At 72.6% G+C, this 44564-nt stretch carries 37 protein-coding genes; 24 read left to right on the top strand and 13 right to left on the bottom strand.

All coding sequences use genetic code 11. From position 1 onward, the window contains the following. The 9 genes from ACFOX0_RS26355 to ACFOX0_RS26395 form a co-directional block, all read left to right on the top strand. Positions 1 to 695: hypothetical protein (locus tag ACFOX0_RS26355; protein ID WP_377550788.1), on the top strand; the 695-nt coding region annotated here is incomplete at its 5' end. Between the two features lie 119 nt (positions 696 to 814). Next, positions 815 to 2461, top strand: coding sequence for a beta-1,3-glucanase family protein (locus ACFOX0_RS26360; protein WP_377550790.1), 1647 nt, complete (start codon positions 815 to 817; stop codon positions 2459 to 2461). A 269-nt stretch (positions 2462 to 2730) separates the two neighbouring features. Continuing rightward, the gene (locus tag ACFOX0_RS26365; protein ID WP_377550792.1) at positions 2731 to 3396 is read left to right on the top strand and encodes a hypothetical protein; all 666 of its coding nucleotides are present in this window, start codon (positions 2731 to 2733) and stop codon (positions 3394 to 3396) included. A 78-nt stretch (positions 3397 to 3474) separates the two neighbouring features. Further along, entirely contained in the window at positions 3475 to 3810 is a 336-nt protein-coding gene (locus ACFOX0_RS26370; RefSeq protein ID WP_377550794.1) for a hypothetical protein, read from the top strand. Positions 3811 to 3832: 22 nt separating this feature from the next. Further along, positions 3833 to 4573 carry a hypothetical protein gene (locus ACFOX0_RS26375; RefSeq protein ID WP_377550796.1) on the top strand — a complete coding sequence of 247 codons (741 nt, stop codon included), beginning with the start codon at positions 3833 to 3835 and terminating at the stop codon, positions 4571 to 4573. Between the two features lies 1 nt (position 4574). Further along, complete coding sequence (locus tag ACFOX0_RS26380) at positions 4575 to 5723, top strand: hypothetical protein (RefSeq protein ID WP_377550798.1); 1149 nt, start codon at positions 4575 to 4577, stop codon at positions 5721 to 5723. A 99-nt stretch (positions 5724 to 5822) separates the two neighbouring features. Beyond that, positions 5823 to 7316: an SCO6880 family protein gene (locus ACFOX0_RS26385; protein WP_377550800.1), complete on the top strand. Its 1494-nt coding sequence runs from the start codon at positions 5823 to 5825 to the stop codon at positions 7314 to 7316. After that, positions 7313 to 9151: an ATP/GTP-binding protein gene (locus ACFOX0_RS26390; RefSeq protein ID WP_377550802.1), complete on the top strand. Its 1839-nt coding sequence runs from the start codon at positions 7313 to 7315 to the stop codon at positions 9149 to 9151. Before ACFOX0_RS26385 ends, ACFOX0_RS26390 begins: the two co-directional genes overlap by 4 nt. Further along, complete coding sequence (locus ACFOX0_RS26395) at positions 9148 to 10977, top strand: type IV secretory system conjugative DNA transfer family protein (RefSeq protein ID WP_377550804.1); 1830 nt, start codon at positions 9148 to 9150, stop codon at positions 10975 to 10977. The genes ACFOX0_RS26390 and ACFOX0_RS26395 overlap by 4 nt, the downstream gene beginning before the upstream one ends. An 88-nt stretch (positions 10978 to 11065) precedes the next feature. Here the strand turns inward: ACFOX0_RS26395 and ACFOX0_RS26400 are convergent, their stop codons facing one another. Further along, the gene (locus ACFOX0_RS26400) at positions 11066 to 12481 is read right to left on the bottom strand and encodes a glycoside hydrolase family 19 protein (protein ID WP_377550806.1); all 1416 of its coding nucleotides are present in this window, start codon (positions 12479 to 12481) and stop codon (positions 11066 to 11068) included. A gap of 205 nt (positions 12482 to 12686) precedes the next feature. On the opposite strand from ACFOX0_RS26400, the gene ACFOX0_RS26405 reads away from it, so the two are divergent. Further along, positions 12687 to 13358 carry a DUF6668 family protein gene (locus tag ACFOX0_RS26405; RefSeq protein WP_377550808.1) on the top strand — a complete coding sequence of 224 codons (672 nt, stop codon included), beginning with the start codon at positions 12687 to 12689 and terminating at the stop codon, positions 13356 to 13358. A gap of 84 nt (positions 13359 to 13442) precedes the next feature. After that, positions 13443 to 14444 carry a hypothetical protein gene (locus tag ACFOX0_RS26410; RefSeq protein ID WP_377550810.1) on the top strand — a complete coding sequence of 334 codons (1002 nt, stop codon included), beginning with the start codon at positions 13443 to 13445 and terminating at the stop codon, positions 14442 to 14444. A gap of 94 nt (positions 14445 to 14538) precedes the next feature. Here ACFOX0_RS26410 and ACFOX0_RS26415 read toward each other — a convergent pair whose 3' ends face one another. Further along, entirely contained in the window at positions 14539 to 15036 is a 498-nt protein-coding gene (locus ACFOX0_RS26415) for a DUF4913 domain-containing protein (protein WP_377550812.1), read from the bottom strand. 127 nt (positions 15037 to 15163) lie between these two features. On the opposite strand from ACFOX0_RS26415, the gene ACFOX0_RS26420 reads away from it, so the two are divergent. The 3 genes from ACFOX0_RS26420 to ACFOX0_RS26430 all read left to right on the top strand — a co-directional run bounded on the left by ACFOX0_RS26420 (position 15164) and on the right by ACFOX0_RS26430 (position 18660). After that, the gene (locus ACFOX0_RS26420; RefSeq protein WP_377550814.1) at positions 15164 to 15742 is read left to right on the top strand and encodes a sigma-70 family RNA polymerase sigma factor; all 579 of its coding nucleotides are present in this window, start codon (positions 15164 to 15166) and stop codon (positions 15740 to 15742) included. 204 nt (positions 15743 to 15946) lie between these two features. Then, complete coding sequence (locus ACFOX0_RS26425) at positions 15947 to 16762, top strand: zf-HC2 domain-containing protein (RefSeq protein WP_377550816.1); 816 nt, start codon at positions 15947 to 15949, stop codon at positions 16760 to 16762. A 17-nt stretch (positions 16763 to 16779) separates the two neighbouring features. Further along, positions 16780 to 18660, top strand: a complete 1881-nt coding sequence (locus ACFOX0_RS26430; RefSeq protein WP_377550818.1) for a S8 family serine peptidase — start codon at positions 16780 to 16782, stop codon at positions 18658 to 18660. A gap of 23 nt (positions 18661 to 18683) precedes the next feature. On the opposite strand, the gene ACFOX0_RS26435 is transcribed toward ACFOX0_RS26430, so the two are convergent. After that, on the bottom strand, positions 18684 to 20093 hold the full coding sequence (locus ACFOX0_RS26435; protein ID WP_377550820.1) for a S8 family serine peptidase: 1410 nt from the start codon (positions 20091 to 20093) through the stop codon (positions 18684 to 18686). Positions 20094 to 20256: 163 nt separating this feature from the next. Here ACFOX0_RS26435 and ACFOX0_RS26440 point away from each other — a divergent pair, with 163 nt between their 5' ends. The 3 genes from ACFOX0_RS26440 to ACFOX0_RS26450 all read left to right on the top strand — a co-directional run bounded on the left by ACFOX0_RS26440 (position 20257) and on the right by ACFOX0_RS26450 (position 24184). Next, positions 20257 to 21825, top strand: a complete 1569-nt coding sequence (locus tag ACFOX0_RS26440) for a hypothetical protein (RefSeq protein ID WP_377550822.1) — start codon at positions 20257 to 20259, stop codon at positions 21823 to 21825. Between the two features lie 125 nt (positions 21826 to 21950). Further along, positions 21951 to 23438 carry a S8 family serine peptidase gene (locus ACFOX0_RS26445; RefSeq protein WP_377550824.1) on the top strand — a complete coding sequence of 496 codons (1488 nt, stop codon included), beginning with the start codon at positions 21951 to 21953 and terminating at the stop codon, positions 23436 to 23438. A gap of 104 nt (positions 23439 to 23542) precedes the next feature. Next, the gene (locus ACFOX0_RS26450; protein ID WP_377550826.1) at positions 23543 to 24184 is read left to right on the top strand and encodes a response regulator transcription factor; all 642 of its coding nucleotides are present in this window, start codon (positions 23543 to 23545) and stop codon (positions 24182 to 24184) included. Positions 24185 to 24209: 25 nt separating this feature from the next. On the opposite strand, the gene ACFOX0_RS26455 is transcribed toward ACFOX0_RS26450, so the two are convergent. Next, on the bottom strand, positions 24210 to 24557 hold the full coding sequence (locus ACFOX0_RS26455) for a DUF952 domain-containing protein (RefSeq protein WP_377550828.1): 348 nt from the start codon (positions 24555 to 24557) through the stop codon (positions 24210 to 24212). A gap of 112 nt (positions 24558 to 24669) precedes the next feature. Between ACFOX0_RS26455 and ACFOX0_RS26460 the strand changes: the two genes are divergently transcribed. From ACFOX0_RS26460 to ACFOX0_RS26470, 3 genes are all read left to right on the top strand, one after another. Further along, positions 24670 to 24819, top strand: a complete 150-nt coding sequence (locus tag ACFOX0_RS26460; RefSeq protein ID WP_377550830.1) for a hypothetical protein — start codon at positions 24670 to 24672, stop codon at positions 24817 to 24819. Between the two features lie 116 nt (positions 24820 to 24935). Continuing rightward, the gene (locus tag ACFOX0_RS26465; protein ID WP_377550832.1) at positions 24936 to 26285 is read left to right on the top strand and encodes a glycoside hydrolase family 6 protein; all 1350 of its coding nucleotides are present in this window, start codon (positions 24936 to 24938) and stop codon (positions 26283 to 26285) included. A gap of 182 nt (positions 26286 to 26467) precedes the next feature. Continuing rightward, complete coding sequence (locus ACFOX0_RS26470) at positions 26468 to 28762, top strand: hypothetical protein (protein ID WP_377550834.1); 2295 nt, start codon at positions 26468 to 26470, stop codon at positions 28760 to 28762. A 39-nt stretch (positions 28763 to 28801) separates the two neighbouring features. Here ACFOX0_RS26470 and ACFOX0_RS26475 read toward each other — a convergent pair whose 3' ends face one another. Next, on the bottom strand, positions 28802 to 29506 hold the full coding sequence (locus ACFOX0_RS26475) for a GNAT family N-acetyltransferase (protein WP_377550870.1): 705 nt from the start codon (positions 29504 to 29506) through the stop codon (positions 28802 to 28804). A 143-nt stretch (positions 29507 to 29649) separates the two neighbouring features. Here ACFOX0_RS26475 and ACFOX0_RS26480 point away from each other — a divergent pair, with 143 nt between their 5' ends. Further along, positions 29650 to 30555 carry a cyclase family protein gene (locus ACFOX0_RS26480; protein WP_377550836.1) on the top strand — a complete coding sequence of 302 codons (906 nt, stop codon included), beginning with the start codon at positions 29650 to 29652 and terminating at the stop codon, positions 30553 to 30555. A gap of 92 nt (positions 30556 to 30647) precedes the next feature. Here ACFOX0_RS26480 and ACFOX0_RS26485 read toward each other — a convergent pair whose 3' ends face one another. Further along, positions 30648 to 32768, bottom strand: coding sequence for a cellulose binding domain-containing protein (locus ACFOX0_RS26485; RefSeq protein WP_377550838.1), 2121 nt, complete (start codon positions 32766 to 32768; stop codon positions 30648 to 30650). 308 nt (positions 32769 to 33076) lie between these two features. Between ACFOX0_RS26485 and ACFOX0_RS26490 the strand changes: the two genes are divergently transcribed. Further along, entirely contained in the window at positions 33077 to 34096 is a 1020-nt protein-coding gene (locus ACFOX0_RS26490; RefSeq protein ID WP_377550840.1) for a pectinesterase family protein, read from the top strand. A gap of 79 nt (positions 34097 to 34175) precedes the next feature. Here the strand turns inward: ACFOX0_RS26490 and ACFOX0_RS26495 are convergent, their stop codons facing one another. The 7 genes from ACFOX0_RS26495 to ACFOX0_RS26525 all read right to left on the bottom strand — a co-directional run bounded on the left by ACFOX0_RS26495 (position 34176) and on the right by ACFOX0_RS26525 (position 42497). After that, on the bottom strand, positions 34176 to 36416 hold the full coding sequence (locus ACFOX0_RS26495; RefSeq protein WP_377550872.1) for an alpha-glucuronidase: 2241 nt from the start codon (positions 36414 to 36416) through the stop codon (positions 34176 to 34178). Positions 36417 to 36520: 104 nt separating this feature from the next. Further along, entirely contained in the window at positions 36521 to 36652 is a 132-nt protein-coding gene (locus ACFOX0_RS26500; protein ID WP_377550842.1) for a hypothetical protein, read from the bottom strand. Beyond that, positions 36649 to 37338: a hypothetical protein gene (locus ACFOX0_RS26505; RefSeq protein WP_377550844.1), complete on the bottom strand. Its 690-nt coding sequence runs from the start codon at positions 37336 to 37338 to the stop codon at positions 36649 to 36651. Before ACFOX0_RS26505 ends, ACFOX0_RS26500 begins: the two co-directional genes overlap by 4 nt. Then, the gene (locus tag ACFOX0_RS26510; RefSeq protein WP_377550846.1) at positions 37335 to 38885 is read right to left on the bottom strand and encodes a GH39 family glycosyl hydrolase; all 1551 of its coding nucleotides are present in this window, start codon (positions 38883 to 38885) and stop codon (positions 37335 to 37337) included. The genes ACFOX0_RS26505 and ACFOX0_RS26510 overlap by 4 nt, the downstream gene beginning before the upstream one ends. 2 nt (positions 38886 to 38887) lie before the next feature. Next, entirely contained in the window at positions 38888 to 40528 is a 1641-nt protein-coding gene (locus ACFOX0_RS26515) for an ABC transporter substrate-binding protein (protein ID WP_377550848.1), read from the bottom strand. A 53-nt stretch (positions 40529 to 40581) separates the two neighbouring features. Beyond that, complete coding sequence (locus ACFOX0_RS26520; protein WP_377550850.1) at positions 40582 to 41535, bottom strand: carbohydrate ABC transporter permease; 954 nt, start codon at positions 41533 to 41535, stop codon at positions 40582 to 40584. Continuing rightward, positions 41532 to 42497, bottom strand: a complete 966-nt coding sequence (locus ACFOX0_RS26525; protein WP_377550852.1) for an ABC transporter permease — start codon at positions 42495 to 42497, stop codon at positions 41532 to 41534. Before ACFOX0_RS26525 ends, ACFOX0_RS26520 begins: the two co-directional genes overlap by 4 nt. A 292-nt stretch (positions 42498 to 42789) precedes the next feature. Between ACFOX0_RS26525 and ACFOX0_RS26530 the strand changes: the two genes are divergently transcribed. Together ACFOX0_RS26530 and ACFOX0_RS26535 are read left to right on the top strand one after the other, a co-directional pair. Further along, positions 42790 to 43779: an acetylxylan esterase gene (locus ACFOX0_RS26530; protein WP_377550854.1), complete on the top strand. Its 990-nt coding sequence runs from the start codon at positions 42790 to 42792 to the stop codon at positions 43777 to 43779. A gap of 421 nt (positions 43780 to 44200) precedes the next feature. Beyond that, the coding region (locus ACFOX0_RS26535) for an alpha-L-fucosidase (RefSeq protein ID WP_377550856.1) at positions 44201 to 44564 on the top strand (364 nt) is incomplete at its 3' end.

Raw genomic sequence — 44564 nt, forward strand, 5'->3', positions numbered from 1 at the left:
CCGCCGAGTCGGCTCACGCCGAGTCGGCTCACGCCGAGTCGGCTCACGCCGAGTCGGCTCACGCCGAGTCGGCTCACGCCGAGTCGGCTCACGCCGAGTCGGCTCACGCCGAGTCGGCTCACGCCGAGCCGGCTCACGCCGAGCCGGCCCACGCCGTGCCGGCGGCCGTGCCCGGCCCCGGCCGGGGACCGGACCGACCGGCCCGGCGGGTGTCGCGGCCGGGTCCGCCGGGCCGACGTGACCCGCGTGGCGCCCGGCGGCGCAACCGGCTCAAGCTCACCGCCTGGGCGTTGACGGTCGCCGCCGCCGTGTTGGCCCTGACCACCGCCGTCCTGGTCGTCCGGGGCGGCGACGGCGAACCGGGCGGCCAGCCCGGCCTGGCGCTCGTCGCCACCGGAGCGGCTCCCGGCGGCGTCAGCCTCGCCGTCTCGGTGACCGGCAACGCGCGCGGCTCGACGGCGCAGGTCACGGTGACCGGTCTGCAGGCCGGCACCCGGTACCGGTTGTACGCGGTGACCCACGACGGCGTCACCCACGAGGTACGCGACTGGACCGGCGCGGCCGGCACCCAACAGGTGACCGGCGAGCTGACCCAGTCGGTGGATTCGCTGGCGTTCTTCTCGGTGGGTCCGGTCGACGGCCCGCCGATCGTCACCGCCGCGGTGGGTTCCCCGGCAGCCGCACCGCCCCGCTGACCACCTCCGCTCCGGACCCCGGTGCGCGGGGACGTCGGAACGGGGATACTGCGCCGTCACCCGTTTGTCTGCTTGACTGCGGTTCGACCCGATCCCCCCCCGAACCGCCAGGAGACGCCGTGCTGCGCAGACGAACCCTACTGGGGCTGGCGGGAGCCGGCGCCGCCGCGATCGGCGTACCCGTGGTCGCCTCCGCCCTGTTCTCCCGGGCGGACGCCGAGGACGGGCTTCCGCTGACGGTCGTCAACAGCACCGGGACCTTCCCGAACTCGGCGATCCGGATGTACATCGTGGGCACCGACCCGGCCGGCAACCAGGGGTACGTCACCCGCAGCGGCGTGTTCACCCCGGTCACGGTGGACGGTGCGGCCGGCGGCGCGCTCGACATCGACGTGCCGTTCGCGCAGTCCGGCACGACGTCCTTCGCGCTGCCCAAGATGTCCGGCCGGATCTACTTCGCGATCAACGGCGAGTTGCAGTTCAAGGCGGTCGTCGACGGGAACGGCCGGCCCGCCCTGCAGCACCCCGCCGGCTGGGTGGAGAGCGACCCGAACTTCGGGATCCTGTACGACTTCTTCGAGTTCACCTACAGCGACGCGGGCATGTTCTGCAACACGACGATGGTCGACATGTTCAGCATCCCGATGTCGGCGCGACTCAAGGGCGAGGCCGAGAACGCCACCGGCAAGCTGGTCGACGGCGGCCGGGACGCGATCTTCGCCGCGATGGCCACCCAGCCCGGGTTCGAGAAACTGATCATCGGGGACAAGCTGCGCGTCATCGCGCCCGGCCACGGGATCGAGGCGGGTCGGTTCTCCCCGACGTACTACGACGACTACGTCAACGACATCTGGAACCGCTACGCCGGCACCCCGGTGCGGGTGAAGACGACCAAGGGCACCTACAACGGCCAGGTCGACCAGGGTGGAGGGTTGGTGTTCGACCAGGGCGCAGGTTCCTTCGCCAAGCCCAGCACGCTGGACGTCTTCTACTGCGCCGGCGCGCTGCTCGCCCCCAACGACGGGGTGAGCGGCGCGATCGCGGCGGTGCTCGGCGCCGGGTTCAACCGGTCCGTGCTCGACCGGCCCGACCAGCCGGTCACCGATCCGGCGGCCTTCTACCAGGCCCCGGTCACCAACCACTACTCGCGGATCCTGCACGGGTCGACGGCCGACCACCGGGCGTACGGGTTCCCGTTCGACGACGTCGGCCCGGGCGCGTCGTACATCGAGGACCACCGACCGACCGGGGTCGAGATCACGCTGACGCCGTTCGGCACGGCCGCCGGGCAGCCCGGTGGCCCGGTTCCCGGGACCGTCGTCACCACCGCGGTCGCGGGCGGTGCCGGCAGCGGCCGCCGGGACGCGTACGGCGAGATCGCGGCCGACGGTTTCACCGAGCAGTCCGGCGTCAAGACCGAGGCGTCGGACGAGGGCGGTCGGCACATCGGCTTCATCGCCAACGGCGACTGGGTGCGCTACGACGGGGTGGAGTTCGGATCGGGCGCGGCGGCGACCCGGTTCGAGATCCGGGCGGCGTCCGGTGCCCCGCCCGGCGCGTCCGGGTTGGTGGAGGTCCGGCTCGACGGGCCGACGAATCCGCCGGTGAGCGTGATCGTGGTGGCCGACACCGGTGGCTGGCAGTCCTGGCGGACGATCTCCGGCAACATGGTGCCGGTGACCGGGACGCACGACGTCTACCTGACCTTCACCAGCGGCCAGCCGCAGGAGTACCTCAACATTCGTTGGTTGGGCTTCCGCCGCTGAGTCGCCCCCCCACCACGGCCCGCGGACGCCCCCCGGTCGCGGGCCGTGGTGGTGGTCGTCGGGCACCCGCCCGCTCTCGCCTGCCGCCGGACCGCCGCCGCGAAAAATGTCGTGCCGGCGTGAACCCGTCCCCTCGGGCGTCCGTCTTGTGGCTGACATCGCGACAGCGTTGATCGACCGGAGCGACGCGACCGGGTGACGGGTGGCGGGGCGTCCGACGAATGGAGCGAATGGTGCCGGGGAACTGGTGGGCGGGGAAGAGTCGACGGGTGATCGGTGCCGTCGCCCTCGGCGTGCTGGTGGCCGTCGGGACGGGCCTTCTCGCCTCGGTGGCGCCGGCTGCGGCGGCCGACCACGAGGGGCAGATCAAGGTCGATGTCGACAACCAGATGGCGGCGAACGTCCAGTTCTGCATCAAGACCGACACCTCGAAGACGTACCCGGCAGGCAGTGACCGGGCCTGTTCCGGGAGCTTGATGATGCGGAAGACGGCGACCCTGTGGGTGGACGGGAAGCCGAACGACCGGGTCTACCTCGACCTCGAGATCTACGGCGAGCACACCCACAACGACCTGGACATCACCGGCGGGAACCAGTGCACCGTCACCGGCGACCTGGTCGTCGCCAAGCTGCGCTGCAACTCGCCGCAGGTCGAGAATTCGTTCGGGGTGCCCACGGTCAAGCCGTATTCGATCAATGTCGACGATCCCAACAGTCCGGGGATGTCACTGCTGAACCTGCTCGCGTGGTGCGTGTCCGCCGCCGGCGTGACCGGACTGCTCATCACCGGTCTCAATCTCGCCATGCAGTTGCGACGCGGTGAACCGGGTGAGTTCGGCGAGCACTGGCGGGGCCTGGTCATGGTTGGCGCCGCCTGCCTGCTCGGCGCGGTCGCCGGGCCGCTGGTCGAGTTCATCCATCCGATTCCGTCGTGACCCGTGCGTCGCCGGCGGTCCCGTCCGGCGACGCCGATCACGCACCGTCCGTTCCGGCACCACAATGGAGAGTGAGAGATGTTGCTGCCCGTTTACCGTGTCCTCGCCGGCCTCGCGCTGGAACCCGCGCCCAGCGGCGGTCCGGGTGGTGGCGAACCCGGCAAGGTGCCCCAACCGAAGATCAACGGTAATGTTCCCACCGTTTTGACCTCGAAGGTCGACCTGATCCTGGGCCTCATCGCCTGGGCCGGTACGGCGGCCGGTGTGGTCGGTGTGCTGGTGACCGGCACCATGATGGCCGTCTCCCACCGGCGTGGTGAGTCCTCGGAGCACATGAGCCGGCTCGGCATGGTGCTCGGCGGATGCGTCCTGGTCGCGGCGGCCGGTCCGCTGGTGAATTTCGTCTTCACCTGAGCCGGAACAGGGGACCACGCTGATGAGTAGGCAATCCGATGCCGGCGTCGACGACGAGCGACCGTTCTGGCGACAACGGGGATGGCAGCTCTCCGCCGGCTACCTCGCCCTCGTCCTGTGTGCCGGTGTCGTCGCCGTGTTCGGTGCCGGATCCGACGAGTCGACCGGCGGAGCGGGGCGGACGACACCAGGTCAGTTGACCGTGGAGGTCGGCGCCACGAACTCACGGCCGGCCGGCTGCCGTACCGACGACGCGGACCAGAGCACTCCGGTGCGGCCGCCGGTCGACGTGACCTGGCGGCAGTTGAACGGCGCGGGCGTCCCGTCCTCGGCCTCGGCCGGCCCGCTGCGGTCGACCGGCCCGCTGCAGTGGTGCTTCGCGCACACCCCGATGGGTGCCGTCATGGCCGCGAACGTCATCCCTCGGCACATGAGCGGTGCCGAGTGGCGGGCCGTGACCGAGCAACAGGTCGTTCCCGGCAGCGGGCGGGACGTCTTCGTGGCGCTCCGGTCGTCGCAGTCGGACTCGACGCGGCAGTTCACCGCCAACTCGTTGGCGGGTTTCATGTTGCTGTCCTACACGCCGGATTCCGCCACGGTCCGGTTGCTGATCAGGCAGCCACCCGCGGTCTACGGAGCCACCGAATACGTGGTCGACTGGCAGGGCGGCGACTGGAAGCTGCGGGCCCGTCCCGACGGCGATCTGCATTCGGAGTTCAGCGCCGTGCCGGACGTCGGCGGCTTCGTGTTGTGGAAGGTGTGAGATGGCCACCTGCAGCAGCGGCGACGCGGTGTGGTACTTCGGCGGGTTCGGCGGCCTCGCCAAGCTACTCGACCAGGGAATCGACGGAATTCTGAGTGACATCGCCAACGCCATCATCAAGGCGGCCGTCAGCCTCTTCGCCGACATCGCCAGCAAGATTCCCACGCTCGGGGACTCGGACACCAACCACGCGATCGGTGCGCAGATCAACTGGTTGGTCGTCTTCCTCGCGGTCGCCTCGTTGCTCTTCGCGGCCGCCCGGATGGCGCTGGAACGGCGTGGCCAGGCCGGCATCACCGCGCTCAAGGGCATCCTGCGGATGGTCCTGGTGGCCGGTGCCGCGACCTATGTCCTGCAGCGGCTCACCAGCCTGTCGGACAGCTACACCGACCACCTCTACCAGGCCGGGGTCAAGGAGCAGCTCAAGGCGATCGCCGGCTGCGGCACGGACGCCCTGACGGCCTTCCTGCTGATCATCATCGGCATCCTGCTGATCTTCGCCGGCATCATCCACATCATCCTGCTCTACATCCGGCTCGGCGTGATGGTGATCCTCTCCGGCACGCTGCCGCTGGCCGCCTCGGCCTCCATGACGGACTGGGGCTCGTCCTGGTGGCGCAAGCACCTCGCCTGGATGGTCGCCTGGCTGGTCTTCAAGCCGGCGACCGGCCTGGTGTTGTACGCCGGTGCCGTCATGATCAACTCCACCGGCGCCACCGCCGCCCAGCAGAAGATCGCCGGGTGCGGCGTGCTGCTGCTCTCCGCCGTCGCGCTACCGGCCCTGCTGCGGCTCATCGTCCCCGCGACCGCCGCGCTCGGCTCCTCGGACGGCGCCATGGGCGCGTCCGGGGCGGCCCTCGGCGGCGCGGCGGCGGCCACCGGCGCCGTCGCCGCCCCGGCCTACCGCAAGGCGACGCAGAGCGTGCGTTCCGGGCCGAGCGGCGCGGGTGGCGGCGGCCGTGGTGGCGGCGGTGGTGGCGGTGGTGGCGGGCACCGGTCCGCCGGCCGGGCCGCCGCCGGCCTGGGCGCCTGGGCGACCGGGAAGGCCGTCAAGGGCGCGGCGCGGGCGACCTCCGGCGCGGCCAAGACGATGGGCAACGTGGCGTCCAGCGCGGCGCCCGGCATCCACGACGACAACAGTCAGCACTGACCGCGACCTCCCGGCACGGTTCACCGGCGGCGCCCGCCGGGACTCAGGTCGACGAAGGGTTCAACGTAGGCAGCACGCCGCGGAAAGGACGGGAACGGAATGACCACGGAAGCGATCAAGGTCCGGACGTACGGCAACTGGCGCCGGCCCCGCAAGGCGGGACTGGGCTCCTTCGGCCTGATCGGTACGGTCGGCATCTTCGGCGGACTCGTCGTGGTCCTGCTCGCCTCGCTGGTGTCGTTGCAGGCCGCCCTGGTGGTCGCCGCACCGATCCTGGTGCTGGTGGGGCCGCTGGCGATCCGTACCCAGGACGGCCGGAACGTCTACAACGTGCTGGCCCTGCGGATCGGCTGGTCCCGGCGCCGGGCCAACCGGCAGCACCTGTACGTCTCCGGCCCGCTCTCGGCGCGGCCCGGCGGTCACTTCCGGCCACCCGGCCTGCTGTCCCGGGTCCGCATGCTGGAGGGCCGGGACCCGTACGACCGGCCGTTCGGGGTGCTGCACCACCGGCACCGCAACCTGTACACGGTGGTGCTCGGCTGCGAACCGGACGGCGGTTCCCTGGTCGACCCCGACCAGGTGGACATCTGGGTGGCGATGTGGGGCGACTGGCTGGCCCGGCTCTCCCACGAACCGGGACTGCGGGGTGCCTCGGTGGTGGTCGAGACCGCGCCGGACCCGGGCACCCGGCTCGCCACCGAGGTGCTCACCCGGATCAGTCCGGACGCCCCACCGGCCGCCCGGGCGGTGATGGAGGAGGTGGTCGAGACGTACCCCGCGGCGTCCTCGGAGATGAACACGTACGTCACGCTGACCTACGGCATGGCCGGCGGCGACCGGCGCGACCCGGCCGAGATCCTCACCGAGCTGGCGCTGCGGCTGCCCGGCCTGCTCGCCGGCCTGGTGGAGGCGGGCGGGGGAGCGGCGGAACCGCTGTCGGCCGAGCGGATCGCCGAGGTCGTCCGGGTGGCGTACGACCCGGACGTCGCGGCGGACGTGCTGGACATCCGGGCCCGGCACGGCGGCACCGGGCTGCGCTGGTCGGACGCCGGCCCGTCGGCCGCGGTGGAGACCGTCAACGCCTACCAGCACGACTCCGGCGTCTCCCGCAGCTGGCTGCTCACCCTGGCGCCGCGTGGCACGGTCCGCTCCAGCGTGCTGCGCAGCCTGCTCGAACCGTCGCCCGCCATCCGGCGCAAGCGGGTGGCGTTGCTCTACCGTCCGATCGACCCGGCGACCTCGGCCCGGATGGTCGAGGCGGACCGACGGGCCGCACAGTTCATGGCCACCTCGACGCGGGGCATGGTGCGGGCCCGCGCCGCGTCCGAGGTGCAGGCGGCCGAGCAGACCGCCTCGGAGGAGGCGTCCGGTGCCGGCCTGGTGGAGTTCTCGATGGTGGTGACCGTCACCGTGGACTCCGTCGCCGAGATCGCCGACGCCAACGTCACCGTGCGTAACCTGTTGGGCTCCGCCCGCCTGGGCATGCGCCCGGCCGACCGGATGCAGGCGGCGGCCTTCAGCTGCGGGCTGCCGGTCGGGATCCTGCCCTGGGAACAGACGATGATCCCGCACGAACTGCAGGAGGCGTTGTGACCCGCCCGGACGCCCGGATCCGGGTGCTGGACCTCGGCGCGGACTGGCAGCCGGGAGCGTCCGGCGACGGCACCGCCCTCAGCGAGGTCGTCGTTGCACCGGTCGACCCGCGGGACCGGGCCGGTGACGGGGCGACGCCCCGAGCCCGGCGTAAGGCCCGTGAACAGCAGGATCGGTTCGAGGCGATCGAGGCGCGGCGGCGCGAGCGGCTGGCCCGGTCCAACCGGGAGGGCAGCGTCCCGCACCGGGGCTCGGCGGTGGTCGGCGGCGGCCGGGTCGGCAGCCTCGACCCACCCGCCCTCTGGCGGGCCACCACCGTGCAGGCGTGCGGGCTGTGGCCGTTCGCCTCGGGCTCCGGTTCACCGATGGTGGGCGTGCCGCTGGGCCAGCACCTGGCCACCGGCGCCACCGTCTGCGGCGACCCGCTCAACTGGTTCACCCGGGCCCGGTACATCTCCAACCCGTCGCTGTTCATGCTGGGCATGCCGGGTCTGGGCAAGTCGACGCTGATCAACCGGATGCTGATCGGCCTGAGCACCCAGGGCGTGGTGCCGCTGGTACTGGGCGACCTCAAGCCGGACTACGCGGACACCGTACGGGCGCTGGGTGGTCAGGTGATCTCGATCGCCCGGGGCATGGGCGGCCTGAACATCCTGGATCCGGGCGCGATGGGCGCCGCGGCCGCCAAGCTCGGCGGCGAGGCCGGCCAAGTGCTGGCGGCCGAGACCCACGGCCGGGTGCTCAACATGGTCGCGGCCCTGCTCACCATCGTGCGCGGCCAGGCCATCTCCGACCACGAACAGTCCGTCCTGTCGGCCGCCCTGCGGCACCTGCGGGAGCGGACCCCGCCGGGCTCCGCCCCGCAGCTGACCGACCTGCTGCGGGTCATCGAGGAGGGGCCGCCCCAGGTCCGGCAGATCACCCTCGACCGTGGACAGGACTCCCGGTACCGGGACGCGGTGGACCCGCTGCACCGGTCGCTGCTCGGCATCCTCGACGGACCGCTCGGCGACACCTTCGCCGCCCGGACCGCCACCCACGTCGACCCGAACGCCACGGCCGTGTGTATCGACATCTCCCGGATCGGCGAGGCGGACGGCCAACTGACCGCCGCCGCGATGCTCGCGGCCTGGTCCGACGGCCTCGGTACGGTGGCCGCGTCGCACGCCCTCGCGGACGCCGGCCTCGCGCCGCGCCGCTGGTTCTTCACCATCCTCGACGAGCTGTGGCGGCCGATGCGCGCCGCCTCGGGCATCGTCGACCGGATCGACGCGCTGACCCGGCTCAACCGGTCCCTCGGGCTGGCCGACGCGAAGATCACGCACACCCTGAAGGACGCCGAGGCGCTGGGCAGCGAGGCCGACAAGGCCAAGGCCCGCGGCTTCGTCGAACGGGCCGGCATGGTGGCCTGCGCCGGCTTGCCCCGGGCCGAGATGCAGGAACTCGGCAAGGTGGTGGGCCTGTCCCGGCGGGAGATCGACCTGGTCTCGTCCTGGTCCTCGCCGCCCGGGTGGGCGCAGAACGGCGAGCACGAGGAGCCGCCCGGCCGGGGCCGTTTCCTGATCAAGGTGGGTGGTCGACCCGGGATCCCGATCCGGGTGGCGATCACCGACACCGAGCGGATGCTGCACGACACGAACACCCGTTGGGTCGCCAACGGCCACGCCGAACGGGTGGCGGCGGAACGGGCCGCGCGGGACGCCGCGGTCGCAGCCGGTGACGGCCCGCCGCCGGCCGGGCCCGGCGACCCGACCCGGTCCGCCGACGGCGGGGTCGAGACCGACCGGGCGCGGGCGGCGTTTCCGCCCGGTCCCGAAGGAGAGGGGTACGCGTGAGAGGCACCGGACCCGGCCGGGTCGCGGCCGGTGGCGAGGTCTGGCCCTGGCTGATTCCCGGCTTCGGGTTGCTGAACCTCGTGGTCTTCGGGGTCGCCTGGCTCGGTGGCACGGTCGGCGCCGCGATCACCGGCAACGGCTGGCACCCGCCGCCGTTCACCCTGGGCAGTTACGTCAAGATCCTCACCGGTGCCACCACCGAGTTGTGGCCGGGCGCCGCGCCGTACGCGGTGTACGGCGGGATCCTGTTGGTCCTCGCCCTCGCGGTGGCGCTGCTGGTGGTGGCCGGACGGGCGCTGCACCGGGCACTGAGCCGCCGGACCGGGGGCTTGGCCCACCGGCGTGACCTGCGGTCCATGACGCCCGACGGGATCGCGGCCCGGGCCCGGGAACTGCGCCCCTCGCTCACCGGCATCCGGCAGCTGCACCCCGACGACACCGGCAACCTGCTCGGCGACCTCGACCCGTCCGGGCCGGAGCTGCGGTCCTCCTTCGAGGACGTGGAACTGGACCTGATGGCGCCGCGGGCCGGCAAGTCCACCGGCATCGCCATTCCCCGGCTGCTGCGCGCCCGCGGCCCGGTCCTGCTGACCTCGAACAAGTCGGACGTGTTCACCGTGACCCGCCGGGAGCGGATGAAGATGGGCCGGGTCTGGACGTTCGACCCGCAGGGCATCGCGCACACCCCGCGGGAGATGTGGTGGGACATGCTCTCCGGCTGCGACACCATCGAGGGGGCCCGCCGGCTGGCCGGTCACTTCGTCAGCTCGGTCAACGACGACTCGTCCAAGAAGGATTTCTGGATCGCGGCCGCGCAGAACACCCTCACCGCCCTGTTCCTCGCCGCCGCGCGCAGCGGAGCCGGGGTGCCCGAGCTGCTCGGCTGGCTCGCCGACCCGGCCGACCGGACCCCGATCGATGTGCTCCGCGAGGTGAACATGCCGGCCATGGCCGAGCAGTTGCAGGGCACCATCCGCGGGGCGGTGGAGACCCGGGACGGGATCTACGAGACCGCCCGCCAGTGTGTGGCCTGCCTGCTCGACCCGGAGACGGTGGCCTGGGTCAGCCCCGACCCGTACCTGCCGGAGTTCGTCCCGGACCAGCACGTGCTCGGCCGGGACACGCTCTACCTGCTCTCCAAGGACGGCGGTGGCTCGGCGGCGGGCGTCATCGCGGGGCTCGCCGATGCGACCATGCGGGCGGGCGTGATGGCGGCCGAGCGGATGGGCGGCCGGTTGGACCCACCGATGACGGCCGTGCTGGACGAGGCGGCGAACGTCTGCCGCATCAGCGACCTGCCCGACCTGTACAGCCACCTGGGCTCGCGGGGCATCAACGTGGTGACCCTGCTGCAGAGCTACCGGCAGGGCGCCCGGGTGTGGGGCGAGGCCGGGATGGACGCGCTGTGGAGCGCGGCCACCATCAAGCTGCTCGGCGCCGGGCTGGACGACGCCGACTTCGTCGACAAGGTCGCCCGTCTGGTGGGCCAGCACGACGTCCGCACGCCCACCATCTCGCACAGCCGGGACGGCTCGTCCCGGTCGGTGTCGTACCGGCAGGAGCAGGTGCTGCCGGCCGACCGGATCCGGGCCCTGCCCAAGGGCACCGCGCTGCTGCTGGCAACCGGGATCCGGCCCGCGCTGATCCGGCTGCGCCCCTGGTACCAGGAGCCGAACGCGGCGCGCATCTCGAAGGCCGCGAAGGCCGAGGTGGCAGCCATCACCGAGCGGGCCGCCGCGAGCTGGGCCCGCCGGGCGCGGTACCGCCGGGCGCCGGTCGGTGTGGCCGAACAGCCCTCCGCGGCGGACGGTATGTGGGCCGGCTGACCCGCCGAGCGCGGTTCGGTGCGACGGAGCCGTCCCGCCGGACCAACCGCGGGCCGGGCGGATTTCCGCCCGGCCGGAACTCCGCCGGTCAGCAGCTCAGCTTCTCGCCCGGTTCGACGCCCAGGGCGGCGGTGAACCGCTGGTAGGAACTGATCCGGCTCTGCACCTGGCCGGCGTTGCCGCCGTTGCACTCCCGGGCACCGTTGATGCTGCGGATCGTCTCGCCGAAACCGGCGCCACCGGTGATCGCCGCGTGTGCGGTCATCGAGCCCGCGCCACTGCGCGTCATCCAGAACCACAACGCGGTCCGCCAGGCCACCGTGGGGTCGTTCTTCACCTGGTCCGGGTTGCCGAGCAGGTCGACCCCGAGCGCGTCACCGGCGGCCTTGTAGTTGGTGTTCCAGCTGAGCTGGATCGGGCCGCGCCCGTGGTACGCGGTCTTGCCGGCCGGACAGCCGTACGGTTGGCCGGCGTCGCAGTAGTCGCCCCACACCGACTGGTTGATCTCCTCGACGTAGACCAGGCCGCCGGACTCGTGGTCGATGTTGGCCAGGAAGGCCGCCAACTCCTGCCCCTTCACGGTCGCGTCGCCGGTGCCGGCGAACGCGGGGAAGGTGGCCATCGCCGCGACCAGCCCGTCGTAGGTGTAGAACGGGTTGCGGGACGGGAACATCGCGTCGAACCGTGCCTCGGTCAACCCGGAGCCGGGCGGTACGACCTGCTTCTTGCCGACCACCGGCGGTGTCCCGTCGCTGACCGTGGGGGAGGCGCCGGGTGAGGGGGCGTCGGTCAGGTATTTCTTGAACCGCGACCGGACCTGGACCGGGTAGCTCTGCGGGTCGACGAGCTGGCCGCCACCGGATTTCGTGACGGCGTCCAGGCCCGCGCGGTATGCGAACAGCGTCAGGGTGAGCAGGTCACCGGTGAGCTTCTTCTCATCGAGCAGCTTCTTGAGGTCCTTGGCCAACGCGCAGAGGTAGCGCGCCTGGGCGTGGATCGAGTCGGCGATGTCCAGCGCCGACGTCCTGCCGTTGTTGTCGTCGTCCTTGCCGTACTTCGTGAAGACGTCGGGCGGCAGTTGGGAGATGCCCTGTTCCCCGTTCGGTCCGACCTTGTCCGGCGTGAAGCCCGACTCGACCTCGATCTGCGCGGCCAGGATCGCCGGGCTGATCAGATCGCACTCCTTCGCGGCCGCCTTGATCGGCTCCGCGACGTCCGAGCGGGGCAACCTGTCCTCGGCGAAGGTGCCCTTGCCGTCACCGGTCATCGCGGTGATCATGTCACTCGTCGCCCCGGACCCGGCCTGGTTCCCCGCTCCACCGGGGGACGAGGCACCGCCCAGCACCGCGATGATGGCGATGATGACCACCAGCGCGACGACGGCGAGGGCGATCAGCGGGCCGAAGCCGATCAGGCCGACCAGGGCCAGCATGATGTTCGTCGCGTTCGGCTTCAGCGCCGACTGTCCCGCGTGCTTGGCGGCCAGCAGCTTGTTCACCCGCATCCGTTCCTCACCTTCGTCGTCCGGGGCGGTTCTCGGTGACCGGAACCACGGACGGACCGAACGGGTCCTCGGTTCACCGATCCGCGACCGGTTCGGTGAACCGGCGTGGTGCGCACGTCGTTCTAGTGCCGACCAGCCGTACCGGCCGGCGCTCCGACGTGGGCCGGCCCGGCGCGGCACCGGAAGGTGGAGGAGGTGGGCCCGGGTGAGCGTCCCCGCGGCGCCGAGGCGGCAGGACCCGACGGCGGCGAACCCCGGCCCGCCCGGCGGGGTCGAGGCCGCCGGGCGGATGGATACCCGGCAGGAACACCCCGGCCGGGTGCTGACGGCGGACCGGGTGGCCGACGGCCTTCGGTCGGACGGTGTGCCGCCGGGCGGCGCGCGGTTCGACGAGGCCGCGCTGGCCCGACCCGCACCCGGGCGGTGGCGGCCGGCGGGGAAGCTGTCCGACAGCGGCGTCTGCTGGGTCGCGGCGCACGGCGGTGCCGGCGCGACGTCGCTGACCATGGTCCTGGGCGGCGTCGACGCCGGCTGCCGGTGGCCCGATCCGACCACCGGCGAGCCGGCCCGGGTGCTGCTGGTGGCCCGCACCCACGCCGCCGGGATGCGGGCCGCGTCGCGGGCGCTGAACGCCATGCGGGAGGGCCGGCACCCGCCCGGGATGCGGCTGCTGGCGCTGGTGCTGGTCGCCGACGCGCCGGGCCGCCTCCCGATCGCCCTCTACAGCCGGGTACGGGTGCTGCGCTCGGTCGCGCCGGTCTGCCGCGTGCCGTGGATCCCGGAGTGGCGTGCGGGCCGGCGGCCGAGGTCGATCCCCCGCCAACTCGTCCGACTCGGTCAACTCGTCGGCGCGTACCCGGACGGGGAACTCGGCTGATCCGGCCGGTGAACGGTGAACCGCCGGTGCCGGCTGGCCGTTCCGGGGGCGTCGTCGAATTCACCCCCATCGAAGGAGTGAGCCATGGGTCAACCCAACTACGAGTTGGACGATCTGGAAGCGCAGACGGGTCCGTTCCGCCCACCGGCCCTGGGCAGGTCCGCCACGATGAACCTGCCATTCGTGCAGACCGCGCAGTTGCCCACGTTGCACGAGGCCCCTTCGCCCACCGGCACGTACCGGTCCACCGACTCCGACGACTCGATATCGCTGTCCGAGTTGTCCGAACTCTCCGGAGCCAACCTGCAGGCCGAGGCGCGGGACGGTTGGAAACTGGTCCAGTTCGCCAAGTCCTCGTTCCAGTGGCTGGAGCCGGCCGGCACGGCGACCAGTCTGATCGGTGCCGGTATCAAGGGCGCCGCCCCGTCGTACGCGACGACGGCCTCGATCGTGCAGGGGGTCGGCGGCCTCATGACGGCGGTCGGTAGCTCCTACAGCACGTACGAGGATGCCGTCAAGGCGAAGGAGAGGGGCATCGTCGATCCGGAACGCGGCATCAAGAAGGAACGCGTCAAGGCGGCCGAGGTGGGCACCCACAAGAGCAGTATCCAGGTGGCGGCCGGCCTTGTCTCGGGCGCGGGCGGGGTCGTCAGCGCCGTGGCGGCGTTGGCGAACGGGCGGACCGACATCGCCTTCGCCGGCACCCTGATCAGCGGCGCCGCCGCGGCGGTCAAGAGCGTCAACGGCAAGCGCGACGACCCGAACGCGACCGGGAAACACTTCCTGATCGACCATCGGGCCGAGATCACCGACCTGCGGAACTGGAACCGCACGCCAGACGACGTGCGGAAGGCGTTGACCAAGTTCTACGAGAGGGTGGACCGCAAGGCGGCCGAGAAGCGGGCCGCCGCGCAGGAGCCGCAGAAGGGAAAGGAGTCGAGCCGTCCGCAGCCCCAGGGCCGGTCCAGTTCGGTGGCCTACCCGCCGGGCTTCGGCTACCAGCAGAACCCGGCAGGATGGACTCCCGGCGAGATCAGCCGCCGCGGCAGCGAGACGGGTCGCGGCAACGGCGGACCGACGCGCTGAGCGATCCGCGACTGGTCGTTCCCGGTCGGCCCGGGGCGGCGGCCATCGCCGCCGTCCGGGACCGACCGGGTACGCCCGACGGCCGCCGCCGGTTTCAGTCGTCGTACTCCTCGCACTGCGGGGACTCCTTGTCGCGGTGCAGCCCCGGCTTGCAGCCGGCGAACGGACCGGACGGGTCGCGCAGCGAGTTCATCACCGGACCGAGGTAGTCGCGGTGCCAGTGCGCCGGACCGGTCATCGACGAACCCGGCCCGGTGAGTTCGGACCAGGCCATCCAGAGGGCGTACAACTGGGCGACCGCCTCGCGGTGCGCCCACCAGCGGGGACACCAGGGAGCCGTCGAACCGGTCTCCCGGCCGTAGACCGGCAGCAGAAGGTCCTTCACCCACCGGCTGAGTTGGGTCATCTCCTGGTCGTACTCGTCCTCGTCGAGATACAGGATGAACCGCACCCCCGCCGCCTCGGTCGGCGCCGCGTCGCCCGGCGGTGCGTCGGTGGTCGGCGGTGCGTCGGTGGTCGGCGGCGCGTCGACCTGGCCGTCGGCGGCCGGCCGGGTGGTCGGCTCGGTGCGGTCCTGCAGCACGTCGGTCATCGGGAACTCCTCGCTCCGGACTGCGTTCGGTGCCGTCAGGACGGGTGCCGGGCGGGGACGGTTCACCCCCCAGAAAATTCCTGGGATTGTCGTCGAACTAGGTGACCGGGCGCCTCGTAAGAAGGCCATGACGCTGGCTGTGGAACACCCGGTACGCGCCGGGAGTGACCGTGCGGAGCTGGACCAGGCCCTGCGCCACCTGCACGAACGGTATGCTCCGGCCCTGCTGTACTACCTGCTGCGGCTGACCAACGGCGACCAGCACCGCGCCGAGGACATCGTCCAGGAGACGTTGATCCGGGCCTGGAACCACCCCGAGGCCCGCTCGGACGGCGGGCAGTGGAGCAAGCCGTGGCTGTTCACCGTCGCCCGGCGGATCGCCATCGACCACGTCCGCGCCGTGCAGTCCCGCCCGCCCGAGCACCCCGACGAGCGGATCGACGCGTACGCCGGGCGGGACGACGCGATCGACCGCCTGCTCGACGCCCGGGAGGTACGGGCCGCCCTGCGGGCGATGCCGGAGCGGCTGCGGACGGTGCTGGTGGCCGTCTACTTCCAGGAGTGCTCCACCGCCGAGGCGGCGGACCTGCTGGACGTGCCGCCGGGCACGGTCAAGTCGCGGACGTACTACGCGTTGAAGGCGTTGCGGGAGGCGCTGGAGGCGAGGGGTTTCACCGCCGCCCGGGGCGCGCCGGTACGCGACTGATGGCAGTCCGACCCCCGGTACGGTGAACGCGCGGTGAACCGGAGCCGCTTCCCGCCCGTTGTCCGTCCAGCGGCCGGGCCGGCACGGACGGTTCCCGGCCGCCACATCGGTTCCGGCCGGCGGCCTTCGGGTGAGCGGAGCCGTCCCGATCCCCCGATCACACCCCGGGTCTGACCCGGACGGCCTGAGGAGGTGCGCTGCCGAGTGGACGGTCCCGCCGCGCACCGGTCGTCCGAGTTGGGACTCTACGTCCTCGGCGTGCTCGACGCCGAGGACCGCGAGCCGGTCGAACGCCATCTCGCCCGCTGCCCGGAGTGTCGGTCGGAGGCCGACGCGTTGAGCGGTGTGGTCGCGGCCTTCGCCAGCCTGTCGGCGGTGGATCGACTGCGGATCGTCCAGGAGTTCGGCGTGCGCCGCCCCGACGCGCGTCCCGGCCGCACCGGACGCCGGAACCTGCCGCCGCCTTCCCCCGCTGCCCGGGTCCGGCCGAGGGCAACGAAAAGCCCGCCGAGGTCGACGAGAAGGAGACCGGGTCCGCTGGTCGGCGCCGCCGGCCTCGCGGCGGTGCTGGCCGTGCTCCTGGCCGGCTATCTGACGCTGGCCGGGCCCGGTCCGGCCGACCGACCCGGCGGGCCGGCGCCGGTCGCCGCGGGCGTGGACAACCGCAGCGGTGCGGCGGTCTCGATCCGGATCGTCGGGCGGCCGGACGGCTCGGCGGGTGTCCAGGTCACGGTGACCGGCCTGCGGGACGCGACGCGCTACCAGCTGTACGCCGTCACCGCCGACGGCGGGACCCGGCTGGTGACCGACTGGACGGGTTCCGCCGCGCCGCAGGACCTCTCCGCCGACCTTCCGATCCCCGCGGCCGACGTGGCGTTCTTCACGGTCACCCTGATGGACGACACGCCGGTCGTCTCGGCGTACCTGCCGGGTGCCGGAACTGCCACCCCGCTGCGGGGGGAATGCGGCCGGACCGTGAACCGCGACCCCGATTCAGCCGTCCTGACGCCGTGCCGGTAATCGACGAGGGGAGACCGATGTACTGGGTCAGCCGCGCGCTGCTCGCCCTGACGGTGATCGTGACCGTCGGGATGACGGGCACGCCCGCCGAGGCCGGCGCCGAGAGCTACGTCAAGTACTACCGCGTGACGGCGAGGTACGAGGGCGCGTCGGAGAACCTGACCGCGATCGCCGTGCGGTTCCTCGGCAGCGGCGAACGCTCCGGTGACATCTACGACCTCAACGCCGGTCGCCGGCAACCGGACGGGGCGACGCTCACCGATCCGGCGAAGCTGCACGCCGGGTGGCTGCTGGTGATGCCGTGGGACGCCGCCGGCCCCGGAATCCAGTACGGCGCCCTGCCGACGGACGCTCCGGCGCCCCCACCGGCGAAGAACGAAACGCCGCCGGGTCGCACCGGTGGCCCGCCGACCGCGGGCCCGACGGGGGCGCCGACGCCCTCGGTACGCTGTCCCACCGCGATCGCGGCCGGCACCCGGGCCGACTGGGCCCGCCCTCGGCTCGGCGTCGAGAAGGCGTGGCCGACGAGCCGGGGCAAGGGACAACTCGTCGCGGTGGTCGATTCCGGGGTGGACGCGACGGTGCCGCAGCTCGCCGGCCACGTCCTGGCCGGCACCGACGTCACCACCACCGGCGGCGGCCGGGGCGACACGGACTGCCTGGGCACGGGTACGGCGATGGCGGCCGTCGTCGTGGCCCAGCCGGCCGGGACCGGCGCCCCGGCCGGGACCGCGCCCGACGCCTCGGTGCTGCCGGTACGGGTGGTGGGTGCCGTACCCACCGCAACTCCCGCGCAGCAGGCGGCCGCCATCACCGCCGCGGTCACCGCCAAGGCCACCGTCATCGCGGTCGGCCAGTACGTCGACCTGACCGACAGCGGGGTCGCCCGGGCGATCGACGACGCGCTCGGCCGGGACGTGGTGGTGGTCGTCGGCGCGGCCACCGCCGGCTCGGCCCCGACGCCGGGCGGGTCCGGCGCGGCGACGCCCAAGGGCGAGGGTCTGCTGCGCGTGGGCGGGGTGGGCGCCGACGGCCGGCCGGCCGAGCAGTACCGGTCGGACGGCGTCGACGTGGTGGCCCCGGCCGTGGAGGTGGTCAGCCTCGGCACCGGAAAGACCGGGCCGGTGGCCGTGACCGGCCGGCACGTGGCCGTGGCCTTCGTGGCGGGCGTGGTGGCCCTGGTCCGGGCCGCCGAGCCCGCGTTGCGCGCGGATCAGGTGGGTCGGCGGGTGCGGTCGACCGCGGACCCGTTGGGCTCGGGTACGAGCACCGCACCGGACGCCGCGCTCGGTTGGGGGATGGTCAACCCCGGCGCCTCGGTGACGAACTCCGTCGCGTCGCCGAGCGGCAGTCCCGCGCCGGCGACTCCGGCCCAGGTCACCCCGGCCGACCCACCGCCCGCCGCGGCGGCACCGGCGTCCTCCGACGGGGGTTCCCGGAGGGTCTGGGCACTGGTCCTCCTGCTGCCGCTGCTGGGCCTCGGCGGATTCCTCGTACTGCGCCACGTACGGCGGCGCGGGTCCGAACCGGAGGACGACTGGTCGGACGACGAGGTGCCGGACGTGCCCGCCCCGGCGGCGGCGCCGACGTCGCAGCCCTGGTCGGCGGTCCCACCTCCGGCTGGTCCGATGCCGCCGTCGGAGCCGGCCGGACCGCCGCCACCGGTCGCGCGCCCGTTGCGGGTGCCCACGCCGTCCCGGTCGGACCTGCGGGCCGCGACGGCACTGGCGGGCGCGGGACGGCACTGGACCGACAGCTATCCCGGGCCGGGGACGGCGGAACCGGCCGACGAGCGGCCGACGACGGAGTTCGCCGCACCCGGCCCCGGCGGATCCGACGTCGAGGATCGGCCCTACGCCGATGTCCCCACCGGGCAGGAGGGGCGTTACCGAGGATGACGGTCGGTGGCCGGGCCACCGGGTCAGCGGCGGCCCACGCCCGACGCGCGTAGATGGAAGGTGACCGCCAGGACGCCCAGTACCAGGGCGAGAACGAGCAGCACGACGACGGCCGTTCCCGGACCCGAACCGCGACCGGAGTCGTCGCCGCCACCCGGCGCCGCGCCGATCGCGGCGGCCGGGTCGATCAGGCCCCAGCCGGACCGGGGGTCGGGCGACGCGACCACCCCCCGGCTGGCGCTGGTGCGCACGTTCAACGCCACGGCGACGGCGGACCGGTCCCGGTACGCCGACCGCACCAGCACGAGCAACCCGGCCACGAACGACACCGCGAACTCGGCCCCGGTGCCCTCCACCGTCCCGGTGTCACCGCTGCCGATGCTGGTCACCCGGACGCCGGGCGCCAGCACGTCGACGTTGCCGGCGGGGTAGTCCTCCGCCGGGCCGCCGTCGGTGCCGGCGGCGCCGACCCGCAGCAGCCCCGGTCGGTCGGCGGCCGACCGGCCGCGCGTCGCGGCCGGTACGACCACCACCACGTCCCGGGCGATGGCGGCGTCGATCGCCAGGGACGCGTCGACCTGCGTCAGGTCCACCGGTACGGTCACGGCGATCACCCGGGCGCCGCCGGACACCGCCAGCCGGATGCCGCCGGCCACCTCGCGGGCGCGGGTGGTGCCGTCGGTTCCGGCGGTCACCCGGATCGGCAGGATGGTCGCCTCGGGCGCCATGCCCACGAAGCGGCTGCCCGGTTGCTCCTGGGCGGCGATGAGGCCGGCGACCGCCGTACCGTGCCCGAGGCAGCCGTCGGCGCCGGCGGCGGCACCGGGAACGGCGTTCTCGCCGGCCAGCACCCGGCCGCTCAGCGCCGGCGCGGTGGCGTCGACGCCGGTGTCCACCACCGCGACCGTGATGCCGCCGCCCCGGCCGTGGGTCCAGGCGTTGGTGGGCGCCAACCGTAACTGGGCCCAGGGCACGCCGCTCGACGGCCCGGACGCCGGTACGGCGCATTCCGGGTCGACCGGCTCGGTGGGTACGGGCGCGGACGGGGCCGCGGCGGGTCGGTTCACCGGCAGTTCGCCGTAGGAGATGCCGTCGCCGGCCGCGTCCCAGGGCAGGACGAGCAGCCAGCCGGGGCGCAGCACGTCCGGATCCGTCAACCGGCCACCGTCGGACTGCCGGCGGGCCGAGTTGAGGGCGAGCAGTTCCCGGTAGCGGTCACCGTCGCCGAGGTAGCGGGCCGCGACGTCGCGCAACCGCTGCGGCCGGTCGTCGGCGGACGCCGGGACGACGTAGTACTTGATGAACTCCGCCGCCGAGCCGGGCGAACCGGGTGACCCGGCCGCGACGGCGACCCCGGGCGTCAGGACCAGCAGCACCCCGAGCAGATGGACGACCAGTGGCAGGGCGCGGCCACGGTCCGGCGGTATGGTCAACGGGATCCTCCGGGTCGGTCACCCGGCATGCTAACGCGCGGTCGAGGCGGTCGGGTCCCGTCACCACGGCGATCGAATGATCGACGTCGCGGTGAACCGCGGGCGGCGTGGTCCGTTATGGAGGCTACGCGGACCGGCGTACCAGCGACCGTACACTTCGGAGGTGGCCATGACGGACCAGCTCCGGCGGCAGGTCGTGGCGCCCGCGCCGACCGCCCGGCGCGCACCGGTCCGGCGCCCCCGGGCCACGGCCCTGATCATCGCCCTGCTGGTGGGCGGGCTTCTCACCGGTGCGCTGGTCGGTTCCGGACCGGCCGGCGCCGTCGCCGAGCCGACCGGCAAGTACTACGTCGTGGGTCAGCCGGTCAACGGTCAGCGCGAGTACCTCTACGACATCGCCCGCAAGACGTTGGGCAACGGCAACCGCTACAAGGAGATCGTGGCGCTCAACCGGGACCGGCGGCAGCCCGACGGCGCGCTCCTCACCGACTCGATGGACATCCGGCCCGGTTGGGTCCTGCTGCTGCCGCCGGACGCCGAGGGTCCCGGCGTCCGCGCCGGTACGCCGACCGCGGTCGCGCCGCCGCCGACCACCGGCGCGCCGGTCGTCGGGTCACCGGCCGCGGACACGGACGGTGGTCAGGGCGGCGGGAGCTGGCTCGGCGCCAGGCTGTCGCGGACCGAACTCGACGGCGGCCTGCTGCGGATCGGTGGTTTCACGCTCGCCGCACTGCTGCTGATCCTGGCGGTCCGCATCGCGCGCAGCGGCCGACGGGTCCCGGCTCCCGCGGCCGCCCGGGTGGCGCCGGGGCCAGCCGACACCCGGCCCGGACCGCGGGCGCCGGCCCGGCCGCACCCGCCGACGCGGGCCGCCGACGAACCCGGCGACCGGGCTCGACCCGGGGCCGACTCCCGACCCGGTGCCGACTCCCCACCTGACGAACGATCCGACGACCCGGCGACGGCCGCCGCGGCGCCGCCGCCGAACCGCTCGGGAACGACGAACGCCCCGGACCGGCCGGACCAGCCCGGTCGACCGGGTCAGCCCGATCAGCCCGATCGACGGGACCAGCCCGACCTGCCGGGTCAGCCCGGTCCGGCGGACCGGCCGGTGGACCGGGTGGATGCGGCCGTCCCCGGGACCGCGGGACCGATCCCGCCGGCCGAGTCGCCCCCCGCGCTGCCCGACGACCCGCACGCGGCGGTGTTGCGGGTGGCGTTGTCGACCGAGGCGGGCCCGGTCGACGTCCGGCTGGTCGGTGTCGCGGCCGGTCGCGGCGCGGCGTTCGGCTGGCTGGCCGAGGGCGAGGCGCCACCACCGGCCACCCTGCCCCTGGTGCTGGGTCGGCGGGGCGGCTGGCGGTTGTTCGTCGACCTGGCCCGCACGCCCGACGTCGTCACGATCGTCGGCCCGGACGGGGACCGCCGGAGCCAGGCTCTCCGGCTGGCCCGTCAACTACGGTCGTCCGGCCGGGGCGTGGCCGCCGTCGCCGGCGTCTTCGGCGATGACCCGGTGCCGGGCAGCCGGGCGCTCGAGCGGTTCCCGGACCTGCCCGCCGCCGGCGACGCGCAGCCGGAGCCGCACGTGGTCTTCAGCGCCGGCCTACCGGGTGCCGCGGCTCGACACCTGGTCGGCGTGACCGGAGGACACGCCGTTCCGGTGATCGTCGGGGACGTACCGCCCGGGCGCTGGTGCATCCGGGCGGGTGCCGGCGGAGACGAGCCGCGGTGAGAGCTTCCGGTGGTGTGGGCCGGGTTCGAGGAAACGGAACGGGCGGGGCGTCCGCGGGTGGGTCGATGTCCGGCCCGGTCCGACGGACGGCGCCCGGATCCGTGGTGAGTTGGAGGAGACTGCTGGTGCCGGTGACGCGTCGTACCCTCGGGCGGTTGTTCGTGGGGCTGATCACTGTCTGTTGTGTCGTTCCACTGACGGCGGGTGGGATGTCGGCCGCGGCTCCCGCCGGGCAGTCGGCGGGCTACGTGAAGTACTACACGGTGGCCGCCTCGTACCAGGGGGCGCCGGAGAATCTCACCGAAATCGCCGTACGGCTGTTGGGCAGCGGCGAGCGGTCGGCGGAGATCTACAACCTGAACTCGGGCCGGATCCAGGCGGACCGGGCGGGGCTCACCGACCCGGCCGTGTTGCACCCGGGCTGGTTGCTGGTGCTGCCGTGGGACGCGGCCGGCGAGGGCGTGCAGATTGGCCAGTTGCCGGGCGTCACCGTCCCCCGACCGCCGACCGTCACCGGCGGTCCGAATTCATCCTCGCCCGGCCCGTCCGCGAGTGCCTCCGGCGGGCCCCCGAGCGGCGGGAAGGCGCCGGTCGGCTGCGCCGGCGCGACCGCGTCGAGCAAGCAGTCCGGCTGGGCGCAGGAGCGGATGGCGCCGGATCAGGCGTGGGAGAAGACGCGGGGCAACGGCGTGATGGTCGCGGTCGTCGACTCGGGCGTCGACGCGCGGGTGCCGCAGCTCAGCGGCCGGGTGGCGGTGGGCGCGGACATCACGACCGGCAGCGGTCGCGGCGACACGGACTGCATCGGCAGCGGTACGGCGATGGCCGGCATCATCGCCGGCACCGGCGGGTCGGGCAGCGGCCCGTCGGGGATGGCGCCGGACGCCACCATCCTGCCGATCCGGGTGGTCACCTCCGGGACCGAGGCGAGGTCGGCGGCGCAGGCGACGGCGATCGAGGTGGCCGTGTCGGCCGGCGCCTCGGTGGTGGCCGTGGGGTCGTTCGTCAGCCTGCGGGATCCGGCGGTGGTGGAGGCGATGACGAACGCGCTCAGCCACGACGTGGTCCTGGTGGTCGCCGCGCCCACGGAACCGGTGTCCATGCCGTCCCCGACCGGGGGCTCTGCCGGCGCACTCGTCCGGGTCGGTGGGGTCGGCCCGGACGGGCAGTTCGCGGCGGCCTACCTGGAGTCCACGGTGGACGTGGTCGCACCCGGCCTCAACGTGGCCAGCATCGGTCTCGACAAGGGCAGCCCCGTGATGAACAGCGGTTCCCAGTACGCGGTCGCCTTCGTGGCCGGCCAGGCGGCGCTGGTCCGGGCGGCCAACCCGGACCTGACGGCGGCCCAGGTACGGTCCCGGATCGAGAAGACCGCCGACCGGATGGGCCCGGCCGCGCCGGACAAGCGGTACGGCTGGGGCATGATCAATCCGACGTCGGCCGTGGTCACCATGGTCGCCGGCGAGCAACGCAGCGCCGACGCGCCCGCCGGCGGCGGCGGATGGATACGGACGGCGACGATCGCCGCCGTGGTGCTCATCCTGGTCGCCGCGTTGATCGTGCTGGTGCTGCGGTCGCGGCGGCGCGCCGTCGACGACGACCTCGACGACTGAATCGCGGACGGAATCGTTTCCGGGAGGTGAACCGACGGCGGGGCAGCTCCGTCATCAGGACACCGACCCGCGACCGCGGTACGAACGTCCATCCGGAGGAACAGATGCCCACCTGCGCCATCGCCGATGATCACCCTGTGCGGCGGGCCGGCCTGGAGAAGTTCGTCGCCGACAGTGACGAGCTCTCGGTCGCCGCGTCGGTACGTTCCATCGAGGAACTCGTCGGGGTGGCGCCGTTCGACGTGGCGATCGTCGACGTGCCGCTGCGCTCCGGTGGCCCCGCGCTCGCGGCGATCGAGCTGCTGGCGGCCCGCTGCCCGGTGGTCGTCACGTCGTCCTGGGAACGGCCGCTCACCTTCGGCGCCCTGCTGCGGGCCGGTGCGCGCGGCTACGTGGCCGGCCATTCCGACGGGCAGGTCATCGTCTCGGCCCTGGTCACCGTCGCGCGCGGCGGCTTCTACGTCTGCCCCGAGCTGGCCGACCGGTTCCACGCGGAGTTGCTGCCCGGCCTCAACGCCGACCCGGCCGGCCTGGCGCCCCGGGAGGCCGAGACGCTGCACTGGATCGCCCGGGGTCTGACCCACGGTCAGATCGCCGGGCGGATGGGCCTGACCGAGGCGACGGTGAACACGTACGCGAAACGGATCCGGGCGAAGCTCAAGGCCGGCAACAAGGCGGAACTCACCCGCATCGCGATCGAGCGCGGGCACGTCCGGGGTGACGACCACCGCTTCCCGGCGGCCTGACCGGGACCGGTCGGCGGGCCGGCGATCAGGCCAGGGCGGTGAGGGCGGCGGCGACCGCCGCCGCGGTCGGGACGTCCGCCGGCAGGTCCGCCGCGTCGACCACCGCCGCCAGTGGCAGCGGACCGTGTACGTGCGGGAACAGCGCGCCGCCACGGGACGGTTCCCAGCGCAGCGCGTCGCCGAGCCGGTCCGGGTCCACCGCGAGGACCAGCAGGTCCGACTGGCCGGCGAAGTGCCGTTCGGCCGTGCCGGGGAGCTGCTCCGCCGACGACAGGTGGACGAAACCGTCCCGTCGGTCGTCGGCCGACCCGTCGTACCGGCCCGCGGTCACGGCCGCCGACCACTCCGCCCGGCTCACGATCTTGTAGATCATCCCCCCAGCGTACGGGCCCGCCGCCCACCCCTCGCCCGGCCGGGCGGTCCGCGGGCGGCCGGGCCGGGCCGTCGTCGGGTTTGGACCGCCCGAGGCCGGGTACGCGGCGCCCATGATCGCACTGATCGTTCTGTTACTGGTGGCGTGGTTGGTGCTGGTGGTGGTCGGGCTGACGGTGAAGGGCCTGTTCTGGCTCTTCGTGATCGGCGCGATCCTGTTCGTCGCCACCGCGATCATCGGCTGGATCCGCCGACGCGTCTGATCCCGGTCCGTCCGGCGTCGGTTCGGCCAACCGTGGACGGCGCACTTCCCTTGCATTTATCGAAGTGATAAGAGTCAATGTATGGGTATTGACCGATCACCCCGGGGGAGTGGGCCATGGTGGGCGTGGCTGGAGTCCGGCGTCGGCTGATCGCGGGCGGTGTGGTCGCGGTACTGGCGAGCGCGGCGCTCGCCGGCGCCCGACCGGCCCGGGCCGACTCCCGGCAACCACACGTGGACAACCCGTACGCGGGTGTGCCGGGCTACGTCGATCCGCAGTGGCGGGCCCGGGTACGCGGCGTCCCGGGCGGCGATCGGGTGGCGAACGCGCCGACCGGCATCTGGCTGGACCGGGTGAGCCGGATCGCGGGCCGACCGGGCGAGCCGGGCCTGCGGGCCCACCTGGACGCCGCGCTGGCACAGCGCGCCGGCTACGTCCAGGTCGTCCTGAACGACCTGCCGGCCCGCGACTGCTCCCGCTTGCGGCCCGGCGGTGAGTTCGCGGTCGGCGAGGTGGACCGCTACCGGCGGGAGTTCGTCGACCCGATCGTGGCCATCGAGCGAGACCCGAAGTACCGCCGGCTGCGCATCGTCAACGTCATCGAGCCCGGCGCCGTGCCCGAACTGCTGGCCTTCCGCACCGGTTCGTCGTTGTGCGAGCAGGTGGACCGCGGCGGCGACTACCTCACCGGCATCCGGTACGTGCTGGACCAGCTCGGTCCGTACCCGAACATCTACCGGTACCTGGGCGCGGGGCATCACGCGCAGCTGGGCTGGGATTCCGACCGGGCGGCGGCGGTCGGCCTGTTCGCGACCATCGTCGCCGGCACCCGCGCCGGACCGGACGGCGTCGACGGCGTCATCGTCAACACGGCCGGGTACGGCGCGCTCACCGAGCCCTACTTCACGGCCGACACGGTGGTGAACGGGTCGCCCGTGACGTACTCGCGGTGGGTGGACTGGAACCGCTTCGTGGACGAGCTGTCGTACGGCCGGCAACTGCGGCGGGAACTGGTCGCCGCCGGGTTCCCGGACCGTGTCGGGGTTCTGGTCGACACCTCCCGCAACGGGTGGGGCGGCCCGGACCGGCCGGTCGCCCCGAGCACCTCGTCCGACGTCAACACGTTCGTCGACCGGTCCCGGGTCGACCGGCGGATCGCGTCGGCCAACTGGTGCAACCAGGCCGGTGCCGGTCTCGGCGAGCGTCCGGCCGTCGCGCCGCAACCGGGCGTCGACGCGTACGTCTGGATGAAGCCGCCGGGGACCTCCGACGGTGCCGCCGACCCGGGGTCCACCGACCCGGTCGCCGGCTTCGACCCGAAGTGCGATCCGGACTACCGGCCGCCGACGGACTCCGGGTGGCCGCCCACCGGGGCGTTGCACGACGCCCCGCCGGTGGGCGCCTGGTTCCCCGCCCAGTTCGCCCAGCTCATGGCGAACGCCTACCCGCCGCTGCCGGCCGGCTGACCGCGTCCGGCGCGGCCCGGACCCCGCGCGGCGACCCCGGCGGCGGTGCCGCATGAGGGGCGGGTCGGGCCGGCGACCGAAGGACCGGTCGGGTCGCTGTCGGAATCCCGACGGTGGCTGGTTCGTTTCCGCCCCGGCCCCTAGCGTTCGGGAGCGATTGTCTTGTCACTCATCGATCTCGGGTGGACATGCTGATTCCCGACGCACGGCGCCCGGCCGTTCCCGGAGCCGCCGGTTGCGGCCTGCCCGACCTCGCCGACGCGGATCACCTGCGCCGCTGGCTCACCTCGGCCGGCGTCGACGTGGCCGCCGTACCCGATCTGCCGAACTGGAACGGCGGCCCGACACCCGACCCGGGACCGCGGCACCGTCGGCTACCGGCGGACTTCGACGCCCGGGTCGACGTGGTGCTGGACCGCGCCTTCCGGCAGGCGGCGCCGGTACCGTTCGGCGCCGCGGTGCTGTGCTGCTACGTCCGCCAGCTGTGCGTCAACGCGTGGAAGTGCAGCTACCACTTCGACCGGATGTGGGCGACCCTGGCGGGCGCGCGACGGTCCTGGTCGACGCATCGCCCCGGGGTCCAGGACCCCGCCGACCTGGCCGCGGCCGACGCCGCCGTCCTGCTGCTCGACGTCCTCGCCGCGGAGATAGCCGTCGAGAACGAGATGCTCGGCAACAACCTGGAACGGCTCGCGGACGTGGCCCGGCGGGCGGCCGCGGGCGCGGCGGCCGCGATCGACGCCGCGGCGGCCGTTCCCCGGGTCGGCGCCGCGATCGCCGCGTTCGTCGCCGCCGAGGGCGCCGCGTCCCAGCGGTACGACCGCACCCTGGCCCGCGCCGGTACGGCGTTGTCGGCCTTCTTCGCCGGTCGGGCGGACGGCCCGAACCTGCTGGCGGACGCCCTCCCGGACCTGCGGGCGGCCGAGCGCGGCGACGGATGCGACCGGAACCAACGCAGCGAGTTGCGCGCCTACCGCAGGACGGTGCAACGGCTCGTCGACGAGCGCGACGGGTCCTGGCTGCACGTGGACGACGGCACCGTGGGGCACATGTACCCGTTCGCGGTGCGTGAGCTGCCCCCGGACCGGGTGCTGGACGCCGTGCGGCGTACCGGGTCGGGGTGGGAACTGGCCGGGGTCCGGCCGCTCGCCGTGCGCGAGAGCATGGACCTGGACGACGTCTGGAACGGTTCCGACGCGCTCGGCCGGCGCTACGACGGCGCGGTCGTCGCGTTGCCCGAGGTCACGGTGCAGGATCTGGACGGCCGGCCGCTCGCCGCGATGACCGCGGAGGTGCGCTTCTCCCAACTCGGGAACCATTCCCTCCACCTGACCATGGACCTGCACGACCACACGGTGCACGACCTCTACACCGCCGTCCTGCTCTCCGCGCCCGAACACGCCGAGGTCCGGGTGCGCTGCGCCGGCGGGGCGCGGGTGTGGCCGCGGTTGTCCGCGTTCGCGGTGGACATCGTGGAGAGCGTCGGCGAACGGCTCGGACCACCGGCGGCGGTCAGCGTCCGGCCGGGCATGTTCCATGTCATGATCACCGTTCTGCAGGCGTCGGCCGGCCGGAGCCCTCGGACACCCCGGGCCGACCGGCAGCCGATCGAGTCGATCGCGCGGCTGCGCGAGGTCACCGGTGGCCAGGTGCCGCTGCTGCCGGTGCCGCATCTCGTCGGCGCACCGGCCGAGTGGCTGCACTACCGGGCCAGTGACGAGGTGGTGCTCGACGTGGGCGGTCGGACCGACGAGATCGTGGCCCGCACCTGTAACACCACCTTCATCGCCGCGCTCGGCTCGCCGGCGTACGCGATCACCAACCGGCTGCAGGCCGGTGAGTTCGTCGCGTCCCTGGACGGGCTGTTCGCCGGCTGGTTCGACCAGCTGGCGATCTTTCTGGCCGCGGTGACCCGGCAGACCGACGAGTCGCCGGACGGACAGGACATCGACCAACTCGCGCACCAGGCCGAACAGTTGGAGCGGCAGCGGGTGGGGCTGCACACGTTCGCCGCCGACGCCCGGGCCACGCTGGACCTGATCCGGTCACCGGCCCTGGTGGCGTCCCCGCTCGTCGCGCGGGCCCTGTCCGCGACGCTCGCCGCCTCCGGCTTCGGCCAGCGGGAGGCGGAACTGACCCGCAACATCGACGCGGTGCTGGACGACCGGCTCGAACAGCGGCTGGAACTGCTCGTGCGGCGGCGCCGCGAGCGTGAGGCGCAGGCCGAACAGGTACGCGAGCGGCGGCAGCGGGTCTGGCTCGACACCATGCTGGCCGTCATCGCCGCCGTCGGGATCTCCGGCCTGGGCCAGATCCTCCAGGCCGGATACGACCTGCGCGCCACCGCCGCGCTGACCACCGTCCTGGTGATAGTCGTGATCATGCTGGTGGTCGGGGTGCTGGTCTGGTACGTCAGCAAGTCCCGCCAGCAGGGTCACCGGCCACGCCGCGTCCTCCGCCGCCGCCCACCGGATTGATCCGCCCACCCGCCGCCGGGCCGGGCCGGTGCCACCCGGTCAGGCCGGCGTGCGGGCGGACAGCGGCAACCGGGCCGGGTCGTCCAACGGCAGCAACGGTAGTCGGTCCGTGCTCTCCAACCGTCGTCGCAGCGCGAGCAGGTCCAGATCCGTGCCGATCCGCCCCTCACCCTGCTCGACGTTCGCCAGGACGAACCGCCGCAGCGGTGGCGACGCGACCGAGTCGGCCGGACCGTCCCGGCTCGCCAGGAGGGCGAGGATCAGCCCGTACACCCGGTTGCCGCGGGCATCGAGGGCGGGCTGGAAATAGGGCAGGTCGACGGCGCGGGCGCCGTGCCGGGCGTAGAAGCGCAGGCGGGCGGCCGGATCACCGTGTTCCGGGCTGCCCGGGTGCGCCGCCGGGTGCTCGATCTCGGCGAGCAGCACCGCGGCCGCCTCGCGGCGGAACAGGTCGTCGCGCGCCCACTCCAGCAGCCTGCTGCCGAGGCCGCCGCCACGCGTACCCGGACGGGTCGCGAGGAACAACAGCAGCAGCGCCCCGGCCGTGGGGAAACGCTCGACGACGGCCGCCGCCGCCGGGCGGGTACCGTCCACGGCGACCGCGAGGACGTACCGACCGGTCACCAACCCGGCCCGCAGGACCGGCTCGGCGACCAACTCGTCGGGTGGGAACGACGGTGCGAGGACGTCCGCGTAGGCGGTGCCCGCGAGCGGGCTCGGACAGTCGACCTCGACCACGCGCATCGTCGTCACCTCGGGCTCCGGCAAGTCGTGCCACCGACCCTACCGGCCGGCGACCGCTGGCCGCGGTAACACCACGGACGGCCCGGCGCCCGGCGGCCGGCCGGAGTTTGTCGTCGGGTTTGGTCGTGCCGGAGTATGGCCGCATGACCGAGTACCGTGCGGTGTTCGACGCCGAGGTGTCCTTTCTCAATGACGGTGGCCTGCAGGTCCAGGGATTCCGGCTGGACCTGCCCGGGCCCGGGGTGACCGACGACGAGCTGGCCGACCTGCTCGTCAGCCACCTCGGCCTGTTGATGGTCGAGCGGGTGAGGTTCACCAGGCGGGAGGTGGTGGCCGAACCGCACAAGGGCTCGCGTGGCGTGTCGGCGGTGGATCGCCGGCCGGCGGCCGGCCGCCTGGTGGAACTCAACCACGTCGTCACCGCCGGCATGACGACGTACCCGGGCCTGCCCGGGCCGGAGATCACCCCGCACCTGACCCGGGAGCAGTCCCGGGCGCACTACGCGCCGGGCGTCGAGTTCGCGATCGACCGGATCAGCATGGTCGGCAACACCGGCACCTACCTGGACAGCCCGTACCACCGGTACGCCGACGGGGTGGATCTCGCGGGGCTGCCGTTGGCGGCGGTGGCGGACCTGCCCGCCGTGGTGGTCCGGCTCGCCGACAGCGGCCGGCGCGACATCGGACCGTCGGCGCTGGCGGCGCTCGACGTCGCCGGTGCGGCGGTGCTGCTGCACACCGGCTGGGACCGGCACTGGGGCACCGAGGCGTACGGCGACCCGGCACCGTTCCTCACCGAGGCGGGTGCCAGGATGCTGGTCGACGCCGGCGCGGTCCTGGTGGGCATCGACAGCGTCAACATCGACGACGCGCACGCCGGCGGCGTCCGGCCGGCGCACTCGATCCTGCTGGCCGCCGGCGTCCCGGTGCTGGAACATCTCACCGGGCTGGCCGACCTGCCGGTCACCGGTGCCCGGCTGCACGCCGCGCCGCCCCGGGTGCGCGACTTCGGCACGTTCCCGGTCCGGGCGTACGCGATCGTGCCGTGACCCGGTGCCAGGTACCGCTGGGCGGTGGCGCGGGCCAGGTACGGCGCCGACCGCCGGGCCACCGCACGCGCGGCGGCCCGGCGGTCGGGCGTTCACAGGGTGGTGCAGACGACGCCGTTCAGGGTGAACACGCCGGGCAGCACGTTCGGCCCGCTGTACGCCCCGACGAAGCCGATGTTGGTGCTGCCCCCGCCGGCGGGGACGGGTGGGCTGCCGTCGGTGTTGGTGATCTTCACCGTGCGGCCGGTCTGCGTCCAGGTGGCGTTCCAGCCGCTGCTCACCTGCTGCCAGGACGTCGGCCAGGTCCAGGTCAGCGTCCAGCCGTTGATCGGCGCGGTTCCGTTGTTGACGATGTCGACGCCGCCGACGTAGCCGTTGCCCCAGTCGTTGACGTCGGTGAAGCGCACCGCGCAGCTGCTCTCGGCCGGGCTGCCGGTGGTGAAGGTGACCGGCGGCGACGGCCGGGAGGCCCGGCCGGCGTTGTCCCGGGCCACCAGGTTGATCGTGTACCGGGTGCCCGGGGTGAGGTTGTGGACGGTGAACGAGCCACCGGTGGTCTCGCCGAGCTGCTCGCTGGTCGTGCCGTTCTGCCGGTACACCTCGATCTTCGCCGGCAGGCCACCGACGGGCGGCGGCACGGGCCAGTAGATGGTCGCGGTCCGGTCGGTGACGTTCGTGGCGATCGGTTGGCCGGGCGCCGCGGGCGCCCCGGTCGTCGGTGCCGCCGGGTGCAGCACCAGCGTCGTCAGCGAGTACGCCGGCAGGGTCCGGCTGGTCGCGCTGCCCGACTGGTCCTGAGCGATCGACGTCGCCCCGTTGGTGTACGTGTAGACCGTCGGCGCGGTCGCGGCCGGTGCGTACCCGGCGTAGTCGATGGTGACCGGGTGCGCGTTGTCCGGGTCCCGGTTCAGCAGCAGCACCGCGAGGTCCCCGTTGTCCCGGCGTACCGCGTGCGCCGCGACCAGCGGGTTGTCGGTGCCGGCGCGGACGAACTGGTCACCGGCCCGGGCGAACAGGTTCATCATGGACAGCCCGTGGTACGGCGCGAAGGGGGTGTTCAGCGGTGGCTCGCAGACCGACCCGTCGGCGGTGCAGGTGCCGCTGGAGAGCATCCCGAAGTCGCCGTAGTCGGTCTGCCCGGCCACCGTCGTGACGTCGCCGATGCCGTTGTGCGCGTTCCACCACTGCACCGTGAACACGCCGTTTTCCAGCAGCCCGCTGTACGCGTCGGCCAGGAACAACGCGCCGGGCTGGGTGTCCTGGCCCTGCCCGACGTTCAGCTCGGTGAAGCTGATGCCGATCCGGCTGGCGTTCGACCCGGCGTACCTGGTGAGTGCCTGACGCAGCAGGTAGACCGCGTCGGTGAGGTGCGCGGTGCGGGACAGCGACTCGGCGGCGTTGCCACCCGGGTACCAGTGCACGTCCACGAAGTCGATCTTCGGCCCGGCGATGCCGAGCACGGTGCGGTTCCACGGTCCCGGGTCGGCGTCGGCCTTGATCCCGTCCGGCCAGTTGCCCGGCATGGTCAGCACCGCGCCGACCTTGATCGTCGGGTCGACCGCCTTCATCGCGTCGGCGTACTCGACGACCAGGTTGGCGTACTGGGTGGCGCTCTTGTCGGGGTGGTCGTCGGCCTCCCAGTCGGAGCCGTAGATGCCGTTGCCGTAGTTCTCGTTGCCGACCGTCCAGTACGTCGCGCCGTACTTCTTGGTCACGTTGGCGTACCGGACCCAGTCGGCGGCCTCGGCCGGCGTGCCGGTCCCGTAGTTCGCGATGATCATCGGCTGGGCGCCGACCCGCTTGGTCGCGGCCATGAAGGTGTCGAAGTCGGTGTTCGGGGCGACGTACCCGCCGGGCGCGGTGTGCGTCTTCCAATGGTAGATGTCGGCGTAGGACCCGCCCGGGTAGCGCAGCATCTTTACGCCGGCCGCGCGCAGCAGGTCCGACGTCTCGGTGGTGCCCAGGTTGGTGTCCCAGATGGCGTGGTTGACCCCCAGCGCGGTGCCGGGCACGGTGGCCAGGCCCGCCCGCGCGTTGACGGTCACGGCCACCGGGTCGTCCACCGCGCTGGCGCTGGTGGGATGCGTTCCGGCCAGGCCGGCGGTGGCGAGCAGCAGGCTCGCGGTGAGGGCCGTCCAGCGGCCGCGACGGGCCCGGAACGGGCGCGGTCTCGGGGCAGCGCCGTCGGATCGGGACGTGCTCGGATTGCTCATGGTGGGTTTCCCTTGTTGGCGACGATCGGAGCGATTGCGCCCAGCCCGAACGGTCAGGTCGCTGCTGGGTTCGTTCGTCGCCGTCCCCCGGGAAGACCCCGGTTGCCCAGTTGGACGGCGGTGAGCATCGCGTGTGGCGTCCCGTCGACGCATCAGAATCGCACAGTGATCCGGCCCTGCTCAAGAGGAAAGGGCTTTCCTGGTGCGGCCAGCTGTGCCTAAATAGATGGAAACAAATTTATCTGTGTGCCCCCGACGGTCGGGTCGTGACCCGCCGCCGACGTGGTCAGGACCCGAGGAGAGTCGAAGTGGAATATCTGCCAGGTCGGCGACCTGCCCTGTCGGCCGCCGCCCTCACCACCGCCGCGACCGTGCTGACGGGCCTGGCCCTGACCGGCCCCGCGGGAGCCGTCGCGCCGGTGGCCACCCCGTCGGTGAGCGCCACGCTGACGGTGGCGGCCGACGGCACCGGCACGTACCGCACGGTGCAGGCCGCCGTCGACGCGGTGCCGGCCAACAACACCCAGCCGGTCACCATCACGGTGAAGCAGGGCACCTACCGCGGCCTGGTCACCGTACCGGCGAACAAGCCGAACATCACGATCAAGGGTCTCGGCTCGGCACCGTCGGCCACGGTGATCGTCTACAACAACTCCGCGGGCACCGCCGGCGGCACCTTCAACAGCGCGACCTTCTTCGCGTACGGGAACAACTTCACCGCCGAGAACCTGACCATCTCCAACGACTACCAGGAGAACGGAACCACCGTCGACCAGCAGGCCGTCGCCCTGCACCTCAACGCCGACCGCGCCGTGCTGCGGAACGTCCGTCTGCTCGGTGACCAGGACACCTTCCTGGTCAACGACAAGACCCGCGCCTACGTGGTCGGCTCCTACATCGAGGGCACCGTCGACTTCATCTTCGGCGGCGGCACCGTCGTGTTCAACAACTGCTCCATCTACGAGAAGCGCTCCACCGGAGCCCCCATCACCGCCGCCCGGACACCCGCCTCGAAGACGTACGGGATGCTGATCTACAAGTCGACGATCACCGGGGCGACCAACAACACCACCCAGCTGGGTCGACCGTGGGGGCAGGACGCCCAGGTGCTCTACCGGGAGTCGTCGCTCAGCGCCACCATAAAGACCGCCCAGCCGTGGACCGACATGAGCGGTGCGACCTGGCAGAACGCCCGGTTCCGGGAGTACCGCAACACCGGTGCCGGCGCCACGGTCAACGGCAACCGCCCGCAGTTGACCGACGCGCAGGCCGCCAACTACACCCCGCAGAAGTACCTGGCCGGCACCGACGGCTGGAACCCGATCTGACCGGTCGGCGCGGTCCGGTCGACCCGCCGACCCCGGCGGCGCGGCGGGCGGGCCGCGCCGCCGACCGCCGCCGGGCGGCTCAGTAGATCCGCCGCCCCTGGGCGTCCGGCACCCCCGACTTGCGGAAGAAGTACGTGTTCACCTGGTCCCGCCACTCCACGGCGCTGCGCAGTTGCTCGTCGAGCCGCTCGCGCACCCGCTCGTACCACGCCGGGTCGATCCGCCCGGCGAGTTCCCGCCATTGTGCGCGCATCCGCCGCACCTGCTCGACCCCGGCGAAATGGGTGTCGTAGATGTGCTGCACGACGGTGGACCCGCTGTGCAGCACGTGCCCGTACGGGACGTGGTGGAAGAAGAGCAGCAGCTCGTCGGGACAGCGTTCGAGCGACTCGTACGCGTCCGACCAGGGCTGCGGGTACTGACCGGTGAACCCGGTCCCGGTCGCCGGGGTCCGGTCCACGCCCACCCCGTCCCGGTCGGCGAAGTGGTAGGTGCCCCACGGGGTGTACTCGTACCCGTCCACGTCGGGGCCGTAGTGGTGCCCGGGACGCACCATGAAGCCGACGCCCAGGGGCGCCGTGTACCGCTCGTAGGTGCGCCAGGAGTCGTCCAGCACGGCGTGCACCGTCCGTCGGACGAGCTCCGGGTCGTCCACGGTCGACGGTGGGAAGGTCAGGTCGATCCACTCGTCGAGCAGTGCGTCGGCCGTCAGTCGCGGGTCCCAGGCGAGCCGGCCGACGGCGTACAGGTTGGCCTGCGCCAGTGGATGTCCGGTCCAGAACGGGTCGTCACCCACGTTGGCGACCGCGACCAGGCCGCCACCGTGCCCGGCCCGGTGGCCGGCGGAACCGCCGGGACCGCCACCCGGACGGTTCCCCGGTCCCGCGACGCCGCCACCCGGGCCGGCCCCACCGGCGGGCCCGAGCAGGCCGCCGTCGGGAGCGAACGCCGGGCCGAGGAAACCGCCCTCCGGCCGGACCAGCCGGCCACCCGGTACGGTGCGCCGCTCCTCGGTCCGACGGCTCGCCGGCTTGCCGGCCACCACGTCGGCGACGGTCCGGTCGTCCGGACCCCACGGCTCGAACCGCAGCACCTCGCTCCAGCACGGCGCGAGGTAGCAGGCGTGTCGCTGCTGACCGGTGTACTCCTGGGTCGCCTGGATCTCCACCGCCAGCCGGGTGGCCGGCATGGCCGCGATCAGCGGCGAGACCGGCTCGCGGACCTGGAAGTCGACCGGCCCGAACTTGACCTGCAGGATCACGTTGGTACGGAACCGCCCGTCCAGCGGGACGAAGTGGTCGTACGCGGCCCGGGCCCGGTCGGTCGACCGGTCCCGCCAGTCCTGGTGATGGTTGTAGACGAACGTGCGCCAGCGCACCACGCCGCCGTGCGGGGCGAGTGCCTCGGCGAGCAGGTTCGCCCCGTCGGCGTGGTCCCGGCCGTAGGTGAACGGGCCGGGTTGCCCCTCGGAGTCGGCCTTCACCAGGAAACCGCCGAAGTCGGGGATGCGCCGGTACACCCGGTGGGTGGCGTCGGCCCACCACGCGCGGACCCGCTCGTCCAACGGATCGGCCGTGGGCAGCCCGCCGAGCACCACCGGCGCGGCGAAGCTGACCGCCAGGTGCACCCGGATGCCGTACGGGCGCAGCACCTCGGCGATCGCCACCACGTCGTCGAGCCGGTCGGTCAGCAGCCGGGCCGCCTCGCCGTGCACGTTGACGTTGTTCACCGTGACCGCGTTGATCCCGACCGCGGCCAGCAATCGCCGGTACTCCCGCACCCGGGTCAGGTCCCGCGCCGCGCCGTCCCGCCAGAAGATCGAGCCGCCCGCGTAGCCCCGTTCCACCTGCCCCGACACCGGGTGCACCTCGACGTTGTCCCAGTGGTCGAGGGCCCGCAGGTGCAGCGCCGGCCGGTGCCGCTCGGGCGCCCGGTCGTCGTCGAAGGCCGCCGCCCCGAGCCGGACGGTGTGGAACAGCCCGTACAGCAGGCCCGCCGGGGTGTCGGCCAGCACCACGGTCACCCCGTCCGTGCGGGTCAGCAGGAACTCCTCGTCGGCGAGCCGCCCGTGCGCCGCGCCGTCCGCCGCGGGCGTCACCCCGAGTCGGGTCGCCTCCGCCGTCGCGTTCGCCAGCGGGCCGGCGTCGCGCAACGCGAGCACCAGGTCGACCTCGACGTCCCAGGTGGGGGAGCGCCACACCCGTCCGCCGTGTTCGAGGCAGGCCCGTACCACCTCGTCCAGGACCGTGTCGACCAGCAGACCGTCACCGTGCACGAGCACCCGGCGCGAGCCGAGGGGCCGGAACGCCGCCGGCGGCAGCCAGGCGGGGTGTGCGGTCCGCTCGGTGACCGGTACCGGCTGCCCGCCGTCCGTCGTGGTGCCGGCCTGGCCGGGAAGCCCGGCCGGCTCCGGGAAACCGCCGCTCACCGTTCCTCCCGCAGCACCGCGACCCCGCGTCCGAACAGCCGGTAGTCGTCCTCCCACACCCGCTCGGGCCACTGTTCCGGGTTGTAGTCCCCGCCGAACGGTATCTTCGCCGTGCTGGGCAGGCTCACGGGGTGAACTCCCTCCCGATCGCGTCGATCATCGGGCCGGCGACCCGCAGCAGGGCCAGCACGAACACCGCACCGAACAGGGCGGCCACCGCCTCCGAGGCGACCGCCGTGACCGTGCCGGCGGCGAGCAGCAGCAGGGCGCTGCCCAGCGGCACCTGCGGGGTCCGCAGCAGGAAGTAGAGCGCCAACCGGGCGACGTCCCGGGTCCGGAAGGCGAACAGCGAGGTGATCACCAGCGCGTTGACGCCGCCGAGCGTCACGACCACGGCCAGCACGATCAGCGGCACGGCCCACCAGTCCGGCACACCGGCGACCGCGAGGTGGGTCAGGTTCACCGCCTCGACGGTCAGCAGGAGCAGCACCGGGAGCCAGACCCGCAGCACCGGCACCAGATTCGTCCGGTAGCCGCGCCAGAACACCGCCGCCGGCCGCAGGTCGGTCAGGTCGAGCGGCTGGTGGCGCAGCGTCCACAGGCCGGCGGCGACGGCCGGCCCGACCGGCAGCGCGCAGAGGGCGTACAGCGGGAGGTTGCTGGCGTCCCGGTCGAGCAGCAGTAACGGCACCGCCCCGGGCAGCGTGGTGAGCACGAGCAGTGCCTCCACCACCAGCAGGGTGTAGACGCGGGCGGTGGCCCGCGACAGCGGCCCGCTGCCGAACTGCCGCCAGCTTCCGGCGGTGTCGCTCATCGCTCCGCCGTCCCCTCCACCGGCGAGGTTCCGGCCGGCGGGTCGAGCAGGTTGTCGGCGTCCCACCACGGCGGCGCCCGGTCCACCACCGGGGTCAACTCCACCAGGGTCACCTCGTGCCGGGCCAGGGTGAGGTCGACCTCGACCCGACCGGCGGCCACCGGCAGGGCGCGGTGGTCGTGGGCCGGCTCGGCCGCCTCCCGCAGCGCGTCGAGCTGCCGCGCGTCCGGGGACGCCGGGCAACCCAGCTGCGACCAGGCCGCGAAGACGTTGCCGGCCTCCTCACTCACCGCGGACCGCCGCAGGTAGACCGACGCCGTGTCGGGGGCGGTGACCGGGACGGACAGCGCCACGGTGTGCCGGTCCGGCACCGGTTCCCGCCCCGTGACGTCCACCGGGGCCCAGGCCAGCACGGCGACCCGGCCGGTGGCGTCCCGGGTGACCAGGTGGTCCGGGCCGCGCGCCAGGACCCGGTCGCCGAGCCGGGCCATGAACGCGTACAGGTGGTAGGTCGGTTTTCTGATCTGCCGGTGGGTGAGCAGGCCGAAGCCGCCGTGCAGCAGGGTGGTCGGGATGCCCAGCTCCTCGAACACGTCGCTGAAGGTCCAGTACGCGAACGAGTCGACCAGGTCGCCGCCGGCCGCCAGCACGGGCGCCAGGTAGGCGGCGTGGAAGGCGGTGTCGTGGATCGGGTTGTCCGGCCGGTAGGACGAGTTGAACTCGGTGATGTGCACCGGCAGGTCGGCCAGCGGGGTGCCGGCCAGCGCCGCGCGCGGCTGGGCGAACTGCTCCAGCAGCCGGTCCGCGGGCGCGAGGGTCTGCCGGGTGCCGAACGGAACGTGCCGGGCCGGACCGGAGGTGTACGCGTGCCGGCTGACGAAGTCGACCGGCACCCCGCGGTCGGCGACGAACTCGGCGAACGGCAGCAGCCAGTCCGGGCCACCGGGGGAGACGGCCGGGCCGCCGACCCGCAGCTCGGCGTCCACCTCCTTGACCGCGGTCGCGGTCACCTCGTACAGCCGGTGGTAGCCGGCCCGGTCGGCGCCGGCCCAGAAGATGTCGAGGTCGGGCTCGTTCCATACCTCGATCGGCCAGCCGCGTACCTCGTCGAGGCCGTACCGGTCGACCAGGTGCGTCATCGTGCCGCGGACCAGATCGGCCCACTCGGACCAGGACGCGGGCGGGGTGATGTTGCCCCGCCACCAGAACACGGTCTGCTCGCCGGACGCGAGCCCGGTGGGCATGAAGCCCAGCTCCACGAACGGTCGGATGCCCAGGTCGAGGTAGGCGTCCACCACCTGGTCCAGGTACGTGAACGAGTGCCGTACCCGGCGCGACCCCCGGTGCTCGTAGGGCTGGTGCACCCCGACGCCGTCGCTGAGCACCCCGTGACCACGGATGTGCCGGAACCCGATCTCCCGCTGGACCAGCGCCAGCGAGTCCTGGTAGTCCCGGCGCAGGGCCAGGTCGAACCGGCCGGTGCCGACGCAGAACCGCCACGCGTCGGACAACCGGCCGACCGGCTGATCGGGTACCTGGACGCGCATGGTCAGCCGTGGTCCTTCTTGTAGCGTTCGTACGCCTTGTTCACCAGGTCGACGTAGGCGTCCATGTTCTTGCCCTTCAACTCGGTGAGGTAGGCGTTCCACTCGCTGAGCGGCCGCTGGCCGAGGGCGAACTTCAGCGTCATCTGGTAGACGTAGTCCTTCAGCCCGGCCTCCCACAGCGTCGCCTTCTCGCGCTCCTCGTCGCTGAGCGGGGCGGGCGGCGGCACCACGAACTTCGCGTGTTCACGGCCGTTCATCACCTTCTGGAACTCCAGCTCCTCGGCGGAGAAGAACGACTGGACCAGTTCCAGCCGGCCGCCGTAGGCGAAGACGCCGTTGAAGAAGCCGAAGTCCTTCTGCAGGTGCTTGGTGCCCTTGGGGTTGAGGCCGAGGACGTTGACGTCGGGCGTGAGGGTCCGCTTGCCGGAGCCGTCCTTGGTGTACGTCGTGCCCTCGACGCCCCACTTGGCGAACTCCTGGCCGGTGTCGGAGTACCAGAGCCAGTCGATGAACTGCAGCATCGCCACGAAGTTCTTGCTCTCCCGGGCCTTGCTGGAGATCATGACGCCGTTCTCCAGCCGGCTCGCCGGGTTGACCGGACCGGCCGGCCCGATCGGGAAGTTGATTTTCCCGATCCGGGCGTTCGGCAGGGTCTTGGCCAGGTCCGGCCGGTAGTCGTTGACGATGCTCTGCGCGTTGGTGCTGATCACGAAGGACTTGCCGCTGGCGAGCTTCTGCCGGGCCTGGTCGTCGGTCTGGGTGAAGCTCTCCGGGTCCAGCAGTTTCTCGCTGACCAGCTTGTGGAGGTACTCCAGCACCTGCCGGTACTTCTCCGTCGCACCGGTGTAGGTGAACTTGCCCGCTGATTCGTCCCAGCTGGTGTGCTGGAAGTTCCAACCGGCGCCCTGCAGGCCGTACGAGAGGGAGAGCATGTTCAGCAGGTTGCCGGCCGGGTTGGGCTTGCTGAACCGGTCGGAGAACGGGAACGAGTCCGGGTGGGCCTGCTTCATCGTCTTGAGCATGGTGTAGACGTCGTCCCAGGTGTTCGGGGACGGGATCCTGAGCTGTTCCATGACGTCCGTGCGGACCGCCAGGGTGTAGTCCTGCCAGGGCTTCTCGTGCAGGCCGGGCAGCAGGTAGAACTTCCCGTCCTCCTGCCGCAGCAGGTCCATCTCAGGCTTCAGGTTCCACTTCTCGATCTTGTCCTTGAAGTGCGGCATCAGGTCGAGGTAGTCGCTGACCGGCAGGATCGCGCCGGAGGAGACGTACGCGTTCTCCTGCGGGTGGTACGTCTTCGGAATGATGGCCGGGGCGTCCCCGGCGCCGACCAGGACGCTGCGCTTCTGCTCGTAGTCGCTCAGCGGCACGGCGACCGGTTCCAGTTTCACGTTGGTCCGCTTGGCCAACTCCGACCAGAACAGCCACTCGGGCTTGAGCGGGTAGTTCGGGTGGTTGTTGTAGAGGATCGAGAAGGACAGCGGCGCGGCGGCCTTGAACTGGTCGCCGACGCCGTACTTGTCCATCGCGCCGTCACGGTTCTTCGACACGTCCTTGTCGCCACCGTCGTCACTGCAACCGGTCAGGGTGACGACGGCGGCGGCGCCGGTGGCGAGCAGCACCTGACGCCGGGATAGCTGGACCATGGGCTTTCCTTTCGAGGTGGCGGGGTTGGCTGCGCCCGGACGGTGGGCGGCGGCTATCCCTTGACCGCGCCGAGCATGACGCCCGAGACGAAGTAACGCTGGACGAAGGGATAGATCGCGAGGATGGGCAGGACGGTGAGCACGATCGTCACCGACTGCAGCGTGGCGGCGGACTGCACGATGTCGTTGCCGGCGTTGAGACCTCCGACGGTGGAGGTGGCGTCGGTCGCGCCCACGATGAGGTTGCGCAGGTAGACGGTGACCGGCCAGAGTTCCTGCCGGTCCAGGTAGAGGAAGGCGGTGAACCAGGAGTTCCAGAACGAGACGGCGTAGAACAGCACCATGGTGGCGATCATCGCCTTCGACAGCGGCAGCACGATGCGCAGCAGCGTCCCGTACGTGTTGAGCCCGTCGACGGCGGCGGCCTCCTCCAACTCCACCGGCAGGCTCTCGAAGAAGGCCTTCATCACCAGCAGGTTGAACACGTTGATGGCGTTGGGCAGCGCGACGGCCCAGATGGTGTTCTTCATGCCCAGGCTGGTGACCAGGACGTAGTTGGGAATCAGGCCACCGGTGAAGAACATCGTGAACACGGCGACGCCGATCAGCGCGACCCGGCCCCGCAGGTGCCGCTTGGACAGCACGTACGCGTAACAGGTGGTCAGCACGAGCGAGATGGCCGTGGAGACCACCGTGTAGACGACGGTGTTGCGGTAGTTCGTCCAGAACATCGGATCGGCCATCACCGCCCGGTACGCGGTGAGGTTGAACCCGCGCGGGACGAGGTTGACCTTGCCCGCGATGATGTAGGCGTTCTCGCTGAACGACTGGGCCACGATGTTGACGAACGGGTACAACGTCACCACCACGACGCCGACCAGGACGATCGCGTTGACCACCTGGAAGACCCGGTAGCCCCGGGTGGTCCGCCGGCCGCGCGGGCCGGTGCCCGGCCGGTCCGCGGCGCCGGTGGCCGGCCCGGCCGTGGTCGTCGCGTCCGTGGTCACCACAGGCTCGTCCCCACCGTGCGCCGCGAGATCGCGTTCGCCGACAGGACCAGGGTGAGGCCGATGACGGACTCGAACAGGCCGATCGCCGCGCCGTAGCTGAGATTCCCGGAGACGATGCCGATCCGGTAGAGGTACGTGGATATCACGTCGGCAGTCGGATAGGTCAGCGGGTTGTACAGCAGCAGGATCTTCTCGAAGCCGACGGCCATGAAGGTGCCGATGTTGAGGATGAGCAGCGTCATCATCGTGGGCCGGATGCCCGGCAGCGTCACGTGCCAGGTCTGCCGCCAGCGGTTGGCGCCGTCGACCCGGGCCGCCTGGTAGAGGTCCTCGTCGATGGTGGTGAGCGCGGCGAGGTACAGGATCGTGCCCCAGCCGACCGTCTGCCACACCTCGGACGAGACGTAGATGGCGCGGAACCAGCCGGCCTGCTGGAGGAACTGCACCGGATCCCCGCCCATGGCGCGGACCACCTGGTTGACCGTCCCGTTCACGGACAGCAGCTGCATGACCATGGCGACCACGACCACGATGGACAGGAAGTGCGGCAGGTACGACACGGACTGCACGAACCGCTTGACCGAGCGGGTGCGGACCTCGTTGAGCAGCAGCGCGAGCACGATCGGCAGTGGGAAGCAGAACAGCAGGGTCAGCGCGCCGAGCACGACCGTGTTGGTGAAAACGTCCCAGAAGGTCGGATCGGCCAGGAACAGTCGCAGGTAGCGCAGGCCCACCCAGCTGTCACCGAAGATGCTGCCGCCGGGGCGGTAGCGCCGGAAGGCGATCACGTTCCCGGCCATCGGCAGGTAGCGGAAGATCAGGAAGAACAGCAGCGGCAGCACCGCGAGCGAGTAGAGCTGCCAGTCCCGGCGCAGCGCCTGCCGCCAGGTCCGTCGGCGGCGAGGGACGGGAGTTCGGCGGCCGGCGGGTCCGGCATCGACCGGCGGTGTACTTCGCATCCGAACCCCCTCGCTCCGACACGCATCGCGTCCTGCCGGAACCGGACCGGAGCAGCAGTGAACTGGTTCCGAAACTTTCGGTCAACTTCCGGACCTTTTTCGGAAACCTAGGGTCCCTGCCGATATGTGTCAAGGGTCGGCCCGCACCCGTTCGCATTGGTCCGTTTCATGGGTAAGCGCTTGCCATCGGGCACTCGTCGGCGGCGGCGGGCGCGGGCGCATCGATCCGACTCGCTGGACATGCGTGCTAGGGTCGCCGGAAACTTCCGCCGCGTCGACCCCGCGAGGACCCATGCCGGCCTTCGACCTGTCCATCGAACAGCTCCGCCGGTACGCGCCCGCCGTCGCCGAGCCGGCCGACTTCGACGAGTTCTGGCAGGCGACCCTGGTCGGGGCCGCCGGTCCGGTCCTGATCGACGTGCGGCCGGAGCCGACCGAACTGCGCCTGGTCGACACCTGGGACGTCACCTTCGCCGGCTTCGGCGGTGAACCCGTTCGGGCCTGGTACACCCGCCCGGCGGGTGTGGCCGGCACGCTGCCCGCAGTGGTGGAGTACGCCGGCTACGGCCGTGGCCGGGGCCTGCCCGGCGAGCGGTTGACCTGGCCGGTGGCCGGCTACGCGCACCTGCTGATGGACAACCGTGGACAGTCGGGCGAGTACGCCGTCGGGGACACGCCCGACCCGCACGGCGCACCCGGCGGGCCGGCGGTTGTCACCCGTGGCATCCTCGCCCCGGACGACTACTACTACCGCCGGCTGGTCACCGACGCCGTCCGGGCCGTCGAGGCGGCCCGAGCCCTGCCGGGGGTCGACCCGGCGCGGGTCGTGGCGGCCGGCAACAGTCAGGGCGGTGGCCTGGCCCTGGCGGTGGCCGGCCTGGTCAACGACCTCGCCGCGGTGCTGACCACCGCCCCGTTCCTCTGCCACGTCCAGCGCGCCCTCGACCTCACCGACGCGTCCCCGTACGGCGAGATCGTCCGGTACCTGGCGGTGCACCGGGAGGCGGAGGAGCCGGTCCGGCGCACGTTGTCGTACCTGGACGGGGTGACCTTCGCCCGGCGGGCGACCGCCCCGGCGCAGTTCGGGATCGGCCTGCGCGACACGGTCTGCCCGCCCAGCACCGCCTTCGCCGCCTACAACCAGTACGGCGCCGCGACCGAGGGACCGGCGACGCCCCTGCGGGAGGTGCACGTCTACCCGTTCAACGGCCACGAGGGCGGCGAGGCCGTGCACACCCGGCGCCAACTGCGCTGGCTGCGTACGGTGCTGGATCCCGCCTGACCGCGACGGGTCACCACCGTCCACCGCCGGCTCGACCGGGAATCCGTCCGGCCACCACGTCGACCAGGCCAGTGTCGCCGGGATGGTCCGCGGCCGCGATCTGTTAACGCAAACAGGCAAGGTCATTTCCGGGCCGTCGGCCGGATGCCGCGGCATCGGGTGACCGGTGCCGATGACCGGCGAGATCATCGCCGCAATGGGCGCGCTCCACCGCCCGGAACCACCGTCCCAAACATTGACACCCAACGTTGTTAGCGTTAACTTCAAGCCGAGCCGAACATTTCCACGATGTTTCCGCCGCTCGGCCCGAGCCGCGCGCGACGCCCTCGCCGACCGCGCCCGCAGCACCGCTTCGCGCCCCGCAGTCCCGGTCCGGTCGTCGGGTCGGGGTCTCGTCAGGTCCGTCCGGAAGGTTCCCGTCATGTCACCGCTGCCCCCGCGGCTCAGTCGCCGCCAACTGCTCGTCGCCTCCGGCGCCACCGGCATCGCCACGGCCACCGGTCTGCTCAGCGTGCGCAACGCGCTGGCCACCGTCGGTCCGCAGAGTTACACGTCGTCGTGGTCGTCGGTGGATCAGCATCCGGCGGCGGCGGAGTGGTTTCAGGACGCGAAGTTCGGCATCTACTACCACTGGGGTGTGTTCAGTGTTCCGGCGTTCGCGAACGAGTGGTATCCGCGGAACATGTACAACAACGGGTCGAGCGAGAACAACCATCACAAGAGCGTGTTCGGTGATCCGTCGGTGTGGCCGTATCACAACTTCATCAACGGGGCGCGGGACAAGG

Source organism: Micromonospora zhanjiangensis (assembly GCF_042650605.1).
GTDB lineage: Bacteria > Actinomycetota > Actinomycetes > Mycobacteriales > Micromonosporaceae > Micromonospora_J > Micromonospora_J zhanjiangensis.

Bases quoted from the DNA above. Each gene is read 5' to 3' on its own strand.
- ACFOX0_RS26410 (WP_377550810.1), top strand. From the start codon at position 13,443: ATGGGTCAACCCAACTACGAGTTGGACGATCTGGAAGCGCAGACGGGT.
- ACFOX0_RS26525 (WP_377550852.1), bottom strand. From the start codon at position 42,497: ATGCGAAGTACACCGCCGGTCGATGCCGGACCCGCCGGCCGCCGAACT.
- ACFOX0_RS26420 (WP_377550814.1), top strand. From the start codon at position 15,164: ATGACGCTGGCTGTGGAACACCCGGTACGCGCCGGGAGTGACCGTGCG.
- ACFOX0_RS26415 (WP_377550812.1), bottom strand. From the start codon at position 15,036: ATGACCGACGTGCTGCAGGACCGCACCGAGCCGACCACCCGGCCGGCC.
- ACFOX0_RS26510 (WP_377550846.1), bottom strand. From the start codon at position 38,885: ATGCGCGTCCAGGTACCCGATCAGCCGGTCGGCCGGTTGTCCGACGCG.
- ACFOX0_RS26385 (WP_377550800.1), top strand. From the start codon at position 5,823: ATGACCACGGAAGCGATCAAGGTCCGGACGTACGGCAACTGGCGCCGG.
- ACFOX0_RS26400 (WP_377550806.1), bottom strand. From the start codon at position 12,481: ATGCGGGTGAACAAGCTGCTGGCCGCCAAGCACGCGGGACAGTCGGCG.
- ACFOX0_RS26450 (WP_377550826.1), top strand. From the start codon at position 23,543: ATGCCCACCTGCGCCATCGCCGATGATCACCCTGTGCGGCGGGCCGGC.
- ACFOX0_RS26480 (WP_377550836.1), top strand. From the start codon at position 29,650: ATGACCGAGTACCGTGCGGTGTTCGACGCCGAGGTGTCCTTTCTCAAT.
- ACFOX0_RS26475 (WP_377550870.1), bottom strand. From the start codon at position 29,506: ATGCGCGTGGTCGAGGTCGACTGTCCGAGCCCGCTCGCGGGCACCGCC.
- ACFOX0_RS26375 (WP_377550796.1), top strand. From the start codon at position 3,833: ATGAGTAGGCAATCCGATGCCGGCGTCGACGACGAGCGACCGTTCTGG.
- ACFOX0_RS26485 (WP_377550838.1), bottom strand. From the start codon at position 32,768: ATGAGCAATCCGAGCACGTCCCGATCCGACGGCGCTGCCCCGAGACCG.
- ACFOX0_RS26370 (WP_377550794.1), top strand. From the start codon at position 3,475: ATGTTGCTGCCCGTTTACCGTGTCCTCGCCGGCCTCGCGCTGGAACCC.
- ACFOX0_RS26505 (WP_377550844.1), bottom strand. From the start codon at position 37,338: ATGAGCGACACCGCCGGAAGCTGGCGGCAGTTCGGCAGCGGGCCGCTG.
- ACFOX0_RS26380 (WP_377550798.1), top strand. From the start codon at position 4,575: ATGGCCACCTGCAGCAGCGGCGACGCGGTGTGGTACTTCGGCGGGTTC.
- ACFOX0_RS26430 (WP_377550818.1), top strand. From the start codon at position 16,780: ATGTACTGGGTCAGCCGCGCGCTGCTCGCCCTGACGGTGATCGTGACC.
- ACFOX0_RS26515 (WP_377550848.1), bottom strand. From the start codon at position 40,528: ATGGTCCAGCTATCCCGGCGTCAGGTGCTGCTCGCCACCGGCGCCGCC.
- ACFOX0_RS26530 (WP_377550854.1), top strand. From the start codon at position 42,790: ATGCCGGCCTTCGACCTGTCCATCGAACAGCTCCGCCGGTACGCGCCC.
- ACFOX0_RS26460 (WP_377550830.1), top strand. From the start codon at position 24,670: ATGATCGCACTGATCGTTCTGTTACTGGTGGCGTGGTTGGTGCTGGTG.
- ACFOX0_RS26465 (WP_377550832.1), top strand. From the start codon at position 24,936: ATGGTGGGCGTGGCTGGAGTCCGGCGTCGGCTGATCGCGGGCGGTGTG.
- ACFOX0_RS26455 (WP_377550828.1), bottom strand. From the start codon at position 24,557: ATGATCTACAAGATCGTGAGCCGGGCGGAGTGGTCGGCGGCCGTGACC.